Raw genomic sequence first — 57,040 nt, forward strand, 5'->3', positions numbered from 1 at the left:
CCTCGCACCCGAACCGCGCCCCACGGCCAAGCCGACCCCGCCGGCCGGCAGCACGGTGGTGGCTGCGGTGTCGCCGTCCGTGGTTGCGGGCGCTGCGGCCTATGATCCGAACAAGGTGAAGTCCGAGATCGACGCGGCCCTGGCCAGCTGGGCCTGGTCGCTGAACAGCGGTCAGCAGGGTGTCGTGGTCACCAACATGTATGGCCCGGACGCCATCATGATGAGCGACGATCAGAGCCAGGTGATGTTCAATAATGGCGGCATCGTCCGCTATTACGGCACACTTGTCTCGCATCGCCCCGATCTGAAGGTGACCTTCGGCGACGGCTGGATCACCGTGCTCGGCCCCGATGTCGGGACGGCCACCGGCTTCTACACCTTCACCTATACCCAGGGCGGCAAGCAGGTGACGGAACCTGCCCGCTATACGCTGATCTACCGTAAGACCGTGGATGGCTGGCGTATCGTGTCGCACCATTCCTCGCGGCTTCCCCAGGCGCAGAGCTGATCCTTCACGGACCCGGTTCCGGCCGGGCACGACATGAAGACGGCCCCGCAGTCGACTGCGGGGCCGTCTTCGTTCATGGCGTCAGCGCAGCATCACCGTCCGGCTCTGCTCACGCATGAACTGGGGCAGATACCAGGGGCCGAGGCCGCCCTTGCCGCCCGCGCCTCCGGACCCTTTCCAGCCGCAGAAGGGTTGGTGCCCGGGCCAGGCACCGGTGGTGGCGCCGCTTGCCCGGTTGACGTAAAGCGCGCCCGCCTCTGCCCGGTCGAGGAAGAGGTCGATCTCCGCCTGCCGTCCTGCATAGCAGCCGGCGGTGAGGCCATAGGCGACGCGGTTGCCGTCGGCGATTGCGGCAGCCAGGTCATCGAAGGGCTGCACCGAGACGAAAGGCAGGAACAGCTCGTCGCTGTTCAGGCGATGGTCGGGGCCGAGGCGGTCGACGACCACCGGTGCCAGATAGCAGCCGCGGTCGTAGATCCCGCCGCCGAGGCGCTCGCCGCCCATGATCACCCGGCCGTCGCGCCGCGCCTCATCAAGTGCTGCGGCCTGACGGGCGGCGGCGCGCTCGTCGATCACCGGGCCCATGAACACCTCGCGCCGGCGCGGATCCCCAAGGGTGAGGGTCGCGGTACGGGCGGTCAGGCGGTCCAGGAAATCGTCATAGACGGCCTTCGCGACATAGACCTTGGACAGCGCCGAGCATTTCTGGCCCTGGAGGCCGAAGCCCGAGCGCGCCACGCCTTCCGCCGCCCGGTCCAGATCGGCGGTGGCCGTGACATAGGCGGGGTTCTTGCCGCCCATCTCCACGATCACCGGCCGGGCGAATCGCCTGCCGGCAAAGCGTCGATGGATCTCCATGCCCACGGCATGGCTGCCCGTGAAGGCGATGCCGTCGAGCCCCTTATCCGCGACCAGCGCCTCCCCGGTTTCGGCACCGCCGGGCAGGAAGGCGAGCACGCCGGCCGGCACGCCGGCCTTCAGGAAGGCCTGCACCAGGAGCGCACCCGTGAGTGCATTGATCTGTCCGGGCTTGTAGACCACGGCATTGCCGGTCACCAGGGCGGCCGAGATCATGTTGACCGAGAGCGCCACCGGGAAGTTGAACGGCGCGATCACGCCGAAGACGCCATAGGGCCGCAGCAGCGAGCTGCAGCTTTCCTCGGGTTTCGCACGGGGCAGCAGGCGCTCGTAGCCGAGGTTCCGCTCCATCTCGGCGGCGTAATAGCGGGCCAGGTCGGCCGCTTCCTCGGCCTCGCCCATCGCCTCCAGGCGCGACTTGCCGACTTCGAGCACCAGCAGCGGGCCCAGCCGCCATTTCATGTCGGCCAGAATGTCGCCGGCCCGGCGGATGATCGCGGCACGCTCCGGCCAGGGCAGGGCGGCCCAGGCGGGCTGCGCGGCCCGAGCGGTGGCGACGGCGCGGGCGACCGTCGCTGCATCGGCCTCTGCGACCCCGGCCAGAACCATGTCGCGGTCGATCGGGCTGCGGATGGTGGCTGTTACCGGTCCTGCCACCGGCTGGCCGTCGACCAGGGGCAGAACGGTCTCGTGGCCGAGCCCGGCTTCAAGGGCCGGGAAAAGCATGTCCAGGCGATCATGTACCGGGCTGAAATCGGTGCCGGTGTTGGAATAGGTGACACGCGGCAGGGTCGTGTCGTCGAAGATGTCACTCATCTGGTCTGGCGTCTCCCATGGGCGACGGCCTGGCGCCGTTTCGCGTTTTTGAGGGGGGCGTCGGGGGAGCGGGGATCAGCCTGGAGCACGTATGCCCCAGGGGGCGGCCCAGCCCAGGCCGTCTTCCGTCCGGCCGCGGGGCCGGTATTCAAGCCCCACCCATCCGTCATAGCCGAGTGTGTCCAGCCGGTCGAGCAGATGTGCCGGGGCGATTTCCCCCCGATCGGGTTCCGCGCGATCCGGCACCCCCGCGATCTGGACATGGCCGATCAGGGGAAGCTGGGCTTCCAGACGTCGGGTCAGGTCACCGCGGGTGATCTGGGTGTGGTAGAGGTCGAACTGCACCCTGAGGGCCGGATGCCCGATCTCGCGAACGATTGCCGCTGCGTCATCCGGATCGGCCAGGAAATAGCCCGGCATGTCGCGCGGATTGATGGCCTCGATCGTGGCGACGATACCGGCTGCCGCCGCGGTCTCGGCGGCCTCGCACAGGTTGCGCATATAGCTCGCGCGCGCGTGCGCGAGATCGGTGCCTGTTTCAGGGATCCCGGCCAGGACATGCAGGCGTCTGGCACCGACGGCGACCGCGCGCTCCACACCCTCGATCAGCGCCCGTCGGAAGCGGTCCTCCTGGCCGGGCAGGGCGGCGCAGCCGCGGCCGCCCTCGGCCCAGTCGTCGACGGCGATGTTGATCAGTGCCGCCTTGAGCCCGGCAGCGTCGAGAGCCGCCCTCAGTGCGGGCGCGGCCAGGCGATCGGGAAACAGCATCTCGATGCCGGCGAAGCCGCAGGCGGCGGCGGCATCGAACCGTGCCTCAAGGGGGCGATCGGTGAACAGGAAGTCGAGATTGGCGGCAAGGCGGGGCATGGGGCGGGGCGGCTCCGTGGCAACGGCATCAGGGGACGGGCGGTCGCGCCGGAGACTTGCCAAGCGGGCCCGCAGGGGCCAGTCTGGCACCCGGCCGCAATCTTCGTCGAGCCCGGATGACGTCCCTTCCCCTTGATCCCGCCCTGCCCGGAACCGACCCCGCCGCCCCCGTTGGGGGGCCGGTGCCCAATCACCCGCTGGATCATCGGCTGAAGTCGCTGGGCATGGTGATGGCACTGGCGACCCGCTGGCGTCTGCTCGGGCGGCTGAACGGCGCCGCAAAGGCCACGAGGGGGCTTGCCGCCTGCCTCGGCGCCGAGGTTACCATCGGCCGGCGTATGCGCACCCGCGCCGGCAGCGCCTGGCCCGGACGGCGGCTGATCATGCTGCATCCCGACCTGCTGAAGCCCGGCCACGAGACCGATCGGGATCAGACCTTCCTTCATGAATGCGCCCATCTGATCGCCGATCTGGAGCATGGCCGGTCCTGTGGCCATGATGCGCGCTGGCAGGCGGTGATGCTGGCGATCGGCGAGGTGCCGGCCACCACCCACCGGATCGACTATCTTTCCGCCTCGGCCCAGGCCCGGGTGATCTGGCGCTGCGTGTCCTGCGGCCGCGAACACGCTTTCGTCCGCCGGCCGCGCCGGCCCGTCTCCCGTTGCCACTGCCGGGCCTGCGGCCCCGATCGCGGGCAGCTGGAGGAGCTGGTGCCGCCGCGCGGCGACTGATCGCGCGAAGACATGGGCTTTCGTGGTGGAGACTGTCATATTTCTAGGCGCCGCTGATCGGCTGCTGGCGAGGCCTTTGGTCTTTCGCCGCTGAGGTGCAATCCGGCATGCGGCCCCTGGAGGGCCAAAATAGCGCGTTGGGGTCATTTCCGTAGCCTGCATCGGACATGGGGGCGGGGTCCTGAATCGGCCGTTCAGGGGGCATTCGGGACCCCGAATTTTTCTGCAGAAAAATCCCATTTTTCTCTTTTCCTGCCCGTGGGTTGCCCGTATAAACCGCCTCCACCGACGTACCCCCCCGAAATGACGGGCCGACATGGCGCCCGTCCGCTACGTGACCAGGGACGACGGCAGCGGAATGGGAACAACCTGAGCGTCCCGGTCCATGCCGGGCCGCCGCCGGTTTGTAGGGGATCAGCCAATGATGACTCCGAAGATCGAGCGCTTTCTCGCCGACCGACGAGAATACGACAGCAATCCTTGTGTGGTTGTCGATCTCGACGTGATCGCCGAGAAGTATCGGGAGATCAGCGAGCAGATGCCGCTCGTGCGGGTGTTTTACGCCGTGAAGGCGAACCCGGCTCCTGAAATCCTGTCCATGCTGGTCGAGCTCGGCTCGTGCTTCGATACCGCCAGCTTGCAGGAAATTGAGATGGTGCTCGCCGCCGGTGCGAGCCCGGATCGGATTTCCTTCGGGAACACGATCAAGAAGGAGCGGGACATCGCCCGCGCCTATCAGCTGGGTGTGCGCCTGTTCGCTTTCGACAGCGCCTGCGAGCTGCAGAAGATCGCCCGTTCGGCCCCGGGGTCGAAGGTGTTCTGCCGGATCCTGGTCGATTGCCAGGCCGCCGACTGGCCGCTGTCGAAGAAGTTCGGCTGCGCGCCGGAGATGGCGCTGGAGCTGCTGACCGATGCCGCGTCGTCGGGGCTGGATGCCTATGGCATCTCGTTCCATGTCGGCTCGCAGCAGACCGATCCTGAGCAGTGGGACCGGGCCATCAGCCAGGCGGCGGCGATCTTCCGCGACCTGGGGGAGCGGGGCGTGTCGGCGCGCATGGTCAATCTGGGCGGCGGGCTGCCGGCGCGCTACCAGGACGAGGTGGCCCCGATGGCTGCCTATGCGCTGGCGATCTCGCAGGCGATGACCCGTCATTTCGGCAACCAGCTGCCCGAGATGATCATCGAGCCGGGCCGCGGGCTGGTTGGTGACGCCGGTGTGCTCGAAGCCGAGGTGATCCTGATCGCCGAAAAGAGCTTCGACGACCCGGTGCGCTGGGTCTATCTGGATGTCGGCAAGTTCAATGGCCTGGCCGAGACCATGGACGAGGCCATCAAGTACCGCCTGCGCACCGAGCGTGACGGCAGCGAGACCGGCCGGGTGATCCTGGCAGGCCCCACCTGCGACAGCGTCGACGTGCTGTACGAGAAGGCGGGCTACGAGCTGCCGCATGCCCTGCAGGTGGGTGACAAGATCACCTTCCTGTCCTGCGGTGCCTATACCACGACCTATGCCACGACGGGCTTCAACGGCTTCCCGCCGATCCAGGCCTATTACATCTGATATCGGGCGCAGGCTGCGCCCGGCACGGACGGAAAACGCCGGCAGGAGATGCTCCTGCCGGCGTTTTCATCATGCTTGCATGGTATGTGCAGATGGGGGCCTTCAGGCCTTTCCAAGCAGTGCCGGCAGCTGCGAAAGGCTGCCCAGCACCGCCATCGGTGCACCCGGCAGGCCGTCGGGGGGGAGGTCGCCGCGGTTGATCCAGACGGCGCTGTAACCGAAATGGGCCGCACCGGCGACATCCCAGCCATTGCTGGAGACGAACGCGATTTCGCGGGCGGCCATGCCGAACGCCTCGGGGCCGAGGGCGTAGACCTCGCGCGCCGGCTTGAAGGCGCCTACGCTTTCCACCGAGAGGACCTGAGAGAAATGGCCGGTAAGGCCGGCGGTCGCCAGCACCGCCGACAGCATCACCGGCGTACCGTTGGAGAGGATGCCGAGCGGCATGCCGGCAGCCGAGAGGGCCTGGATCACAGGGCGGGTGTCGGGGAAGGGCGGCAGGGCCAGATAAGCCTCCATCAGCTTCGCCCGCAGCACCTTGTCGCTGAGCCCGACCGAGGCCATCGCATAGTCGAGCGCCTGGCCGGTGATGGTCCAGAAGTCGACATGTTCCCCCATCACCGTGCGCAGCCAGGTGTATTCCAGCTGCTTGCGGCGCCAGGTGTCGCTGAGCGCACGCTCCACTGCCGGATCCCCCACGCGGATCAGCCGCGAACTGACCGGAGCATGGACATCGAACAGGGTTCCGTAAACGTCGAACAGGCAGGCGCGAATGCCTGTCGGCGGTTCAGTGGTGGCGGACATGCCGTCTCTTACCCCTCAAACAAAATGGCGTGCCGGGGACCCGGAACGTGGCAGCGATCCGGGGCGTGGCGGCGTCCCGGGACATGTCAGGGATCTGGCGTTCCGGAATCCGGCCGTCAATATGCCGGATGAGGCAAAAGCCTGATCGGCGCTCACTCCCGCAGGCGGTTGCGGTCGAGCATGGCGGCATCGAAGGTGCCGGCAGCCGTGCCGAGGGCAAGCGTGGGCACCAGGCCCGGATCAGGCCGTCCCAGGCGGTGGCGATAGACGGTGAGCGCTTCCATCACCCGCTGAACATAGTTGCGGGTTTCGCCATAAGAGATCTTCTCGATCCAGTCGATGACGTCGATCGACGGATCACGCGGGTCGCCGAAGCGTGCGATCCATTCGTCGACCTTGCCGGGGCCTGCGTTGTAGGCGGCCACGGCCAGCACGAGATTGCCGTTGAAGCGGTCGATCATCTGGCCCAGATAGGCGCGGCCAAGGGTCATGTTGTAGAGCGGATCGGTCAGGCGCTCGGGCTGATAGGCCACGGCGATCTTGCCGGCGGTGACGCGGGCGGTGCCGGGCATCAGCTGCATCAGCCCCACCGCGCCCGCCGGGCTGACGGCTTCGGGGTTGAATTCGCTTTCCTGGCGGGCAATGGCATGGACCAGGGCGAAATCCACCGGATCGTCGGGACGCGGATCGCGGCCGACACCCGGGGTGACGCCGGCATCGTCGCCCACCGCCGGATATCGCAGCTCCACCGCCAGGCGATCGTCGATCTCGGCGAAGCGCTTGGCGAAGCGCAGCGCCAGATCCGGGCGGCCCATGGCACGCACCGCCTCGATATAGGCATGCTGCTCGTCGGGTTTGGCCAGGCTGTCGGCCAGCGCATAGGCAAAGGTCGACAGCAGGCGACTGTCGTCGGTGCGGGCAATCAGGGCAACCAGTACGGCGAGCGGCCGCCCGGTGATCGCGGCAAAGGCTTCTTCCGGCGCCCGCGCCTCGTTGGGTGCGGCGAAACTCGCAAGCGTGGTCGGCAGATCGATGCGCTCGGCGGCCAGCTGGCCGTAGAAGGTGGTGCGGTCGCGTGCGGCTTCCATCAGCCAGTCCTGGGCAGCCTGGGCATCGCCCATCGCTCCGGCGGCGCGCCCGGCCCAATAGGCCGCGCGCGCCCGGCTGATCGGCCGGCTGACCCGCTCATACATGGCAGTGAAATGACGCAGCGCCGCATCGGGCCGCTCAAGGAAGCGGAGCGCGATCCAGCCCGCCAGCCACTCGGCCTCTGAAAAGCCCGAGGGATCCGTCTGCTCATGCGTCGCGACCAGGTCATAGGCGCTGGCGACCTCGCCACGTTCCAGCAGCATCCGCACCACGATGTGGCGCTCCCGCCACCAGTCGTCGGGGGCCAGGTCGACGGCGCCCGCCTTGGTCGCTGCGGTGATCAGTGCCGCGGCATGATCCAGATCTTCGGCCCGGCGGGCGGCGCGAGCCTGAGAGAAGGTCAGTCCCGGATCCGCGCGAAACGCGGGGGGCAGGGCTGCGATCAGGGCGTCGGCCTTGCGGCTGCCGGCATTGAGCGCCAGCCGGGCCTCGGCGAGGGCCCGGGCATCGGCATCGACCAGCGGCATCACCATGCGGGCAGCGCCTTCCTGGCCGCGCCAGAGCATGATGTCCAGACGCCGGCGATGATCGGCGGGGCCGAGCAGACCGCCTGCGGCCGCGAGCACGTTGTTCTGTTGCCGCTCACTGAGCACCATGCGATCCCAGACGTCGCGGGCGACCTGAGCGGCGATGGCATCGCGCCCCAGCTGACGCAGCGCATCGATCAGGCGGACCGCACCTTCGGCCGTGCGCGGCCGGTCGGCGCCGAACCAGCCGACCACCTGCTCCGGCGTCCAGCTCTCCGGCAGCACCGTTTCGGCCCGGGCCATCAGCCGGGAGATCCGCGGCCATTCGGGATGGGCGGCGGCAAAGCGTTCCAGCCGGTCGTAGACGGCCGGGGTGCGGGTGTCCTGAAGCTCTGCCCACTCGATGAAATCATCGAGCGGCCGGAGGTTCAGCCCCGCGGCAAGGCCGCGTGCATCGGCATACCGGCCGTCATCCACAGCCGTAAAGACTTTCCGCACCGCCGACATATCGCGCACGGGGGGGACCAGAGCGATGGTTGCCGCACGTGATGCCGTGGCTGGGGCAGGGGCCGCGGCCGGCTGTGCCGACCAGGCGGGGGCGGCGAGCACCAGGGCAAGCGCCGTGCCGGCGATCAGGTGGCGAAGGGGGCGGAGCGTAGCGGAGGGCATGGGGAAGCTTGTCCTCGTGGCCGGGATGACGGCCTTGACTGCGGGAGGTGGTGCTGGACGGCACCGGGCCGGAAGGGGCGCGAAACAGTGTATCATGGCCCCCGAGGCGGGCAAGGGCGGGGCCGGTGGTCGATCGGGCTGCGGTTGAACGGAATTCGGGCAGATCCGGCTGCCGCACGCCTTGTCGAAGCCTCCCCGCGGGGCTATGTTGCGCGGACCTGCCGATGACCCGTCATAGCCGACGTGTCGCGGCCGGATCCGAAGAACGCCCGGCAGCGCGCCCCGAAAGGAACCGGAGCCGCCATTGACCGGGATTTTGACCCCGCAAAGGCCAGTCGCCGCCAGTCAGGCTTGACGCCTTCCGCTTCGAGGACGGACCCCATGAACGCCGAACGCTTCCACGGCTCTATCGTCGCCACGCTGACCCCGTTCAAGGACGGCAAGGTCGACGAGAAAGCCTATGCGTCGTTCGTGGACTGGCTGATCCGCGAAGGCAGCGACGGGCTCGTGCCCTGCGGCACCACCGGCGAATCGCCGACGCTGTCGCATGAAGAGCACATGCGGGTCACCGAGATCTGCATCGAGGCCGCAGCCGGCCGGGTGCCCGTCATCGCCGGCGCCGGGTCGAACTCCACCCACGAGGCGCAGAAGCTGGCGATCCATGCCGAAAAGGCCGGCGCGGATGCGCTTCTGGTGGTGACGCCCTATTACAACAAGCCGACCCAGGCCGGCCTCTACGCCCATTTCAAGGCGGTGGCCGAGAGCACCTCGCTGCCGATCTTCATCTACAACATCCCCGGCCGTTCGGTGATCGACATGACGGTCGACACCATGGCCCGGCTGGCAGAACTGCCGAATATCCGCGGCGTGAAGGATGCGACCGCCGATCTGGTGCGCCCGCTGGCCGTGCGGCAGACGATCGGCACCGAATTCGTCCAGCTGTCGGGCGAGGATGGCACGGCGCTGGCCTTCCTGGCCAATGGCGGCCATGGTTGCATCTCGGTGACCGCCAATATCGCACCGCGGCTGTGCGCCGAGATGCAGGCGGCCTGGCGGGCAGGCGACGCGAAGACTGCCCTTGAACTCCACGAGCGGCTGATGCCGCTGCATCGGGCGCTGTTTACCGAGACCAGCCCGGCGCCGGTGAAGTATGTGGCGGCAAAGCTGGGCCTCTGCGAGCCGGAGATCCGCCTGCCGCTGGTGCCGGTGACGCCCGGAACCGAGCGCGTGCTGGACGCCGCCATCGCCCGCACCGGCCTGGAGCCGGTCGGCCCGTCGCGCATCGGCAGCTGAGCCGGCGCGACGCCTGAGGCACGAAGCCCGAGGAACACCATGGCCCGCAAGAGCGGCTTGATCAGTCACGGCGACGTCGCCGTCAATCGCAAGGCACGCTTCGACTATTTCATCGAGGATACGGTGGAGGCGGGCCTTGTGCTGACCGGCACCGAGGTGAAGAGCCTCCGCGGCGGCAAGTGCAACATCGCGGAAAGCTATGCTTCGGTGGAAAGCAACGAGGCCTGGCTGATCAACGCCAATATTCCCGAATATGGCGGCGGCAACCGCTTCAACCATGAACCCCGCCGTAAGCGCAAACTCCTTTTGCACCGCAAGGAGATCAACCGCCTCTTCGGTCTGATCAAGCGGGAAGGGGTTACCATCGTGCCGCTGGTGCTCTATTTCAACGACAAGGGCATGGCCAAGCTGAAGCTCGGCCTTGCCAAGGGCAAGAAGCTGCACGACAAGCGCGCGGCCGAGCGCGACCGCGACTGGGACCGCCAGAAGGGTCGACTGATGCGCGAGAAGGGGTGATGTCATGGCCAGTGACGACCGCAGGACCGGTGACGAGGACGGCCTGATCGGCCAGGTTCGTCGCAAGCTGATCGATACCAAGCGCAAATGGGCGGCGGAAGGCCGCGGACTGACCGGCCGTGACGGGCCGCGGCCCGAGGCGGAACGCCTGCCGCCCGGTCAGCGGCTCGTGACCAATTTCCCGGTCCTGGACCTCGGCATTCAGCCCGAGATCCGGCCAGGCGATTGGGAACTGACCGTCGGCGGTGCGGTCGACAACCCGGTGACCCTGCGCTGGGCGGATTTCCAGGCCCTGCCGCAGGTGCGGATGCGTTCCGACATCCATTGCGTCACGACCTGGTCGCGCTATGACAACGACTGGGACGGTGTGTCGGCCTTTGCCCTGATGGATCTGGTGCAGCCGAAGCCCGAGGCGCGTTTCGTCCTGCTTCATTCCTATGATGGCTATACCACCAATCTCGACCTCGAAGGCTTTGCCGATGACGACGTCCTGCTTGCCCATGCCTGGCAGGGTGAGCCGCTGACGCGTGAGCATGGCGGGCCGGTACGTCTGGTGGTGCCCAAGCGCTATTTCTGGAAGAGCGCCAAGTGGATCCGGCGGATCGAGTTCTCCGAAACCGATCAGCCGGGCTTCTGGGAAGTCCGCGGCTATCACAATTACGCCGATCCGTTCGACGAAGAGCGCTATTCCTGAGCGATGTTCCCGCCCTCCGGCAACCGGCGACGGATGTCGGCGACGATCGCATCGAACATCTCCGTCGTAAGCCGTCCGGTGTTCACGTTGTAGCGGGAGCAGTGGAAGCTGTCGGCCAGCAGCAGAGGCCGCGTCACGGGTGACGCGGCCTTTTTGCCGGGCGACGCGGGCTCCAGCGCGTGCCATGCGCCGTGACTGAACGGATGATCCGCCAGCCGCCGGCCCAGGGTGCGCAGAACGGCATCATGCGCGATCCGCCCCAGCGCCAGAATGACCTGCAGCCCGGTCATGGCCCCGATCTCGGAAACCAGGAACGGCCGGCAGGTATTCGCCTCGGCCGGTGTCGGCTTGTTCTCGGGCGGCACGCATCGCACCGCATTGGTGATCCGGCAGTCGATCGGCTCCAGCCCGTCATCGGGTCTGCGGTCGAAGCGGCCGCGGATGAAACCGTGGTCGATCAGGGTGGGGTAGAGCAGGTCGCCGGCATAGTCGCCGGTGAAGGGCCGGCCGGTGCGATTGGCGCCCCGCAGCCCCGGTGCCAGCCCGACAACCAGCAGGCGCGCGGAAAGCGGGCCGAAAGCCGGTACCGGTCCGTTATGCCAGCCGGGTTCGCTTACCCGCCGTTCAGCGCGCCAAGCGGCAAGGCGAGGGCAGAGCGGGCAGTCCGGGTCGGGAACCACGGGCATGGGGGCGGCAGGGGCTGGCGGCATGGCGGCATCCATTACGAAGACAGCGGCTGCATGATTCGGACCCCGGAACGACGACGCCACCCGGCGGAACTCCGCGCGGGTGGCGTGACGTCGTTATCCGGGGCGACGTCCGGACTCAGAGGTCGGATCAGCTCTTGCGACGCGGCGGCGTGCGCGGCTTCACTGGGGCCGGCGCGGGTGCGGGCTTCGCAGGCGCAGGCGCAGGCGCGGGGGCCGGCTCGTCCTCTTCGTCCTCGTCGTCGTATTCCTCGTCGTCCTCGTAATCGTCATCATCTTCGTAGTCGTCGTCGTCCTCGTAATCCTCGTCGTCCTCCAGATCCTCGTCCTCGGGCTCCGGCTCGGAGGTGGGGAGCGGCGTATCTTCCATCAGCTTGCGACGACGCTCGCCGCGCTGCCGGCCGGCTTCTGCCTCGGCACGCGAGCGAGCGATCACCGGCTCCAGATCCTTGAGGTCAAGGAAGACATCGGCCTGGCGGCGCAGCTCGTCGGCCACCATCGGCGGCTGGGTGCGGATGGTGCCGACCACGGTGACACGCACGCCGCGACGCTGGATTGCCTCGACCAGACGACGGAAGTCGCCATCGCCCGAGAAGATCACGATGTGATCCACATGATCGGCCATTTCCATGGCATCGACCGTCAGCTCGACATCCATGTCACCCCGGACCCGGCGGCGGCCGGTGGCGTCGGTGAACTCCTTCGCCGGCTTGGTGACCATGGTGTAGCCGTTATAATCCAGCCAGTCGACCAGAGGCCGGATCGGCGAATAGTCCTGCTCGTCCAGCAGGGCGGTATAGTAGAAGGCACGCACCACGTAAGCGCGTGAGCGGAAGTAATCCAGCAGCCGACGATAGTCGATGTCGAAGCTGAGGCTGCGCGCGGCCCCGTAAAGGTTGGCGCCGTCGATGAACAGCGCAACACGCTCGCCTTCGTGGAAAATACTGTCGATGGACCGTGGCATGAGTATATCTTTCCCCAGAATTCGCCTATGGGTCGTCGTCAGGAGAGGCCGGTCGGGTCGCGTATCGGATCATCCGCCAGCGCGACGTACTTAATCCCTCATGGCCCCAGATTACAAGACGGAACACGTCCGATCATGATGGAATTGCGTAAAGACACGATATTTATCGCGGTTGGTGCCAATCTCCCCGATGCTGAAGGTAGAATGCCGCGCGCTGCTTGTCAGGCTGCGGTGGTGCGACTTGGGGAAATGGGCTTCGATGTGATCGGCGTGTCGCGGTGGTACGAGAGTCCACCCATGCCGGACAATGGGGGCCCGTGGTACGTAAACGGTGTCGTGCATGCCGAAACGGCACTGGGGCCGGTCGAAGCCCTGGAGCGGTTGCATGCGATCGAGGCGGCGTTCGGCAGGGTACGTCGCCAGCGTTGGGAGTCGCGGCCGCTGGATCTTGATATCATAGACTACGCCGGCACCATCCGTCGCCCCCGGATCGCACCCATGCCGAACGTGCCCGGTGCACCGGTTCAGGCGATGACGGGGGCGCCCGATCCGGAACTGCCGCATCCGCGCATGCATGACCGCGCTTTCGTTCTGCTGCCGCTTGCCGATGTGGCGCCGGGCTGGCGTCATCCGGTTCTGGACCGATCGGTCAAAGAGCTGATCGCCGCGCTGCCTGCAGGGCAGATCATCCGCCCATGCATGGACGAAACCCCTGATTCCGGCGGTGAGGCTTTGACTTCGGCATAGTCGTGTCATAGTGTTCCGCGCCCGACGCGGGAGTACGGCCTTGCGGTCGCTTCTCCGTCGTCATACCTTTTTTGAGCGACTCTAAAAGTCATCGGAGCAACCAGCCATGGCCCGCGTCACCGTCGAAGATTGCGTCCGTCTTGTCCCCAACCGGTTCGATCTGGTGCTGATGGCCGCCCAGCGCGCCCGCGAGATCTCGTCTGGTGCGGCGCTGACCGTCGACCGCGATAACGACAAGAACCCCGTCGTCGCCCTGCGCGAGATCGCCGACGAGACCATCGATCTCGATACCGTCTCGCGGCAGCTGGTGCAGACCCATCAGCGCGTCCCCGAAGTCGACGAGCCGGACGAGGATATCCTCGATGCCATCGGCGAGGTGGCTTCGATCGCCAGCCGTCAGCTGGCCGAGGACGAACTGGCGGGCGGCGGTTCGCTGTCGGTGTCGGATGACGACGGCGACGGCACCCCGCGCTTCGAGGATGTCGACCCCGAGGACGACTGATCCTGATTCGGGGCCCGGATCTTTGACCGGGCCCTGATCCCTCTCGGGGGTATTGGCGTCGCAACCCAGCAGCGGCCGGGCCGGCCGGCCGCGCACGGGTTTCGCTTGGAAGGCCGGTCATACGGGGGCCACGGCTTCCGTCGGCGGACCGGTCCCTGACGGGCCCGGCCGGCGGCGTGCGGTAAAGTGGCGTCCTGCCATGCGGGTGACGCTGTTCGGTGATCAGGCAATACGAGCTGGTGGAGCGGGTCAAGGCCTATGACCCGGATGTGGACGAAGCGGCGCTGAATCGCGCCTATGTCTACGCAATGAAGATGCACGGCAGCCAGAAGCGTGCATCGGGCGATCCTTATTTCCTCCATCCGCTTGAAGTTGCCGGCATCCTGACCGAGCTGAAGCTCGACAGCCGGTCGATCGTGACGGCGCTGCTGCACGACACCATCGAAGACACGCCGGCCACGCTTGACGAGATCGAACAGATCTTCGGTGCCGAGGTCGCGCGCCTGGTCGACGGCGTCACCAAGCTCTCAAAGATCGAGCTGCAATCGGAACAGGCCAAGCAGGCGGAAAATTTCCGCAAGCTGCTTCTGGCCATGTCCGACGATATCCGCGTGCTGCTGGTCAAGCTGGCCGACCGGCTGCACAACATGCGGACGCTGCACTATATCGCCAAGCCCGAAAAGCGCCGGCGGATCGCGCTCGAAACGCTTGAAATCTATGCCCCCCTTGCCGAGCGTATCGGCATGCAGGCAGTCAAGGACGAGCTGGACGATCTGGCTTTCAAGGAGCTGCATGGCGACGCCCGCGACTCGATCCTGAAGCGACTGTCCTTCCTGCGTGAGAACGGGTCGGAACTGGTCGCCCGGATCGTTTCCCAAATGAAAGCCGTGATCGCGGAAACCGGTATTGCTGCCGAGATCTATGGGCGCGAGAAGCGTCCCTATTCGATCTGGCGCAAGATGCAGCGGAAGAACGTTGTGTTCGAACAGTTGTCGGACATCATGGCCTTCCGCGTGACCGTCGACAACATCCGCGACTGTTATGCGGTTCTGGGTGCCGTGCACGGTGCCTATCGCATGGTGCCGGGGCGGTTCAAGGACTTCATCAGCAACGCCAAGCCGAACGGCTATCGCTCGCTGCATACCACCGTGATCGGTCCGGAACGCCAGCGGATCGAGATTCAGATCCGCACCCGCGAGATGCACGAGGTGGCGGAGTATGGCGTTGCCGCTCACTGGCTTTACAAGCAGGAAAGCGGCGGACATGAAGGCCGGCAGTATCGCTGGATCCGCGGCCTGCTGGACATTCTTGAGCAGGCATCGAACCCTGAGGAGTTCCTTGAGCATACCAAGCTTGAGATGTTCCAGGATCAGGTGTTCTGCTTCTCGCCGAAAGGCGACCTGATCGCATTGCCGCGCGGCGCCACGCCGATCGACTTCGCCTATGCGGTCCATTCCGAAATCGGCGATACCTGCGTCGGCGCCAAGATCAACGGCCGCATGATGCCGCTGCGCACCCAGCTGCAGAACGGCGATCAGATCGAAATCATCACCTCCAAGGCGCAGACCCCGTCGCCGGCCTGGGAACGCTTTGTCGTCACCGGCAAGGCCCGATCCCGGATCCGCCGCTTCATCCGGCTGCGGGAGCGCGAGCAGTATGTCAGCCTGGGCCGGGCGATCCTGCAGAAGACCTTCCGGCAGGAACAGCGCCCGCTGACCGAAAAGGGCCTGGACCGGGCGCTGCGGGTCTTCACCCACAAGACGCTGGAAGATCTTTATGCGGCGGTGGGCAAGGGCGATATCACCGCCCGTCAGGTGATCGACACCGTCTTCCCCGAGGCCAGGGTGCCGAAGGAAGAGGGCGAAACCGGCAACGTCGTGCCGCTGAAGCGGATGCGCAGCGGCAAGAGCGGTGTCAACGGCCACGCCATCCCGATCCGTGGCCTGATCCCGGGTATGGCGGTGCATTATGCCGGCTGCTGCCATCCGATTCCGGGTGACCGGATCGTCGGCATCGTGGCCACCGGCAAGGGGGTCACCATCCATACCATCGACTGCGAGACGCTGGAGCAGTATGTCGATGAACCCGAGCGCTGGCTCGACGTCGCCTGGGACACCGGTTCGACCGGTGAAGCCGGGCATACCGCCCGTCTGGCGGTGATGGTATCGAACGAGCCGGGTGGCCTTGCGGCGCTGACCACGATGATCGCCAAGAATTACGGCAACATCACCAATCTCAAGATCACCAACCGCACCTCGGAATTCTTCGAGATGATCGTCGATGTCGAGGTGCACGACGTGAAACATCTGACCCATATCATCGCGGCCCTGCGGGCCGATCCGATGATCAATTCGGTCGACCGCGCTCGCGGCTGACCATCGGTTTCCACCCCCTCGGGGCCGCGTGTCGCACGGGCGATGCGCGGCTTCCACGCATCCCTATCACGGAGTTCGCCCGACCCATGGACACCGAAGAAGTCCTGGACGTGTTCCGCGCCTGCGGCGCGCTGCTCGAAGGCCATTTCATCCTGTCCTCCGGTCTGCGCAGCCCGCGCTATCTGCAGTGTGCGCGGGTCATGATGCATCCCGTCCAGGGTGAGCGTCTGTGCCGGGCGCTGGCGGACCGAATCAATGCGCGTCTCGCCGATGGCACCATCGCCGGCGGCGGCATCGACTGCGTCGTTTCCCCGGCCATGGGCGGTGTGATCGTCGGCTACGAAGTCGCCCGCCAGCTGGGCGTGCCGGCCATGTTCACGGAACGGGTGGATGGCAGTTTCACCCTGCGTCGCGGCTTTGCGATCGAGCCGGGCTGGCGGGTGCTGATGGCCGAAGATGTCGTGACCACCGGCAAGTCGAGCCGGGAATGCATCGCGGCGATCGAATCGGCCGGCGGCAGGGTGGTCGGCGCCTCTGCGCTGATCGACCGGTCCGCCGGCAAGGTCGATCTGGGGGTGCCCCTGGTGTCACTCACCGGTCTCGACGTGCCAAGCTATGACCCGAATGACCTTCCGCCTGAACTCGCGGCCCTGCCTGCCGTCAAGCCGGGCAGCCGCGGCCTCGCCTGAGCGCGGGGTCGCTTCCGGTGCCGGGGGATCCCGTCCACCCGGCACCAAAGCATGAAAAGGAACGCAAGCCAGTGACCCAGAACCGACCGCTCGCGGCCTGGTCCGCACCCCTGCAGGCCCATGGCGGCCGGCGTGGCGACGGGCCGCTCCGCCTGGGGCTCCGGCTCAATCATGCAGCTTTGCTCCGTCAGGCGGGTGACGGCCAACGCCCCGACATGGCGCGATTGGCTGAAGCAACCGTCAAGGCCGGCGCCGACAGTGTGGTCCTGAGGGTGGACGACGGCAGCGGCCTGATCACCGCCGACGATGTCCGTCGCATCGCCGAGCGTGCCCGCGTGCCGCTGACCCTGGAGATGCGGCCCGATCCGGCGCGGGTTGCCTGGGTCACGTCGCTCAACCCGGCTGCGGTGATGCTGCTGCCCGATCCTGAAGTCGATGCGGCGCGCATGGCGGCGGTTGCGGGCAGTCTGCACGAAGCCGGCGTGCCGGTGCTGGCACTGGTGGCGCCCGATATCCGGGTGATCGAGCAGGTGCATACCTCGGGGATCCGTGGCATTGAACTCGACACCACCTTCTATGGCGAAGCGGCGGAAGATCTGCGGGCGCCGCGGCTGCAGCAGATCCGCCATGCCGCCAGCCACGCCCACGGCCTTGGTCTGGGTCTGCAGGCCGGACATGCCCTGGACTATTCGACCCTGGCGCCGATTGCCGGGCTGCCGCATATCCAGGGTATCACCTGCGGCCGCTTCCTGATCACGGAAGCGCTGTTCATCGGCATCGAAGAGGCCGTGCGCCATACCCGCCGGCTGATCGACGCCGCCCGCCGGCAGGCACGGCGTCATGCGATGCGCGGGGCCGACTGACCCGATGATGCGGATCATCGGCACGGGGATCGACCTGGTCGACGTCCGGCGGATCGAGAAGACGCTCGACCGCTTCGGCGACCGTTTCGTGCGCCGCTGCTTCACGGTGACCGAGCGCAGCCTGTCCGACGGGCGGGTGCGTCGGGCCGAAAGCTACGCCAAGCGCTATGCCGCCAAAGAGGCCGGCGCGAAGGCACTCGGTACCGGGCTCGACCGGGGCGTGGCCTGGCGTGATATCGGGGTCGTGAACCTGCCGGGCGGCAGGCCGACGCTGCAGCTGACCGGCGGAGCCGAACGCCTTCTGGCGCAACTGGTGCCGCCGGGGTACCTTCCGAAGATCGATTTGACGCTGACCGACGAATATCCATATGCTCAGGCGCTCGTGATCATCAGCGCCGTGCCGGATATCTCGGCGCAAGACGGGAGTTCAACGTGACGCGCGACACGAGCCGGACGGACGGCGACAATCCGCGGAACCGCAAACCGCGGGCAGCCGAAGACCGCTCGGGCGGCTTCGGCGAGATGGTGAAGACGGTGGTCATCGCCGTCTTCTTCGCCCTGGTGATCCGGTCCTTCGCCTTCGAACCGTTCAACATCCCGTCGGGGTCGATGAAGCCGACCCTGCTGGTCGGCGACTATCTGTTCGTGTCGAAGTACAGTTACGGCTACAGCCGCTATTCCTTCCCCGGCAGCCTGCCGCTTTTCGAGGGCCGGATTCTGTCGAGCCCTGTGGAGCGTGGCGACGTGGCGGTCTTCCGTCTGCCGACAGATCCTTCGGTCGATTACATCAAGCGCATCGTCGGCCTGCCGGGCGACCGGATTCAGGTGATCGACGGTGTCCTGCACATCAATGGCACGGCCGTAGAGCGGCGTCGGATCGAGGATTTCGTCGAGACCGGCCCCGGCGGGCAGGAAATCCGTATCCCGCGTTACGTGGAAACGATGCCGGATGGTGGCCGGTCCTATGAGACGCTGGACCAGACGCCCTATGGCGCGCTGGACAACACGCCCGTCTATACCGTCCCCGCAGGCCATTATTTTGCCATGGGCGATAATCGCGACAATTCGCAGGACAGCCGGGTGCTCTCTGCCGTGGGTTTCGTCCCCGAGGACAACCTGATCGGCCGCGCCGAAGTGCTGTTCTTCTCGATCGACGACAGCGCCGCCTGGTGGCAGGTGTGGAAGTGGCCGTCGGCCATCCGCTGGTCGCGTCTGCTGGACGGTGTGGGTTGAGGATGGGCCGGGTGAAGAAGACCACAGGCATGAGGGCGGAGGCGGTTGAAGCCGGCCGCGGACGACGGCATGGATGAACAACGCCAGGCCAGCACGCTTGCAGACTGCGCGCGTGAGATCGGCCATGACTTCGACGATCCGTCGCTGCTGGAAGCGGCATTGACCCATCCGAGTGTCGACGGCGGCGGCCGTGATCGGAATGGCCGGGTCCGGCTCAATTACGAACGGCTTGAATTCCTGGGCGACCGGGTGCTCGGGCTGGCGGTGGCAGACCAGCTGTATCACCGTTTCCCGGGGGAGAGTGAAGGCGCGCTTGCCCGTCGCTTTGCGGCGCTGGTCCGGCGCGAAACCCTGGCCCGGGTGGCGGAGATGCTGTCGCTTGGCCGCTATCTGCGCCTGTCGCGGGGCGAAGACGACAGCGGCGGCCGCAGGAATCCCGCCAACCTTGCCGACGCTTGCGAAGCGGTGATCGCGGCACTCTATCTCGACGGCGGATTCGATACCGCCCGTCGCTTCGTCGAACGCTATTGGGCGCCGCTGATGGAGGAAGACCTCCGTCCGCCCAAGGACCCGAAGACCGCGCTCCAGGAATGGGCGCAGGCGCGGGGCCTTGAAGCGCCCGTCTACACCGTGATCGGCCGCGAAGGCCCGGATCACGCCCCGTCCTTCCGCGTCCGCGCCCTGGTGGCGCGGCTCGGCGCCGAGGAGGCCACCGGCGCCTCCAAGCGCATCGCCGAGCAGGCCGCGGCCCAAAGCCTGCTGAGCCGCGCCGAGGGGCGCGGTGGAGACCAGAAATGACGATTGAAACCCCCGGCAAGACCCCTGAGACGCCCGGCGACGACGAGATCCGCAACGAGGATCTGCGTGACGACGATCTGTATGATGATGAGGCCGACGATCTCGACGACGACCGGGATGACGAGGACGACGGGGACGAGGACGACGGCCTCGACATGCTGCCGCCGCCCGAGGCACCGGCCTCGGTGCCGGTCGACGAGCAGAAGACCGGCTTCTTCGCCGTGATCGGTGCGCCCAATGCCGGCAAGTCGACACTGGTGAACCGTCTTGTCGGCTCCAAGGTCTCGATCGTCAGCCCGAAGGTGCAGACCACCCGCAGCCGGATCGTCGGCATCGCGATGCACGGGCCGGCCCAGCTGGTGTTCATCGATACCCCCGGCATCTTCCGGCCCAAGCGCCGGCTGGAAAAGGCCATGGTCCAGGCGGCCTGGAGCGGTGCCGGCGATGCCGGCGACGGGCTGCTGCTGATGATCGACGCCAAGCGCGGCATCACCGACGATGTGCGCCTGATCGTCGACGGGCTGAAGGCCGAAGGGCGCCGGGCCTGGGCAGTGCTCAACAAGGTGGACCTGCTCGCGCGCGAAAAGCTTCTGCCGCTGGCGGCGGAAGTGGACGGGCTCGGCATCTTCGACCGGATCTTCATGATCTCGGCCGAGAACGGCTCGGGTGTCGACGACCTGGCCGATGCTCTGGCGGCGGTCGCCCGGAAGGGCCCGTGGATGTATCCGGAAGATCAGGCAAGCGACGTGCCGATGCGCTTCCTGGCAGCCGAGATCGTCCGCGAGAAGCTGTTCCTCAGCCTGCACGAGGAACTGCCCTATGCGCTGACGGTTGAGACCGAAGCCTGGACGGAGAAGCCGGACGGCAGCGCCCGCATCGATCAGGTGGTTTATGTTCAGCGCGAGAGCCACCGCAAGATCGTACTCGGCGCCGGCGGGCGGACGATCAAGCATGTCGGCAGCGCGGCCCGGACGGAACTGCAGCAGATCCTGGAACGCCGGGTACACCTGTTCCTGTTCGTGAAGGTCCGCGAAAGCTGGGCGGATGATCCCGAGCGCTATCGCGAGATGAATCTGGACTACCCGCGCTGACCGCACGCGCTCCCGTCAAGGGATTGATGTTACAGCATTCAATAACGGCTTGATCACCCGCACATACCCGACCACCTCCTGAAAAGGAGGGCGGGTTTCCTGCGAGAGGTCCCGGTCCGGTTCGTGGACCCCGCACCGCCGATCCGGCTGCCGGTCCGGCGACGAGCGCCCGTGCGCCCGCCGGACCGGATGTGCCGGGCCGGTCCCCGATCCCGCCCCCCGTCCCACGCCGATGGCGCGTCTGTAACCGCGCCCGAGGCGCGCGCGTCCGAGGGGGTGGTTTGCATGCATCATCGCTATCTTCTGATCTATCGTTTCCTGCTGGTGAATATGGTGGCCGCCGCGGGGCTGGCCATGGCCTGGGTCCATGGCTGGATCGACCGGGTGCTCGTGTCTGATTCGAGCCGGATTTCGGTTCTGATCTTTGCGGTCTTCCTGGTCGGCCTCACGCTCTGTGCCTGGCGGATCATCCAGATCAGCGAAGGGCTGAACGATCTCAAACGGGCCGAACCCGCAAGAAACGGCCGGGTTGCCGCCTATCTTGCCACATTGACCCGTGTGCCCGAGGCACGCCGCCCGGTGGTTGCCGAGGGGCTGAAGGCCAAGCTCTACGCCCGGGCGTCGAATGTGCGCTACATCGCCGACAGCCTGGTTCTGCTGGGCCTGATCGGCACGGTGGTCGGCTTCATCGTGGCGCTGTCAGGCGTTGATCAGGACCGTGTCGCCGATGTCTCGGCGGTCGGTCCGATGGTCGCCCAGCTGCTGGACGGCATGGCGATCGCGCTCTGGACGACCCTGGTGGGCAGCATCCTGCACATCTGGCTTCGGCTGAATTATCAGATCCTTGCGGGCGGCACCGTCACCCTGGTCGCGGATCTTGTCGCGCGGGGTGAAGGCGATGTTGTATGACGACCCTCTCAAACCCGATGGCGACGACGGTGCAGGAACCGTCTTTCGCGATGTCATCACCCTCACCCTGCTGGGCTTCGTGGCGGTGGTCATCCTGCTGCTGCCGCATCTCAACCCGCCCCGCAAGCAGGATCAGGCGGAAGTCACCGCCCCCGGCAATGTGATCGTCGAGGCACTGTGGGCGGCGGATCTCGACACGGATGTCGACCTCTGGGTCAAGGCACCGGGGGATGTACCGGTCGGCTATTCCAACAAGGGCGGGGTCATCTTCAACCTGCTGCGTGACGACCTCGGCCGCTATGGTGACGCCACCGACAGCAATCACGAAGTCTCCTACAGCCGGGGCATTCCGCCGGGCGAGTACATCGTGAACGTCCATCTGTTCCGTAACCAGAGCCGGCAGCTGCCGGTGCGGGTGAAGGTGGTCGCCAGCGTGAAGAGCGATCAGCAGTCGTCGGCCCGGCAGATCCTGGCGACCGAGGTGGCCCTGAACCGCGAGGGTGAGGAGATCACGGCGATGCGCTTCCGGCTCGACGACAAGGCGAGGCTGGTGCCGGACAGCGTCAACAGCCTCTATCAGCGCCTGCGCAGCCATCGCGGGTGAGGGAAGGAGAGACGCATGAGCGATGTCGTCTACGTCTTCGCCGCCACGGCCGGCATCGCCGCCCTGCTTGCGACGCTTGCCATCTGGGCGCCCAGGCGCCTTCCGGTACGGATGGCCGCCATCGGGCTGACCGCCTTGCTGCTGCCCGCCGCCTATCTGGGCTTCACCACATTGTTGTCGCAACCCAAGCCGATCACGATGGAATGGCTGGACAAGGGGGCCGGCGAGGCCACCGTGCTGGGATCTGTGATACGGGAAGGCGAGGGGATCTATCTGTGGATCCAGCCCGAGGGCGACGATATTCCCCGCTATTATGTCCTGCCCTGGGATCTGAAACAGGCCCAGCAGTTGCAGAACGCCATGCGCGATGCCGACAAGAACCAGAACGGCCTGAAGATGCGCGCCCCCTACGAGCCCACCTGGGACCGGCGCGAGCCACGATTCTATGCGGCACCACAGCCGGCACCGCCACCCAAGCGTGGCCCGGAAGAGGAGGATGACGGGCCGATGATCTATCGTCATCCCGGCTGGGACGTCTGAGCCGGGGGCAGGCAACCGAGTCCCGTCAGGGTCCGGCGAACCGCCTCGTCAAGCGGCGTGTGCGGTTCGACACCGATCAGCGCCAGCAGCCGGTCATTCGACATCCGAATCGGCATCTGCCACAGATGGCGCATCTCCCGAAGATTGCGGATCAGCGGCACGAATGGTGCGGCAAGGCCGAGCATCCGCCAGGGCAGGCGCCGGATCCTGACCGGCCGCCCCGCCGCCCGGGCGATTGCGGTGGTCATGGCGGTGCCGTCCGGATCCCAATGCCCCGCCATATGCAGGGTGGTGAAGGCCGGCAGCCGGTCGCGGATGGCCACCAGCCGCAGGAAGGTGGCGGCCATGTCGGGCAGATAGGTCCATTGATGACCGATACCCGGCCGGCCGGGATGGATCACCCGGCGGACCGGCCGGCCGGGCTGTACCAGGCATTGCGAAAACCAGTTGTTGCCGGGTCTCGGACCGAAGAAGTCGCCGGCGCGCAACACGATGCTGCGCACCCCGCCATCTGCGGCCCGTTGGAGACGGCGCTCCATCTCGGCGCGGATGGCGCCTTTCGCGGTGTCGGGATGCTGCGGGGACGTCTCGGTCAGAATGGGACAGGCATCGCTGCCGTAATTGTAGATGGTCCCGGGCAGCAGAATGGTGGCGCCGGTTGCATGGGCGGCGGCGATGGTGGCGTCGATCATCGGCAGCACCAGTTGATGCCAATTGCGATAGCCGGGCGGGTTCACTGCGTGCAGGATCAGCCGGCATCCCGCCGCAGCCCTGCGGACATCGTCGGGCGACATGGCGTCGCCCGGCACCCAGGTGATGCCCGGTATGGCCGGCATGGAGGTTGCGCGCCTGCTGAGGGCGTGCACCTGCCAGCCCTCAGCCACCAGCTGCCGCGCCGTCTCTCCACCGATGCCGCCGGACGCTCCAAGGACCAGGGCCTTAGCGTTCATGCTCATGTGTTCGCTCCGCCTTGTGGGGTGACGGAGCCAGCATCGCCCCCTCGGGTCCTCCAGAAAATTGACGAGGTTCCTATGGTCGCTATACTTTCGTGCATGGCCATGGGTGATCCGAGCTGGGATCTGTATCGCACCTTTCTCGCAGTTCTGCGGGAGGGGTCGCTGTCGGCTGCCGCCCGACATCTGGGGCTGGCCCAGCCCACGGTCGGCCGTCATGTCGATGCCCTGGAACAGGCCGTGGGCCAGCAGCTCTTCACCCGCTCCCTGCATGGGCTGGTGCCGACCCCTGCGGCGCTGGAACTCGGACCCTATGCCGAAACCCTGCAGGCGACGGCATCGGCGCTGCTGCGTGCGGCCTCGGCCTCGGCCGCCGAAGTGGCGGGGACGGTGCGGGTCACGGCAAGCGAGGTGATCGGCGTCGAGGTTCTGCCTCCGATCCTGGCCGCCCTGCAGGACACCCATCCGGGCTTGACGGTCGAGATCGTGCTGTCGAATGCCGTGGAGGATCTGTTGCGCCGGGATGCGGATATTGCGGTGCGCATGATTGCCCCGGCACAGGAGGCGCTTGTCGCCAAGCGTGTGGGGGCCGTCGCGCTGGGGCTGCATGCCCGTCGCGATTATCTTGACCGCTACGGCATGCCGTCCACCCCGGCAGATCTGAGCCGGCACCGGCTGATCGGCTTCGATCGTGAGACGGCAATCGTCCGGCGGTTCATGGCGGGGGCAGAGGAGCATGGCCTCGGCGGCTTTACGCGGTCGCGCTTCGCGCTCAGAACCGACAGCGACCTGGCGCAGCTGGCGCTGATCCGGGCCGGCGCCGGAATCGGCTTCTGCCAGGTGGCTGTCGCCCGCCGGAGCCCGGATCTGATTCGCGTGCTGCCCGAGGTGAACGGGTTGGTGCTGGACACCTGGGTTGCGATGCACGAGAACCTGCGCCGGGCGCCGCGTTGCCGGGTCGTCTTCGACGCCCTGGTGGAAGGGTTGCGCCACCATGTTGCGGCGGGCGGGGATGTCGCCGCAGGAGAGCCCGGATGATCGAGTGGACCGAAGAGGCGATCGTGCTGGCTGCCCGCCGCCACGGCGAGGCCGATGTCGTGCTCTCGGCCCTGACCGATGGCCATGGCCGCCATCAGGGGCTGGTTCGCGGCGGGGCCGGGCGGCGCATGCGCGGAACGATCGAGCCGGGCAACCGGCTGCTGGTCACCTGGAAGGGCCGCCTGGACAGCCAGCTCGGCGGCTATACCATCGAGCCCCTGGACGAGCCGGCAGGCCGGATGATCGATGACGGGCTGCGGCTGACCGCACTTGGTGCCCTTGCCGCCGTTCTGGATCGCATCCTGCCCGACCGGCTGCGCATCGGCGGGCTGTTCGACCGGGCCGTCGCGCTGATCGCCGCGATCGAACATGCGCCTGAGACGGTCTGGGCGGCGGCTTTCGTGCTTCTTGAGCGAGACCTGCTTGCCGATCTGGGATATGGGTTGGATCTAGGGACCTGCGCCCTGACCGGGGTGACCGAGGATCTCAGCCATGTCTCTCCCCGCTCGGGTCGGGCGGTATCCCGGGCCGCCGGCGCCCCTTGGGCGGACCGTTTGCTGCCGCTGCCGGGCTTCATGAGCGGCACCGTGCCGCTGGACAGGGCAGAGGCGGCGGAGATCGTTGACGGCCTGCGTCTGACCCTTTACTTCCTCGATCGACACCTGTTTTCCGGTGCCGGCCAGCCCGTGCCGCCGCTCAGGATCGCGCTGGCCGATCGGCTGGCACGCCGGAGCGGCCGGGGGCCATCCTCCGCAGACGGCACCAACCCGATGGAGATCCGATGAGCGACGAGACCGGAAGCCCGGACAATGCGGGGCTGATCGAGACCGTACCATTGGCCGATGCGCTGGGTGAGCGTTACCTCGCCTATGCGCTGTCGACCATCACCTCGCGCTCGCTGCCCGATGTCCGCGACGGGCTGAAGCCGGTGCAGCGGCGGCTGCTCTACGCCATGCGGCAGCTGAAGCTGGACCCCGCCCAGGGCTTCAAGAAATGCGCCCGCGTGGTCGGTGACGTGATTGGTAAATACCACCCGCACGGTGACACCGCGGTCTATGACGCGATGGTCCGTCTGGCGCAGGATTTCGCGCTTCGCTATCCGCTGGTCGACGGCCAGGGCAATTTCGGCAACATCGACGGCGACAATGCCGCCGCCATGCGATACACCGAGGCCCGGCTGACCGAGGTCGCGATGCTGCTGCTGCAGGATCTGGACCGTGACACCGTCGCTTTCCGCGCCAATTATGACGGAACCGACGAAGAGCCGGTGGTGCTGCCCGCGGGCTTCCCCAATCTGCTTGCCAACGGGGCAACCGGCATTGCGGTCGGCATGGCGACCAGTATCCCGCCGCACAACGCCGCAGAACTGGCCGAGGCGGCGCGCATGATGCTGGGCCATCGCAAGACCGATCGGGATTTCCCGGAAGGGACGGCCGTCCGGCCCGAGGATCGTTATCGGGACTGCCCGCACGAGGCGCTGCTGAGCCATGTCCAGGGACCCGATTTTCCGACCGGCGGTGTGCTGGTCGAAAGCAAGGCTTCGATTGCCGAGGCCTATGCCACCGGCCGTGGCGGCTTTCGGGTGCGGGCGCGCTGGCATCGCGAGGATCTGGCCCATGGCCGCTATCAGATCGTCGTCACCGAGATTCCGTTCCAGGTCCAGAAGGGCCGGCTGATCGAGCGGGTGGCGGAGCTGCTGACCGCCAAGAAGCTGGCGCTGCTCGCGGATATTCGCGACGAATCGGCCGAGGATGTGCGCATCGTGCTGGAGCCGCGATCGCGCGATGTCGATCCCAATCTGCTGATGGAGAGCCTGTTCCGGCAGAGTGATTTCGAGAACCGCTTCAGCCTGAACATGAACGTGCTCGACGCCGATGGCGTGCCGCAGGTTATGAGCCTGCGCGGCGTGCTGGCCGCCTTCATCGAGCACCGTATCGAGGTGCTGCGCCGGCGCACCCGCCACCGCCTGTCGGAAATCGCCCGGCGGCTGGAGGTGCTGCAGGGCCAGCTGATCGCCTATCTGAACCTCGACGAGGTGATCCAGATCATCCGGACCGCCGACGAGCCGAAGGCGGGGCTGATGACACGGTTCGAGCTGACCGAGGTTCAGGCCGAGGCCATTCTCAACATGCGGCTGCGGGCTCTGCACAAGCTGCAGCAGATCGAGATCGAGCGCGAGAGCAAGCAGCTGACCACGGAGCAGAAGAAGCTCAAGGGGCTGCTCGCCGACGAAGGCCGCCAGCGGGATGCATTGGATGTCGAATTCGCCGATCTGGTGAAGCGTTTCGGCCCCGAGACCGACCTCGGCCGGAGGCGCACCACGCCGGGTGAGGCACCGAAGACCGAGATGGTTTCGATCGAAGCGTTGGTCGAGCGTGAGCCGGTGACCATCGTGCTCTCGACCATGGGCTGGATTCGGGCGATGAAGGGGCATATCGGCCCCGATCAGGAGCTGCGCTTCAAGGAAGGCGATGCCGAGGCACAGCGCATCGAGGCCCAGACCACCGACAGGATCCTGGTCTTCGCCGATGACGGCCGGGTCTATACCCTTCAGGGTGACAAGCTGCCGCCTGGCCGTGGCTTCGGAGAACCGTTGCGGCTGATGGTCGATCTGGCCGCCGATGCCCGGATCGTAACCCTGGCCCTGGCCGGGACGCCCGGGGATCTGCTGCTGGTGGCGAGCGACGGCCGTGGCTTCATGGTCAAGCCGGAGGACGCTGTGGCCCAGACCCGTACCGGCCGTCAGGTCCTGGTGCCGGGTGAGGGGCAGAAGCTGAAACTGGTGCGGCGGATCGATGCCGATGCGACCCATCTCGCCATCGTGGGCGAGAACCGCAAGCTTGCGATCTATCCGATCGACCAGGTGCCGCATATGACCCGCGGCAAGGGCGTGCGGCTGCAATCCTATCGCCAGGGCGGCCCGTCGGACGTGCGTGGCCTGAAGCTGGTAGAGCCGCAGGACGGCCTCTCCTGGCAGCGGGGGCCGCAGACCCGCAAGGTGCTGATGCCTGAACTGGCCCGCTGGATCACCAAGGCACGTGGCGGGCCGGGTGCTCTGGCACCCAACGGCTTCCCGCGCGACAACCGCTTCGGCGACTGAGCCTTCCGCATATCCGGCAAACGACAAAGAACGGCCCGGCGGATCCCCATCCGCCGGGCCGTTCTTCATGATTGATCCGCCGGCACCGCCCGGCCGCCCCGTCCCCCGACAAGGCCGGCCGGAAGATGTGCGGGTTACCTGTAGAGCAGATCGGGCAGGAAGGTGGTGATGCCCGGGAAGGTCCACAGAATGGCGAGCGCCAGAATCTGGATCAGCACGAAGGGAACCACACCCTTATAGATGTCCCAGGTCTTGACCGACGGCGGCGCAACACCGCGCAGATAGAACAGCGCGAAGCCGAAGGGCGGGGTCAGGAACGAGGTCTGCAGGTTCATGGCCATCATGACGCCCAGCCAGACCGGGTTCACGTCGAGCTGGAGCAGAACCGGGGCAACCAGCGGGACCACCACGAAGGTGATCTCGATGAAGTCCAGGAAGAAGCCCATGATGAACATGACGATCATCACGATCAGCAGGGCCCCGAAGGCACCGCCCGGCATGCCGGTCAGGAGTTCGTGGACCAGATCGTCGCCGCCCAGCCCGCGGAACACCAGCGAGAAGGCTGCGGCACCGATCAGGATGACGAAGACCATCGAGCTGACCCGGGCAGTGCCGCGCATCACCTCGTTCAGCATGTTGGTCCGCGCCGCACGCAGAATAGAGATGATCAGCCCCCAGGCGATCAGCACCAGCAGGATCGCCGCGACGATGATGCCGATATTCTCGGCCGTGCTGATCACGCTGCGCTGGAAGCGCAGGTCCATAAAGCCCGTGAGGACAAGAATCGCGATCAGGGCCGCGCCCGAGATGTAGATCGGGATGGGGCTGCGTTCCGGATCGCGGGCGGCGCCGAGCATCAGCGAGCCGACGGCACCCACCGCCGCGGCTTCGGTCGGCGTGGCGAGACCACCCAGGATCGACCCCAGCACGGCGATGATCAGCACCAGCGGCGGCACCAGGGCGCTGAAGATCCGCTTGCCGAAACCAGGACCACGGCCTTCGGCCACCTCTTCCGCGGTGAGAGCGGGCGACCCGGCCGGATTGATGATGCCCGCGAAGACCTGGTAGAGAATGTACAGCCCGACCAGCATCAGGCCCGGGATCAGCGCACCGGCGAACAGGTCACCGACCGAGACGGTATCGGGCGAGAAGATACCCATCTTGAGCTGCGCCTGCTGATAGGCGGAGCCCATGACGTCACCCAGCAGCACCAGCACGATCGAGGGCGGGATGATCTGGCCGAGCGTCCCCGCCGCGGCGATGCCGCCGGTGGCGAGGCGCGGATCGTAGCCGCGCCGGAGCATGGTCGGCAGCGCGATCAGACCCATGGTGACGACGGTTGCACCGACGATACCGGTCGACGCCGCAAGCAGCGCACCGACCACCGAGACCGAGATGCCGAGGCCGCCGCGCAGGCGGCCGAACAGCAGGCCCATGGTCTCAAGAAGTTCCTCGGCAACCTTCGAGCGTTCCAGCACCACGCCCATGAACACGAACAGCGGCACCGCGACCAGGGTCTCGTTGGTCATGGTGCCGAAGATGCGCTGGGGCAGGAAGCTGAGGAACGACAGGTCGAACACGCCGAGGGCGTTGCCGATGAAGGCGAAGATGATCGATACGCCGCCCAGTGTGAAGGCGACCGGAAAGCCCATGAGCAACGCCCCGACCAGGACGATGAACATGGCGATGTCGAGATAGTCCTTGATCAGCATGGCGTCACGCAGCCCCGCCCGTTCGAGACTTGTTTGTGTCCGCCAGGCCGGCGATCACCAGGATCGAGCGCAGCGCAAGCGCCACGCCCTGGAGGCCGACCAGGACTGTGAAGGCCAGGATGGTGGTCTTGAACAGATAGACGCCGGGCAGACCACTGGTCTCGTTCGACGCTTCTTTCACCGCCCAGGATGAGGCGACGTAAGGATAAGCGACGTCCCAGATGACGTAGATGAACGGAGCGAGGAAGACGATGCAGCCGAAGAGATCGACCATCGCTTTCTTGCGGGGTTTGGCTTCGCCGTAGAACACGTCAACCCGGACGTGCGCATCGTAAAGCAGCGCATAGCCCGCGGCGACGAGGAACAGGATGCCGTGCATGATCAGGATCGATTCCTGAACCGCGATCGCGCCGACGCCATAGACGTAGCGCATCAGCACGATTGCGAACTGCACGACCACCAGCACGAGAGCAAGCCAGGAAACGACTCGTCCGATCCCTTCGTTCACCGCGTCCACGGCGCTTGCAAGCGCTCTGAGGGCGTTCACGGTGTTCCCTCCTAATGGGTTCTTTCTGCCTTGTCACAGGCGGCTGCTGGGGGAGCGATCGGCCGCAACCCGGCCGAAACGTGCTCCTTGTATAGAAGAAGCGCACTGAAATTGCAGTCTTTTTGTCATTTTTTGACAGATCAGGGCGCATTTTCGTTCGTGTGAACGATCCGACTTCGAGTCAGTGAAGTAATTGGCGCAAGATGTCTTGTCTTCGCCGTTTCGTGAAACGACGTTTCAAGCCAGATCCACCGACAACCGCGTTGGTTGAACCATCGGGCGGATTAGTGCCGTAATGTGGAACGCGACAGTCGGGACGGAAAAGCCCGTGTCTCCGCGGTGGTCCAGGCGGCGACACGGGCTCGGGATATCTGCGGTCAGGCAGGCGGGTACAGGGTGAACCCCATACCCCGATCGCCTCAGACCGAGAACTTCGGACCGGCGGCCCGGATGTTCAGATAGGGCTGCTCTGCATGCTGCTGCCAGGTCATGCTGTTGTTGCGGAAGGTATAGTAGCTCTTGACGATCCGCTTCAGGATGTCGTCACCACCGCCGCTCAATTCGTTGATGAACGATTCGGCGGCGTCACCCAGCACCTTGTAGACCGGATCGGGGAAGGGGCGAACCTTCACGCCATGCTCGTTGATCAGGGTCGCAACGGCTGCGGAGTTGCGGACGATGAACTGGCCCACACCTTCCTGATAATCGCTGTAGGCGGCCTGACGGACGATCGCCTTCAGATCGTCGGGCAGGGCATCCCAATGCTTCTTGCCGATGCCGATTTCGATGGTGGCCGAGGGCTCGCCGATGCCGGGGGTGTAGTAGTTCTTCGCAACCCGATGCAGACCGAAGGCCAGATCGTTCCAGGGGCCGACCCAGTCGGCCGCATCGACGGTGCCCGACTGCATGGCCTGGAAGATTTCACCACCGGGCAGCTGAACCACGTTGCAGCCAAGCCGGCGGAAGATTTCCGCGTTCAGGCCGGCGGTACGGAACTTCAGGCCCTTCAGGTCGTCGGGCGTGTTGATCTCCTTGGCGAACCAGCCCACGGCCTGCGCGCAGGTGTTGACCGCCGGGAAGGCCTTCACGCCGAACGGGGCATAGAGTTCATCCTGGAGCTTCTCGCCGTCGCCGACCGCCCACCAGGCGAACTGTTCGGCGGCATAGAGGCCGTAGGGCGCGGTGGTGAAGAAATGGAAACCGGGATGCTTACCGCCATAGTAATAGGCGGCCGAGTGATAGATTTCCGCAGCCCCCTGCTGCACGGCATCGAAGGCACCGAAAGCCGGCACCAGTTCACCGGCGGCGAAGACCTTCACGGTCAGCCGTCCGCCGCTCATGCTGGTGATCTTCTGCGCGATGCTCTCCGCGGCCGTCCCGAGGCCGGGGAAGTTCTTCGGCCACGAGGTGACCATGCGCCACTCGATCTTGCCCTGCGCGATGGCCGGCGCCGGGAAGTTGGAAGCGGCGACGGCGGCGGCAGCGGCACCCGCGGCGGCCGATCCCTTGAGGAACGAACGACGATCCATCGATCGGTCTCTCCCTGATGAATTTTTTGGCAGCTTTTCGTGCGTTTTGGTCGGTTGCCCGACGTCCCCGGATCCGGCGGGGGGGCGGATCGCCGGCGAACGTAGAGATACCCCCGAAACCATCGCCGGCACGGCCCCTCCCTGGCCGCGGGTCTCTGCCGCGATCAGGCCCCGGTCCGGCGATCTGGGGGGTAGTATAAGGGGTCATCGAGTGAACGCAAGCTGACATGGTGAGATTGGGTCAGTAATGTTCACCCAATCGGACCAAGGCTTTCTCTGCATTGCGCTGCAAAATTTAATGATGCAATGCAATATAGATACATGCAGCTCCGCTGCCGCGGGGACTGAAATGCGGCGGCCCTTGCGTCTTTACCAACCGGAACACGCAAGGGCCGTGATTGGTGCGCAGAGTTCGCGCCTGGGTATCAGTCGGTAAATGCGGGGCCTTTTGCCCGTGCATTCAGATAGGGCTGCTCGGCATGCCGTGTCCAGGTCATGCAATCGTTCCGGAAGCCATAATAGCTGGCCCAGATCTTCTTCAGCAGGGCGTCACCGCCATCGCGCAGGCGGAGCATGACGGCTTCGCCGGCCCTGGCAAGAGCCGCATCCACGGCTTCGGGAAACGGCTGCACCTTGACGCCATGCTCGGTCTGCAGAGCCTTGAGCGCCGCTGCATTGCGGATCAGGAATTCCGACACATTGGCCTGGTATTCCGAAATCGCCGCCTCGCGGACCACGGCTTTCAGATCGTCGGGCAGGGCATCCCAATGCCTGCGGCCGATGCCGATCTCGACAGCGCCCTGACCCTCGCCGATGCCGGGCGTATAGTAGTTCTTCGCCAGACGATGCAGACCGAAGGCGAGGTCGTTCCAGGGCCCCACCCATTCCGCAGCATCGATCATGCCGCTCTGAAAGGCCTGAAACATCTCGCGGCCCGGCAGCTGCACGACATTGCAGCCGGCTTCGCGCCAGAGTTCGCCGTTCAGCCCGGCGGTGCGGAACTTCAACCCTTTCAGGTCGTCCGGGCCAGTGATTTCGCGCACAAACCAGCCTGCGGCCTGAGCGCTGGTATTCGCAGCCGGGATCGCCTTGATGCCGAACGGGGCGTACAGCTCGTCCTGCAGCTTTTCCCCCTCACCATACAGCCACCAGGCCATATGTTCTGGCGCATACATGCCGAACGGCACGCTGGTGTAGAAGTTGAGCGCGGGATGCTTGCCGCCGTAGTAATAGGCGGCCGAATGATAGGCTTCTGCAGCCCCCTGCTGGACGGCATCAAACACGCCGAAAGCCGGCACGAGTTCATCAGCGGCATACAGCTTCACGGTCAGCCGGCCACCACTCATTTTGGTGATCTTTTGTGCAAGACGTTCGGCTGTCGTGCCCAGGCCGGGAAAATTCTTCGGCCAGGATGTGATCAGCCGCCATTCGATGCGGCCTTCGGCGATGGCCGGGGCGGCGAAGGTGGTGGCGGCTGCTGCAGCGCCGGTGGCAACACTGCGCTTGATGAATGAACGGCGGTCCATCGGCCGGTCTTCCTTGCACGGTTCCTGACATCCGACGGACATACCGTAATGGTATACCATCGGGCGACCTGTCTAGGCCCGTGCGCTGCGGCTGTCCAGAAGCATCTGCAAAAAAATGATGCGCCGCACCATATTCTGGTGCGGCGCATTTTGATGCCGATCCGGTCGAAGGGGCTGACCAGGGGTCAGCTCACCGGGATCGGGTCGAACTTCGCCCGAAGGGCCAGATAGCCGCCCTCGGCGCTGTTGCCATAAGTGCGGGCGTGGTCGAGATAGGTCATGTACGAGGTCCAGGCCCGCCGGGTCACGTCGTCGCCACGATCGCGCAGCTCCAGGGCCACGGCACGGGCGGCATCAGCCAGCACCTTCTGAACCTCATCCGGGAACGTCCGGACCTGGACGCCGTGGTCGTTCTTCAGCACCACCATCGCTTCGGCGTTGCGGGTGAAATACTCGGTGAAGGCAGCTTCGTATTCGGCGGCGCAGGCGCTGCGGATGATGGCCTGGAGATCCTCGGGAAGCCCGCTCCAGTGCTTCTCGGAGATACCGAGTTCGGCTACGGCGCACGGCTCGTTAGTGCCGGCGACATAGTAGTTTTTGGTGATGCGGTGCAGGCCGAAAGCAAGGTCGTTCCAGGGGCCGATCCACTCCGCCGCGTCGACGGTGCCGGACTGCATGGCCTGGAAGATGTCTCCCGGCGGCAGGGTCACGACGTTGACGCCCAGACGGCGCAGGATCTCGGCATTGAGGCCGGCGGTCCGCATCTTGAGGCCCTTGAGGTCCTCAACGGTCTTGATTTCCTTGTTGAACCAGCCGGCAGCCTGGACGCCAGTGTTGATGCAGGGCAGGGCCTTGATGCCGAACGGCCTGGTCATCTCGTCCTGAAGCGCCTCGCCGCCGCCATGCAACCACCAGCCATGGGCTTCCCAGGCCGTCATGCCGAGCGGAATGGAGGTGAAGAGGGTGAGGCCCGGATTCTTGCCGGCGAAATAGTAGCTCGGGCTGTGATAGCACTCCGCAGCACCCTGCTGAACCGCATCGAAGGTGCCGAAAGCCGGGGCGAGCTCGCCGGCACCGAACACCTTGATCACCAGGCGGCCAGCGCTCATCGCCGCGATGCGATCGGCCAGCCGCTGGGCAGAGGTACCCACGCCCGGGAAGTTCTTGGGCCAGGACGTGACCATGCGCCACTCGATGCGCGACTGGGCGAGTGCAGGTGCCGCAAGGCCGCTGGCGGCCGCAGCTGTGGTTGCCGCGGCGGCGACGGCGCCACCGCGGAGGAAGGAACGGCGATTCATCTTGGACGGGCCTCCCCACGTGGATGCTGTTCGGCCCGCTGCCGACGGCCACCGCCGCGCTCTCCCGATGCGGTGGGGCTTTCTTCTGCCGGTGCCGGGCCGATGGGCGCGCATATCCCGTCTGCGGGACGGACAGGCCGCGCGACCATTCTTGGTCGCCGATTATAGGAGGCGTGCGCCGAAAGTGAATAGGTCAACCATGCGTTCGCGAATACGATCATGCATGCCGCATGCCCGTGCCACCGTTGCGCGCCCGATGTATCGCGCAACGGGCGAACAGCCCTGTCGTCAGGCCCGGAGAATTCCGGCCGGCCGGGTCATGTCTGGCGGGGCAGGGGAACCCAGGCGCCATCGACCAGCGCCTCCATCGGGGCGAAGCGGGCCTTGTAGGCCATCTTCCGGCTCTCGGCGATCCAGTAGCCGAGATAGACATAGGGCAGGCCAAGATCGCGTGCCCGGTCGATGTGCCAGAGCACGATCCGGGTTCCAAGGCTGCGGCGCGCCGCGTCGGGATCGTAGAACTTATAGACGGCCGACAACCCGTCGCGCACCCGATCGGTCAGGCAGACGGCGATCAGCTGCCCGTCTTCGCTCCGGAATTCGACGACCTGTGTGTCGATCGGGCTTTCTTCCACCATCATGCGGTAATCGTGGAAGGTCATGGTCGCCATCTCACCATCGGCATGGCGGCTCTTCTGGTAGCGCAGGAACAGTTGATACTGCTCCTGCGTTGCCGTCAGCGGTACGATGGTATGGGAAAGGTCTGCATTCCGTCGCAGCACGGTCCGCTGGCTGCGGGTCGGCTCCATGCCGGCCACCCGGATACGCACAGGCACGCAGGCCGAACATCCGGGGCAGGCAGGCCGATAGGCCATGTGCTGCACGCGTCTGAAGCCGGAACGCAGCAGCCAGTCGTAGAAGGACTGGGCGTTGGGCACGTTCAGGTCCGCCACGACGTCCCGCTCCAGCCGGCCTTCGATATAGGGGCACGGATGGGCGACGGTCATGGTGAACAGATGCTGCGCCCGATGCGGCCACTCCCTCATGGCGATCTCCGAAGGCGGGAGCACGCGCGGCGTGTGACGCGCGTTCACTGACGGAAACTATAGCAGTCGCTCCCACCCCCGACCAAGGCCCCGCGGAGGGCCTTACATCTGAAGAGAGCCGCTCTCGCTGATGTCGTGATCCAGGCGCTGAACTTCCAGCCCTTCTTTTTCGAGCCGGGTGATCAGTTCGCGGGCATGGTCGGGTCCGCGCGTCTCCACGACCAGGTCCACCTCAACCGCCTTGATCGGCACGTGAGAGAAGGCGCGCTGATGATAAACCTCAAGGATGTTGGCGCCGGCATCGCCGATCAGCCGGGCGATCAGCGCCAGCTCTCCCGGCCGGTCATACGAAATCACCCTGAGCCGCATGACCTTGCCATCCCGCACCAGGCCGCGGAGCAGAATGGAGGACAGAATCCGGGTGTCGATGTTGCCGCCCGAGACCACGAGACCGACCGTGCGGCCCTTGAAGCGGTCGTGATGGGCCGGATCGAGCAGGGCAGCGAGGCCGACCGCACCAGCGCCTTCGACCACCGTCTTCTCGATTTCGACGAACAGCTGAACCGCGCGCTCGATGGCGGTTTCGTCGACCAGCAGAAGGTCGTCGACGCACGTCGCGATCACCTGGCGGGTGAACTGGCCGGGGCTCTTGACTGCGATGCCTTCGGCAATGGTCATGCCCTGCGCGGCTGGGACCTCGCGGCCCAATGCCTGTGCCATGAACGGGTAGCGGTCGGCCTGGATGCCGATCACCTCGATCTCCGGCTTGAGCGCCTTGGCGGCAGCAGCACAACCGGCGATCAGCCCGCCGCCGCCCACCGGCACCAGCATCACATCGATGTCCGGCGCCTGTTCAAGCATTTCCAGCGCCACTGTACCCTGACCGGCCGCGATCAGCGGGTCGTCATAGGGGTGGACGAAGGTCAGGCCACGCTCGGCCGCAAGCGCATCGGCCTTTGCACGCGCCTCTTCCAGCGTATCGCCTTCCAGCACCACTTCTGCGCCGAGCGCACGGGTGTGACCGACCTTGGTGAAGGGGGTGAAGCGGGGCATCACGATGGTGGCGGGAATGCCGAGCCGCCGGGCCTGGAGCGCGACGCCCTGGGCATGGTTGCCGGCCGACATGGCGATCACGCCGCGTGCGCGGGTCTCCTCATCCAGGGCAAGCATGCGGTTCAGCGCGCCGCGTTCCTTGAACGAGGCTGTGAACTGAAGGTTTTCGAACTTGCAGACCACCTTCGCGCCGGTGAGGTCGCTGAGCGTTCGGGAGGCCTTGCAGGGGGTACGCTCGATCGATCCATCAAGGCGGGCGGCCGCCTCGCGGATCTGGTCGAGCGTCAGCAGGGTGGAGGCTGGCACGTCGGGGGCTCCGGTACAGGCCCGTGCCGCGCCCGGTCAGTTCGCCGGTGCGGCCGCGGGCGCCAGGGTAAGGCGCTTCGTCCCGGCCGCGGCGTCGATCCGCGACCAGTCGGTGATCATGGGGATGAAGCGGGTCTCGGTCCAGCGCGATGCGAAGGCGTTATAGCCGGAGGAGAGCGGATTGCCGCTCTGCCCGGTGCTCTGGATGAACATCGAGCGCTGCGGATCGGCAAGGTCGTAGATTGCGCGATAGCCGGGGCCATGGGTCGAGCGGAACATCTGTGGACCCTCCGCTGCATCGGCAGCCCAGCGCTGGGCATTTACGGTGAACGGGTCGCCGCCGATCGGATGCGAGATGGCGAGCACGTCCTTGAGCACCGGTACGGCCGACAGCACCCGGTTCTCGGAGACCGCCGGATGTGCCTTGCCCCATGTCCAGGCGGACATGTCGTCGCCCTGGGTGCGGATCAGCAGGGCGATCGCGTCATCCAGAGCACGCGAGATCTGGACGGCGCAACTCTCTGCTTCCGTGGTCCGCCGATCGTCGCACCAGACCGGGTTGCGGGTCAGTGCCACCTCCAGGAATTCGGTGCGGTGGCCGCGATAATCGTCGAACAGATCATCGCCCAACTCGTCGGCAGCGATGCGGGGCAACAGAACATCATACCAGGCCGAGAAGATCAGCGGCGCGGCCTGATCGGCCGCCATGTCGCCGTCCCAACGTTTCAACAGGTCGAGTGCGTCGGCAGCCGCCGGGTGTTCGGGGCTGGCATCGCGGACGCCGGCCATCATCAGTGGCATGAACTGGCGGGCCATCAGTGAAACGGTATCGCCCATGATGGCGCGGAAGCTTTCCGTGTCGTGCTTGTCCGTCGCGTCGAGCATCTGGTCGATACGATCGGCACGGTAAGGCGCGGTCCATTCCCGGCTGATGAAATAGGGGTAGCCCTCGGGCGTGATCCGCTGATTGGCGGTGACGATCCGGCCGTCCTCGGGATCGGTCAGCTGTGGCAGCTCGTCATAGGGAATCCAGCCGGTCCAGTCGCCTTCACCGGTCCAGCCGCGGCTTGGCAGGAAACCGTCGCCCGAGGCCCGGATCGGTACGCGGGCCGGCGCCAGATAGGCGATCCGCCCGCTGGTGTCGGCGAAGACGATGTTCTGCTGCGGCCAGTAGAAATCGCGCAATCCCTCGCGGAAGCTGGCGAAATCGGTGGCCGTATTGGCAGCGAACGCCGCCCGCAGGGTGGGGTCGTCGTCGGTCAGCGCCACCCAGCGGAAGGCGAGCACATGGCGCCGGTCGGTGAGTTCGCCGCCGCCATTGACGACATCGGTCACGATCGGGCCATTGCGGCTTTCGCGGACCGTAAAGCTCTCCGGCCCGGCGCCCTTGACCCGGATGGTCTCGCTGCGGGTGGTGAATTCTGCCGGGCCGGCCGGTGTTTCATAAGTGTCGGCGCCGGGCGCGGTCAGCCGTTCGATGACGAAATCCTGCGTGTCGGGGCCGGTATTCGTGAAGCCCCAGGCGAAGCTGTCGGTGCGTCCCAGCATCACGCTCGGCAGTCCGGGCAGGGTGGCACCGATGACGTCGAAGCCCGGGGCCGAGAGATGGGCCAGATACCAGAGCGACGGCGCGCCCAGACCCAGATGCGGATCATTGGCGAGCAGGGGCTTGCCGGTCGCGGTATGCGCGCCCGAAAGCACCCAGTTGTTGGAGCCGATTCCGTCGATCGGCGGCGTTGCCCCCTGGTCGAGCAGGGTAGAGAACGACGTGTCGCCATAGATCCTGGCCAAGGCATCAAGATCGGTGCCTAGTCCGGCGATTTCCGGCAGGGCGACATTGCCGTCGGCGTCGTAATCCGGCCAGAGATCGGAAATCTGGTCCGCGGTGATGCCGGCGGCAAGCATCCGCGCGCGCAGCAGCTCGTCGCGCCAGTTCTTGGCCAGATCCCAGGCCATCATTTTCAGCCAGACCATCGAATCCGCCGGTGCCCAGGGCTCGGGCGTGATGCCGGTCAGCACGAATTCCAGCGGCCAGGCGCCATCATGGCTGGTGATATAGGCATTCACCCCGGCAACATAGGCGTCGAGCCGACGGCGGGTCTGCTCGTCGAGCTTCCGATAGGACCGTTCGGCATGGCCGTAGACACCGATGGTGCGGATGAAGCGGTCGATGGACAGCGTCGATTTTCCGGCGAATTCCGACAGCCGGCCCGATCCGACCCGGCGCTGGAACTCCATCTGCCAGAGCCGGTCCTGGGCGTGCAGAAAGCCCAGCGCGAAGACGGCGTCCTCGATGCTCCCGGCCTTGATATGGGGCACGTCGTTCTCGTCACGGATCACCGTAACCTCGTCCGAAAGCCCCTGCAGGGCCAGCCGCCCCTCGGTTTCGGGCAGGCTGGTGCGCAGCCAGATCACGCCGATCACCGTCGCGGCGATCACGATGAAGACGAGACCGCCCAGAATTCGACCGATCCAGCGCATGAAGATCTCCGCCTCTTGCCGTCAGAACGCCGCGGAATCCGTGCCGCGTCACGGCGGCAGTCTGATGGAGGCGCAGCTCCGGATCAACCTCTGCGTCACGCGGCCGGTGGAAGAAGAGCCGATCGGCGGTCGCGGATCCGCAACGTCATTCCCATATGATGCGAGAAAGCTATGACCGCCGTCCCCAGATCCACAAGGAGCAGAACCGGATGTCAGACCTCTTCCCCACCCGTCGACGCAGCACCCCGGGCCGTTTTCCGGACGTCGATACGATGGTGACGCGGCTGAAGCCCAGCTATCCGGTCTACTGCCTGAAACCTTCGCGCCTTGCCGACGCCGCCCGCACCTTCATCGAAGGCTTTCCGGGCGAAGTGCTGTATGCGGTGAAGTGCAACCCGGAGCGCGCGGTCATCTCCACGCTTTATGAAGCGGGCATTGCCGGCTTCGATGTCGCCTCGCTCGCCGAAGTGGCGCTGGTCGCCGATCTGTTCGAAGAGGCGGAGCTGCATTTTCATCACCCGATCAAGAGCCGCGCAGCCATCGCCAATGCCTACCGGGTTTACGGCGTGGAGCGTTTTGCCGTCGATCATCCGGACGAGCTGGCCAAGATCCACGCCGAAACCCGCGGGGGACCGGTGGTGATGATGGTGCGGCTGACGACCGACAGCAGCCGCAGCACCTATGATCTGTCCGCCAAGTTTGGCGCACCGGTGCCCGAGGCGGCTGCAATGATGCGCGAGGCCCATCGACTGGGCCATCAGGTCGGGCTCTATTTCCATGTCGGGTCGCAATGCCCGGATCCGCTGGCCTATGACGAGGCGATGGCGATCGTCCGGGCAGCAATGGATCACGCCCCGGATGTGCCTGTGGTGGCGCTGGATGTCGGCGGCGGCTTTCCGGGCCGCTACGATATGGGGGTGGAGATGCCGCCGGTGGGCGATTATTTCGCCGCGGTTCGCCGCGCGCTTGACACCATTCCACCGCTGCCCGACCGCCGCATCCTGTGCGAGCCGGGGCGCGCGCTCGTCGCCGACGGCTTGTCGCTTGTGGTGCAGGTGCATCTGCGCAAGGGCGACCGGCTGTTCATCAATGACGGCATCTATGGCAGCCTGTCGGAAACCGTGACCGGACATCTGCGCTTCCCCGCACGTGCGATCCGGCCCGCGGGACCGCTTGGGGGTGAGCGTCAGCCTTTCACCATCTTCGGCCCCACCTGCGATTCGACCGATGTGCTGCCTGCGCCGCTGCTGCTGCCGTCGGACATCCGCGAGGGCGACTGGATCGAGATCGATATGATCGGGGCCTATTCCAATGCCCTCGCGACCCGATTCAACGGCTTTCTGCCTGAAGCCGTGGTCGAAATCGGCGAACCCGCCGCGAAGGCGGCGGGTTCGGTGCTGCGGCGGGCGGAGGCGATGCTTCCGGTTACTTGACCGAAAGCTGTGCCTCCAGCGGCCCGCCCGGCAGGCCGGTATAGATGGCACGCACGACCTGCCCCTCCTTCAGCGGCAGCGGCCGGCTGATGGCGCCCAGGGTGATGAGGTCGCCAGGCTTCAGGCTTTCGCCGCGGGCCTTCAGATGGCCGATCAGCCAGACCAGGGCGTTCAGGGGCTGGCCCATGATGGCCGAGGACCGGCTGTCGACGATCAGCCCGCCATGGCCGTCGAGCACCCTGACCTGCATCTCGGCCATGGCGGCGACGAATTCCGGAGTGGCCTGGACCGGTACCGCCTTGCCGATCACGCCGGTGCGCATGCCGGCATTGATCATCGCCAGGGTCTCGGCGTTCAGCGGCTCCCCCGAGCCCAGCAGCAGGTCGGGGACGTCGATATAGGCCGAGACCGTGGCAAGATGGCCGGCGACCTCCAGCGGATTGGTCGCCTGCATGATGCCGGCGTCTTTCACCGTCACGGCCAGATCGACCTCGACCGTCGGCCGCGAGCCGACGTCGCGGGGCACATCGGCTCCGTTCTCCAGAATCTGACCGGCGAAAATCCGTCCGACCACCGGGGCCCGGGCACCGAACATCTCCTGAGTGGTGCGGGCGGTGAGCGTGAGTTTCCAGCCGAGCTGTGCCGGGCGGGACGGCATGGCGGCGGCGAGGAAGCGATCCTGGGCGGCATAGGCCTGCGCCAGATCCGGCTTCACGTCGGGTGCCTTGGGCTGGATGCGCGCGAGCCAGGCACGACCGAGGCGCTCTGCCTCTTCGACCACCTTGGGTGGCAGGGCAACGGCTGCCGGCCGCGCCGCCGGCGGCTGGCCCGATGGCTGGGACACACCGGGTTGGGCCGGTGCGGCAGGGGCGGTCGGTGCTGCGGGCGCCTGCGGGACAAGGACCCGCGGCCCCGACTGCTGTGCCACGGCGGGCAGGGCGATGAGGGCGGTTGCAAGGCAGGTTGCAGCCGCCATGGCCGGAAGACGGAACGAGATCGGCACCTGGAACTCCGGAAACCGTCGGGGTCTGGGGAGAGAGTATGACGTGGAGAAGGGGGGCTCAGCCGTTGAGCTTCGCCGCGACGTCGCGGGCATAATAGGTCAGCACGCCGGCGGCCCCGGCGCGCTTGAAGGCGAGCAGGCTTTCGACCACCACCTTCTCGCCGTCCAGCCAGCCATTCGCGATTGCCGCCTGAAGCATCGCGTATTCGCCGCTGACCTGGTAGGCGAAGGTCGGCACGCCGAATTCCTGCGAGACCCGCTGCACCACGTCCAGATAGGGCATGCCGGGCTTCACCATCACCATATCGGCCCCTTCCGCCAGATCGAGCGCCACTTCATGCAGGGCCTCGTCGCTGTTGGCAGGATTCATCTGATAGGTGCGCTTGTCTGCGGCGCCCAGATTCCTGGCCGAGCCCACCGCATCGCGGAAGGGGCCGTAGAAGGCCGAGGCATATTTGGCGGCGTAGGCCATGATGCCGCAGCCGGCAAAGCCGTCGGCATCAAGCGCGTCGCGGATGGCGGCGATGCGGCCATCCATCATGTCCGAAGGTGCGATGACATCGGCACCTGCACCGGCCTGAACCAGGGACTGCCGGCACAGCATGTCCACGGTGGGATCGTTCAGGATCTGGCCATTCTCGACGATCCCGTCCTGGCCGTGGCTGGTATAGGGGTCGAGGGCGGCATCGACGATGATGCCGATGTCGGGAACGGCATCCTTGATCGCGCGGATCGCACGGCAGGTCAGGTTGTCGGGATTGGCCGCCTCGCGCCCGTCAGGGGTCTTGAGCGCCTGATCGATCGAGGGAAAGAGGGCAACGGCCGGAACACCCAGATCGCGTGCCTCACGCACGGCGGCGACCGCCCGGTCGATCGACAGCCGGTCCACGCCGGGCATCGAGGCTACCGGCTGGGCGATGCCTTCGCCGTCGACGACGAAGAACGGCCAGATCAGATCATCGGGCGAGAGCCGGTTTTCCGCCACCAGCCGCCGCCACCAGTCGGTCCGGCGGTTGCGACGCATGCGGGTGCGCGGGAAACGTCCGAGGGGGGTCGGTGCCACGACACGATACTCCTGATCGAAAGTCCGAACGGCTCTGCCGGGGCCAGAGAATGCACCCGGTCGGGCCCGACGTAAACCGGATGCAGCCTCCCCGCGGCAAAATCGCCCGGCAGGCCGTGCATCAGGGCTGCATCCGGGTGAAATTGACAGCACCCGGCCGGTCTCTATGATGCCCGACATATCATGGCCCGAGCCATGACCGCGGGCCGACCCCGGTTGCGATGCCGCCGGCCTCGTCAACATGAAGGATCAGAGGAAACGAGATGAGCGACGCGCAGATCCTGTTCGACCGTGCCGGTTCGGCCGGTATCATCACCCTGAACCGGCCCAAGGCTCTGAACGCGCTGACCCTGCCGATGATCCGCCTGATGGCGCCGCAGATGAAGGACTGGGCTGCGGATGATGCGGTGGCCGTGGTGGTGGTGCGCGGTGCACCGCGCCCCGACGGCCGGCCCGCCTTCTGCGCCGGTGGCGATGTCCGCGCGCTCTGGGACGAGCGCGAGGATCCGACCAGCACGCTGGCGGCAGAGTTCTTCGGCGAGGAATATACCCTCAACCGCGAGATCTTCCGCTATGCCAAGCCCTATGTATCGCTGATCGACGGTGTGGTGATGGGCGGCGGTGTCGGCCTTTCGGTCCATGGTCGCTGGCGGGTGGCCACCGAGAACACGCTCTTCGCCATGCCCGAGACCGCGATCGGCATGCTGCCGGATGTCGGCGGCACCTATATCCTGCCGCGTCTGCCCGGCCTTTCGGGGACCTATCTGGCGCTGACCGGTGCCCGGCTGAAGGCGGCTGACTGCCTGGCGCTGGGCATTGCGACCCATTTCGTGCCCTCGGCAAGGCTGGGCGAACTGACCGAGGCCCTGTCGCAGGTGACGGCCGGCGCCGGTGCCGATGCCGAGGTCGAGGCGGTGCTGAACCGCTTCTCGGATGCCGGCGCCGCCGGCACGCCGCAGATCACCCAGCATCTGCCCACCATCAATGCCTGCTTCGCCGGCGACGACATGGCCGGCATTCTGGCGCGGCTGCCGGTCGACGGCGGCGACTGGGGCGCGGGCGTCGCGAAGGAGCTGTCGCACAAGTCGCCGACCAGTATGGTCGTGGCGCTGCGCCAGATGCGGATCGGCGGCAGCCTGTCCTTCGAGGACTGCATGATCACCGAGTTCCGGGTGGCGACGCGCATCGTGCGGACCCATGATTTCGGCGAGGGCATCCGGTCGGTGCTGGTCGACAAGGATCATGCGCCGGTCTGGTCGCCGGCGCATGTCGGGGATGTGGATCCGGCAGCGATCGACGCGCTGTTCGCGCCCCTCGGCAGCCGCGATCTGCATTTCGACTGATTTTGCGCCGATTCTGCGCCAAAGTAGATGGCCGCACCGGAGAACCGGCGCGGCCATCTTGACTTCGGCGCCGTGGTCTAGATGATCGCCTATTGGACTGCAACGCCGGCAGAGAGACCGGCGACAGCAGGACGTTCGTCAAAGTAAACGGCCCCGCTCATGGCGGCACGGGCAGCGGACCGGCGACACCCGCAGCCCCGACCCATGGCCTGAACTCCCGCCGGGCAACGCCGAGGACAAGGTGCGACAGTCTTATCTGGAGACAATTCGTCTGATCGAGCGGCTTCACCGCCGCTTTCTCGACGTGATCAAGGCCGAGCTGGATCGTCTCGGTATCAGCGACATCAACAACGTCCAGGCACTGATCCTGTCGAATATCGGCGAGGAACAGCTCACCATCGGCGAGCTTACCGTTCGTGGCTATTACCTGGGCTCCAACGTGTCGTACAACGTGAAAAAGCTGGTCGAGAATGAATATCTCGAACAGGAGCGTTCTCCGCACGACAAGCGGGCGATGCGCATTCGCCTGACCCAGAAGGGGCGCGATCTTTGCGACCGCGTCAATGAACTCTACGAGCGCAACTGCATGGCTCTTTCCAAGGGCGTGCTGGAGGCCGACGACCTCACCGAGGTGAATGAAAGCCTGCGGACGCTGGAACGGGTCTGGTCGGATTACATCAATTACGGTCGCTTCTGAACCGGCCGGCATAACCCCAGACGGACCAAGAGAAAAGGGCGCCCGAGGAAGCGGGCGCCCTTTCTCGTTCCGGCGGATGGAAGGCCCGAGGTTCAGAGACCGTCGAGCACCGGCGCCAGATAACCCGACAGCGTCATGAGCGACACATGCACGCCCCGATTGTAGTAGCGGGTCGGGAAGGGTCGGGTCTCGATATCATCCCACCGCACGCCGTCATTGAGCTGCCGGCCCTTGCGGGCGATCGAGGAGGACCAGGTGCCGCCGCCATAGATGACGGTGGGATAGGTCATGGGATGGCTGTCGACGAAACCCGCGCCGCGCAGGCAGCGATGGATCTCCTTCAGGCGGCCTTGATGGAAGAGCGGCGATTCGCTCTGCACGACCACCATGCCACCATCGGTCAGGATGCGGTGGCAGTCGGCATAGAAGGCGGCACCGAACAGCCCCTCCGCCGGACCGACCGGGTCGGTGCTGTCGACGATGATCACATCATAGCTGCCCGGCGCGGCATTGCGCACCCAGGCGACGCCATCCTCGAAACGGATCGAGGCGCGCGGGTCGTTGTTGGATGCGGTGAGTTCGGGGAAGAACTTCTCCGACACCCGGACCACGCGCTCGTCGATTTCGACCATGTCGACATGGTCGATCGCGGGATGACGCAGTACCTCGCGCAGCACACCGCAATCGCCGCCGCCGATGATCAGCACCCGCCGGGGCCGTTCATGAATGAACAGCGCCGGATGGGCCATGACCTCGTGGTAGAAGAACTCGTCCTTGTCGGACACGTTCACGAACCCGTCGAGCACCATGGCCGTGCCGAAACCTGTGGTGCGGAACACTTCCAGGCGCTGGAACGGAGTCCGCTCGGCGTGGAGAACTTCAGCGACCTGCAGGCTGTACTGGAAGCCGGTTCCGGCCATGCGTTCGGTGAACCACAGCTCGCTGTCTGCAGCTGCGATGATCTTTTCCATCTTGTCCGATACCTGAGCTGGAACGTCGGAAAGGGTCGGCGACCGGGGTCAGCCGTTCACGACCTTCTTGGGGGCTTCGGCAGGCACGCGGCCGGCGAGCATCGCCTGATGGCCGCGCTCCAGCGACATGGTCGAGAAGGTCCCCGACTTCAGCGCTTCGCGCAGATAGTGGAAGGCCTGTTCGGTATGCAGGCTGTCGCCGCAGGTGAACAGGTCTACCGCCGCATAACCGTATTCGGGCCAGGTATGGATGGCCAGATGGCTTTCGGCGATGATGATCGCGCCGCTGACGCCCAGCGGCGAGAAATGATGGAAGGTATGGGTGACGATGGTCGCCTTGGCGCGCTTGGCGGCTTCGAGCATCGCATCGGTCACGTAGTCGACATTCGCCAGAAGATCGCCGTCGCAGTCGTAGAATTCAGCGATGATCTGATGTCCGAGAGCCTTCACGGCACACCCCCCTTTTCAGAGAAGGTGGCGATCCACCCCAGGTCTCACGCCACAGTTCGTTACACACCCAAGAGGACGAAAGCCGGGCCGCCCGATTTTCTTGCAATCGGAACACGGTCCGGCCATCGGAACGGGTCACCAGCATTGCCTCGTGCCCGGATAAAGTGGCTGGAACCTAGGGATGGGGGGAGGGGGTGTCAACCGAATTTCATGTGACGATCATTCCTGATTGTCGCAGCCATGACGGACGTGAACCGGAGCGCGAGGTTATGCTGCAGAGCAGGGGCCCGCATTGCGGCGGTGACGGGCCTGGGCATGCAGAGATCAACGCCGCGGCAGGAGGAGACAATCGGTCCAATGTCCACAAGCTTTTACGATGATAACTTCACGCGTCGGCGCATCACCGTTGACGACGGTACCGGCATTCATCTGGTCGAGGGCGGCGAGGGGCCACCTCTGCTGTTGTTGCATGGCTACCCTGAGAGCCACGTCATGTGGCACAAAGTGGCGCCGGTGCTGGCGGGGCACTTCCGGCTGGTCATTCCGGATCTGCGCGGCTATGGCGACAGCGACAAACCGGCCGGCGATCCTGCCCACGCGACCTATTCCAAGCGCCGCATGGCTGCCGATATGGCACAGGTGATGACGGCACTCGGCCATGACCGGTTTTCGGTCGCCGGCCATGATCGCGGGGCCCGGGTGACCCACCGGCTGCTGCGGGATCACGAGCCGCGGATCGTGAAGGCGTCGGTCATGGATGTCGTGCCCACGCTCGACGTCTACGAGGCGACCGACATCACCGTGGCCACCAGCTATTTCCACTGGTTTTTCTTCATTCAGGAGGGCGGGCTGCCCGAGCGGTTGATTGCAGGCGATCCCGGCTTCCTGCTCGACTGGGCCTGCGACCGGCTGTGCGTCGACCCGGCGGCGATCGGCCCCAGGGAACGCGAAGAATATAAGCGCTGGTTCGTCCTGCCCGAAGCCATTCATGCAACCTGTGAAGACTATCGGGCCGGCGCTACGATCGATCTGGACCATGACCGGGCGGATCTGCACCGCAGGCTGCGGGTCCCCCTGCTGGTGCTGTGGGGCGCCCATCGTCTGGTCGGCAAACGCTTCGATCCGCTGGCGATCTGGCGCAATCATGCAGAGACGGTGGAAGGTGCGGCACTCGACTGTGGCCATTTCCTGCCGGAAGAAGCGCCGGATGATGTCGCCCGTCGGATGATCGCCTTCTTCAGCGCCGGTTGACTGCGGCCTTCGCCACATAAAAGGTCTGCTGACACCATGTGTCCCAAGCTTGTCCCTTGAGCCCTGCCGCGGGCGATGCCCATGATGAGGCATTCGCCCGTGCAAGACATGCAGGGCATCAGGGGACCGGCCAGACCATGAGCAGACGCGACCGACACGCCGACAGCGATACAGCCGAGCGACCGCATGGCGGCGGGCGGCTCAGGCGCTATTTCCTGGCCGGAATCGTGGTAACGGCGCCGATCGCCATCACCCTTTATGTCGCCTGGTGGTTCATCGCCTTCGTCGACGATCTCGTGCTGCGTTTCGTGCCGCCGGCCTACCACCCGGACCAGTATCTGCCATTCAGCATTCCGGGTGCGGGGCTGATCGTGGTGGTCATCGGCATCACCCTGATCGGCGCCTTTGCCGCCGGCCTCGTCGGCCGGGAACTGGTCCGGCTGGGGGAGGGCATCGTTGCCCGCATGCCGGTTCTGCGCAGCATATATGCGGCCTTGAAGCAGATCTTCGAGACGGTGCTGACCCAGGGGTCCCAGTCCTTCCGCGAGGTGGTGCTGATCGAATATCCCCGGCGCGGGCTCTGGTCGCTGGCCTTCATCACCGGCACGACGGGGGGAGAGATTCAGCGGTTGACCAAGGCGCGGATGGTCAATGTCTTCGTGCCCACCACGCCCAATCCGACCTCGGGTTTTCTGCTGTTCGTACCCGAGACCGAAATCGTCCGGCTGGCGATGACGGTAGAGGAGGGGGTGAAGCTGGTCATTTCCGGCGGCCTCATCACCCCGCCGGATGCCGCAGACCCCGAAGCGAGGGCGGCAGGTGCCCCTCGCGCCGTCGACCGGCGCGAGGGGCTTGATAAACCCGATCGGAATGCGCATGTTTAACCGATCATGATGCATTTCGGCGTTCATCATCGGTCCGCCTGCCTGTTGCGCGGCGGCAATCTCGTCACGGGCTGACCGCCCGGACCGTTCGCGTCCGTTGAACCGGCGCCCGGTCCGGGTGCCTGCGCCGTCGCGGCGCCGTGGCCGTGTCCTCATTCCGGACCTGGGGCCACATCGACAATCCGGAACCGTCGATCCGCCCTGGCAACCGAGGCCGAAACCTCGGGGCAACGGGTGCAATCGGCCCGTTCTACTGCCTTTGCGACGAGAGTGCCGCCGAGATGTCCGCCCGCCATGATCTGCCGCGGGGGCCCGAAACCCGGGCCACCGTGATCTGTTTTGTCTGTCAGCGCGCCCTTCACGCCGCCGATTTCCACCGCGACGGCTGTCCGGTCTGCGGAGCGGGGCGCCATCTGCCGCCCATCCGGCTGCTGCCGGCCGATGCGCGCCGGCTGGCGGCCCTTGCCGGGCGGCTGGCAACGCAGAATCCGCCGCTCGTAGCGGCGCTGACCCGCGAACTGGCCCGTGCCGTGATCGTACGCGACGCACATGGTGCCTGGGGCACTGCGCGGATCGGCGCGGAACTCCGCTTCCGTCTCGACGGGAGCGCAGAGCCGGTCCGTCGACGTCTTCATCTGCCCGAGACGGCCGGGCAGGCCGCCCAGGGCTTCGACCTTTCCCTCGCCACCCCCCTCGGCATCGCGCTGGTGGGGCTGGCTGCGGGTGCCGTCATGCCCTTCACCGACCTCTGCGGCACCCGACGCCTCGTCCGGCTGGACGCGGTGCGCGATGTCGCCTGAACCACCCGAAAACCTGAACCATCTCAAGACACTGGACATGGAATCATGATCAAGAACGAAAGCCTTCAGCACGCCCCGGCCATTCCCGCTCAGCCACCGCCGGTGATCCTGGGCGAGAGCGATTTCGACCGGTTGAGCGCGCTGGCCGATATGGCCGCTGTGGAACCCGGCAGCGCCGTCGCCTTCCTTGCCGCTGAACTCGACCGCGCGACCATCGTGGCCGACCACGAGCTGCCGGGCGACGTGGTCGCCATGCATCGCCGCCTCGCCTATCGCGCCGATGACGGCGCGGAGCATCAGGCCGTGCTGGTCTTTCCCCGTCAGGCGGATATCGCCGCCAACCGCGTGTCGATCCTGACCCCCGTTGGGGCGGCGCTGATCGGCCTCAGGGCCGGGGCCTCCATGGCCTGGCGCGACCGCATGGGCCGGGAACGTCATCTGACCGTAACGGCGGTCGGTTGATCAGCCCGACCGCAGATAGCGCACGGCCTGGTCGCGCTCGAACAGATAGAGCAGGGTTCTGAGCGCCTGCCCCCGGGGCCCGTCGAGTTCCGGTGTGCGCTCGATCTCCAGCCGGGCCTGCGCCTGGGCAATTTCGATCAGATCGGCATGCAGATCGAGATCGGCGAACCGCATTTCCGGTTCGCCGCTCTGTTTCGTGCCCAGCGCATCACCGGCGCCGCGGAGCTTCAGATCCTCCTCGGCAATCACGAAGCCATCTTCCGTCGCCCGCATCACCTCAAGGCGCTTGCGGGCGATTTCTCCCAGAGGGGCGGCATAGAGCAGCAGGCAACTCGCCTGGTCGTCACCCCGGCCGACCCGGCCGCGCAGCTGGTGCAGCTGGGCCAGACCGAAGCGTTCGGCATGCTCGATGATGATCACCGTCGCATCCGGCACATCGACACCGACTTCGATCACCGTGGTTGCGACCAGGACATCGGTACGATCATCGGCTTCGGTGGCGCGGAAGCGGGCAATGGCGGCGTCTTTGTCGGCGCCCTTCATCTTGCCATGGATAAGGCCGACCCGCGGCCCCAGCTGATCCACCAGATCCTCGGCGCGGGCGCTGGCTGCCGACAGATCGGCCTTTTCCGAGACGTCGACCAGCGGGCACACCCAATAGACCTTGTGACCCTCGTCGATGGTGCGGCGCACGGCATCGATCACCTGATCCATCCGGTCCATCGGCAGCACCCTGGTCTGGATCGGTTTGCGGCCCGCCGGCTTCTGCCGGATCCGCGAGACATCCATGTCGCCATAGGTCGTGAGTGCCAGGGTGCGCGGGATCGGGGTCGCGGTCATGACCAGGGTGTCGACGCCGCGCCCCTTCGACGACAGCTGCAGGCGCTGATGGACGCCGAACCGGTGCTGTTCGTCGATGACGGCGAGGCCCAGATCCCGGAAGGCGACACCGTCCTGGAACAGGGCATGGGTGCCGACCAGGATGTCGATCTCGCCCGCCTCCAGCGCCGCCAGCACCTCACGCCGGGCCTTGGCCCGTTCGCGGCCGGTCAGAAGGCCGAAGCGCAGCCCGGCAGGCGCCCCCAGCTTGACCAGCGTCTCCATATGCTGGCGGGCAAGTACGTCGGTGGGGGCCATCAGCGCCGCCTGTGCCCCCGCCTCGACCGCGATCGCCATGGCGATCAGCGCCACCACGGTCTTGCCGCTGCCGACATCGCCCTGAAGCAGGCGGAGCATGCGCATCGGCCCCGCCATGTCACCGGCAATCTCGGACAGGACCTGGCGCTGGTCCTGGGTCAGGCGGAAGGGCAGGCCGGCTTCGATCGGCCGGGTCAACCGGCCGGTGCCGGCCAGATGGCGCCCCGCCGCCCGCCGCTGACGATTGCGAACCAGCGCAATGGCGAGTTGATTGGCAAAGAGTTCATCATAGGCAAGGCGCCGCCGGGCAGGATGCAGCGGCGACAGATCATCCGCGTCGGCGGGGGCATGGGCCGTGGCCAGCGCGCTGCGCCAGTCTGACCAGCCTTCCCGGGCAAGCACGCCGCGATCGATCCATTCCGGCAGTTCGGGCAGGCGCGAGACTGCAAATTTCGCGGCCTTGCGCAAGAGCTTGGGCGAAAGACCATCGGTCCCGGGATAGATCGCCTCAACCGTTTCCACCTCGGCCCGCTTTTCCGGCGGAACGATGTGGTCGGGATGAGGCATCTGCACCTCGCCGCCATAGCGCTCCACCTTGCCGCTGACGATGCGAACCTCGCCTTCGGGCATGAGCCGTCGCCAGTCCGCCTCGCGGCCGTGAAAGAAAACCAGGGTCACGCCGGTTCCGTCGGGATCGGCACAGCGCACCCGGTGCGGCTGGCGCGGGCGCTCCGCCGGCTGATGTTCCAGGATGGTGAGCGTGAAGGTCGCGATGCGTCCGGCCGGCGCAATCACGGCGGGTGGGGCATGGCGCCGATCGACCACCGAAACCGGCAATGTGTTGATCACGTCGATCACCCGGCTGCCGCGTGCGGCGCGTTCGACCAGTTTCAGCACGCGCGGGCCGATGCCGGGCAGGCTGGTGGCTTCGGCGAAAAGCGGGAAGAGGGCTTCGGGGCGCATCTGGTCCGGTCAAAAGGCACGGTCGGGCGGGCTCGGTCGGGCGCCAACGATAGGGGCCGGGCCGGGCCGTGACAAGCTGCATGGCCGCAATGCCCTGAGACAGCGCCGGGGGGTGACAGCGCAGGGCGCGCGGGCTATATCACGGGACGCAGACGACAAGCAGGAAGGGCACCAGCTCCCATGGCCGAAGACCTCGAAATCCGTCGCCGCCGGCTGCGTTATCAGAGCTGGTACCGCGGTTGCAAGGAAACCGACATCCTGTTCGGCAAGTTTGCCGACGCCTGGATCGACCGTTTCGACGCCGGGCAGCTGGACGCTTTCGAGGCATTGCTCGACGAAAGCGATGTCGATCTCTACAACTGGTTGAGCGGCCGTGAGCCCCTGCCGGAAGACCTGGCCGCCAATCCGGTCATGCAGATGATGATGCAGTTCGACGTGGCAACCGCGCCCGATCGCGGTCTCGCTGAAGGCGGGCTCGGCAGCGTCTGAGATCAGGCGCTCGGGAACAGGCCGCGGCCGGCCTTCACATTTCCGTCAACCTTTCACGCCCCAGACTGTTTCGATGAACGACGTCGCCGCCCCGGTCCGGTCCTTCGGGGACGGAGGACGCGCTTGAAGGATGCGACGCCCGTGCTGATCGATCCCACGCTCTTCGACCGCCCCGGACGCATCCTGCTGACCGAGGCGCCCGACGGTCTGGTCTGGCAGCTGGCGGCTGAATTTGCGACCGCCAGGCCCAACCGTGATCTGGTGCTGGTCATGCGTGATGACGCTCGCATGGCGGCGGCGGCCGATGCGCTGAAGGTTCATCTGCCCGAGGCCGAGGTGCTGCGCCTGCCGGCCTGGGACTGTCTGCCGTATGACCGGGCATCCCCCAACGGCATGATCGCCGCCGAGCGGATGGATACGCTGACCAGGCTGGCCGGCGGCCCGGCGGCGGACGACCCGAAGACGGGGACAGCCGGCCGGCCGCGCGCGATCGTGGTCACCACCGTCAATGCGCTTGCCCAGCGCGTGCCGCCACGCGAAAGCCTGGCCCTGGCGCGGCTCCGGCTGGAGCCGGGGCACCGGCTGTCGACCGAGCGGCTGGTCGACTATCTGATGCACAACGGCTATGTCCGTGCCGGTACGGTGATGGAACCGGGTGAGTTTGCCGTTCGCGGCGGCATCGTCGATCTGTTCCCGGCCGGCGAGCCGGATCCGGTCCGCCTCGATTTCTTCGGCGACGAGGTCGAAGCGATCCGTAACTTCGATCCGATCACCCAGCGCTCCAATGCCCGGATCCGCCGGCTGGACCTGAAACCGGTGAGCGAGATCCTGCTCACGGAAGGCGTGATCCAGCGGTTCCGCCAGGGGTACCGTCAGGAATTCGGTGCGGTCGGTACCGGCGATCCGCTTTACGAGGCGATCAGCGCCGGCCGGCGTCATGCCGGCATGGAGCACTGGCTGCCGCTGTTCCATACCCATCTGGAACCGGTGACGGCCTATTTCGACCGGCCGGTGATGGTTTTCGACCATCTGGCAGACCAGGCGTTCACCGAGCGACGGGTGCTGATCGAGGATTATTACGAGGCGAGGCGCACCGGGCCGGTCTCGATCATCGGCGGCGAGCGCGAGGCCCCCTATAGGGCGCTGCCGCCCGACCAGCTGTATCTGACCGCGAAGGAATGGGCCGAAATCGGCCGCTCCGAGACGCTGGTTGCGGTTCAGCCGGGGGCTGCGGAGCGGCCGCTTGAACAGGGCTGGCAGGCGGCGCGGCTGGCCGGTCGGGCCGCCCGCGATTTTGCGCCCGAGCGCAAGGACGAGGACGTCAATCTCTTCGAGGCGCTGAAGGCCCATGTCGATGCCGAGCGCGGGGCCGGGCGGCGCGTCGTGGTCTGCTGTTACAGCGCCGGCGCACTCGACCGCATCCGGACGGTGTTCGAAGACCACGGGCTGAAGCAGCTGGAGCAGGTGGAGACCTGGGCCGATATCGGCAAGGCGAAGCCGGGCGCCCTCGTGCTGATCGTGCTGCCGCTCGACCATGGCTATGTCGCGGGCAATCTCTCGGTCCTGACCGAACAGGACATCCTGGGCGACCGGTTGCACCGCAAGACCCGCCGCAAGCGTCGGGCGGAGAACTTCCTGCGCGATGCCGACAGCCTGACCGTCGGCGACCTGGTGGTTCATGTCGACCATGGTATCGGGCGCTATGAAGGTCTTGAGACGATCACCGCCGGCGGCGCACCGCATGACTGCGTGCTGGTGGTCTACGAGGGCGGTGACCGGCTGTTCGTGCCGGTCGAGCATATCGATATGCTGTCGCGCTACGGCACGGCCGACGGGCCGGCCCCGCTGGACCGGTTGGGCGGCACCCAATGGCAGCAGCGCAAGGAGCGCACCAGGCGGCGGCTGAAGGACATGGCCGATGCGCTGATCGCGGTTGCGGCCGAACGGCAGCTGAAGGGAGCCGCCCGGATCGAGCGGCCGCAGGGGCTCTATGACGAGTTCTGCGCCCGCTTCCCCTACACCGAAACCGAAGATCAGCTGCATGCGATCGAGGATGTGATCGACGACCTGGCCTCCGGCCGGCCGATGGACCGGCTGATCTGCGGCGATGTCGGTTTCGGCAAGACCGAGGTCGCATTGCGGGCGGCGTTCATTGCCGCGATGAGCGGTGTGCAGGTGGCCGTGGTTGCCCCGACCACTCTGCTCTGCCATCAGCATTTCCTGGGCTTTACCAAGCGGTTCCAGGGCTTTCCGATCAAGATCGTCGAAGTCTCGCGCCTGGTCTCCGGCAAGCGCGCCGCCGAGGCGAAGAAGGCGATCGCCGACGGTACGGCCGACATCGTCATCGGCACGCATGCCCTGCTTGCCAAAGGCATATCTTTCCGCGACCTCGGCCTGATGATCATCGACGAGGAGCAGCATTTCGGGGTCAAGCACAAGGAACGGCTGAAGGAACTGAAGGCCGACGTCCATGTGCTGACCCTGACCGCGACGCCGATCCCGCGCACCCTGCAGCTGGCGCTGGCCGGGGTGAAGGAGCTGTCGATCATCGCGACGCCGCCGGTCGACCGGCTGGCGCTGCGCACCTTCACCATGCCCTATGACAGCGTCATCGTCCGCGAGGCGATCCTGCGCGAACAGTACCGGGGCGGCCAGACCTTCTTCGTCTGCCCGCGGATCGAGCAGGTGAAGGAAGTGGAGGAGCGGCTGCGCAGTCTGGTGCCCGAGGTCAAGATCGCGGTCGCCCATGGCCGGCTGGCGGCCGGCGAGCTGGAAGACGTGATGGGCGGCTTCTATGGCGGCGAATATGATGTGCTGCTTTCCACCAGCATCGTGGAAAGCGGGCTCGACATCCCGCGTGCCAACACGATCATCATCTATCGCGCCGACCTTTTCGGCCTGGCCCAGCTCTACCAGCTGCGCGGCCGGGTAGGGCGCGGCAAGCTGCGCGGCTATGCCTATCTGATGCTGCCCGCCAATCACGGCGTTACCCGCACCGCCGAGAAACGCCTGGAGGTGATGCAGACCCTCGACAGCCTGGGGGCCGGCTTCACGCTTGCGAGCCATGACCTCGACATCCGCGGTGCCGGTAATCTTCTGGGTGAAGAACAGTCGGGCCATATCCGCGAAGTGGGACTTGAGCTGTTCCAGCAGATGCTCGACGACGCGATTGAGGCAGCCAAGACCGGCGGTGACGGCGCACCCGCACGGCCACCGGTGCGCGACTGGTCGCCGCAGATCAATCTGGGGGCCGCGGTGCTGATCCCCGACACCTATGTCTCGGATCTGGACGTGCGCATGTCGCTCTACCGTCGCCTGGCCGATCTGGACGAGGGCGACGAGCTGGACGCGTTTGCAGCCGAACTGGTCGACCGCTTCGGGCCGCTGCCCGACGAGGTCCGCCAGCTGCTCCAGATCGTGGCGATCAAGCGGCTGTGCATCGCGGCGGGTGTGGAGAAGGTCGAGGCCGGGCCGAAGGGCGCCACCATCGCCTTCCATCTGGACCAGTTCGCCCGGCCCGACGGGCTGATCCAGTTCATTGCCGGCCAGTCAGGCACGATCCGGCTGCGCCCGGATCACAAGCTGGTGGTGATCAGGGCCTGGGCGACCGTCGCCGACCGGCTGAAGGGCGCGCGCGACCTGATCGCGACCCTTGCCCGCATCGCCCGGACCGGAAAGGCCGTATAGATCCTGCCGGGGCAGGTCGCGCTCCTGTCACGTTCGAACCTCAAAACGGTCACACGCCACAGGTTACACCCGGCGGCCATCCTTCCCATATGTGCGGTGCCCTGAATTTTATTGCCTGCAGGCGGGACGCCTGCAGGTGCACCCCCATCGCGACAGGAAAGGACGTCAGCCATGGCGAATGCCGAAACCGCTGCCGGGAAGGCCGTCGATACCGAGATGGAAACCCTGAAGGCCGATCTGGCAGCCCTGAAGGCCGATCTTGCGAAGGTAACCCGACAGGCGGGACGCACTGCCGGTATCGGCGCCGAAGAGCTGGGCGACAAGGCCAATGAAGAGATCAGCCGCCTGAAGACCGAGGTCGATCGCCTGATGCAGCTGGCAAGCGAGCGCGGCCGCGGTGCCGTTGCCGCTGCGGAGCACAAGATCGAGGAACGGCCGCTGACCAGCGTTCTGGTGGCCTTCGGTGTGGGGCTGGTGATCGGTAAGCTGATCGATCGCCGGTGAGCGGGGATCTCCCCGGGATCACCCGATCCGCCCCCTCATCCAACCGACACCGGAGCCTGCAGCCATGCTGATGAGACGTATCGAAGCGGCACTGGCACGAGCCGGTGCCGCTGCAGGCCTCTACGGCCTGGCCGGCCTCGTCCTTTTGGGCGCGGCCGGCTTTGGTGTGGCGGCCTTCTACATCTGGATCGACGGCATCACCTGGCACCCGGCTTCGCCAGCGCTTTGGACGGCACTGCTTCTGACCGTCATCGGCGTGCTGGCGATGGTGGCGGGGAAAGTCGTTCTGCGGGCGCCGAAGGTACCTGCGCGAGATCATGCATCGTCGTCCGGAGCACCGGCCGCCGGCACACCCGGCG

General features: G+C 66.2%; 51 protein-coding genes and 1 pseudogene (2 of these 52 cut by a window edge). 32 read left to right on the plus strand and 20 right to left on the minus strand.

The window, feature by feature from the left end:
• Window positions 1–508, plus strand: the 3' portion of a protein-coding gene (locus P7L68_RS15785; protein ID WP_372006581.1) for a nuclear transport factor 2 family protein. 128 nt of this gene lie to the left of the window's left edge; the window shows 508 of its 636 coding nt (coding positions 129–636); the start codon falls outside the window, past its left edge; the stop codon is at window positions 506–508.
• An 81-nt stretch (window positions 509–589) separates the two neighbouring features.
• Here the strand turns inward: P7L68_RS15785 and P7L68_RS15790 are convergent, their stop codons facing one another.
• Both P7L68_RS15790 and P7L68_RS15795 read right to left on the minus strand, forming a co-directional pair.
• Complete coding sequence (locus P7L68_RS15790; protein ID WP_372006582.1) at window positions 590–2,182, minus strand: aldehyde dehydrogenase family protein; 1,593 nt, start codon at window positions 2,180–2,182, stop codon at window positions 590–592.
• 75 nt (window positions 2,183–2,257) lie between these two features.
• Window positions 2,258–3,049: a hydroxypyruvate isomerase family protein gene (locus P7L68_RS15795; protein WP_372006583.1), complete on the minus strand. Its 792-nt coding sequence runs from the start codon at window positions 3,047–3,049 to the stop codon at window positions 2,258–2,260.
• A gap of 116 nt (window positions 3,050–3,165) precedes the next feature.
• Between P7L68_RS15795 and P7L68_RS15800 the strand changes: the two genes are divergently transcribed.
• Both P7L68_RS15800 and P7L68_RS15805 read left to right on the plus strand, forming a co-directional pair.
• Complete coding sequence (locus tag P7L68_RS15800; RefSeq protein WP_372006584.1) at window positions 3,166–3,780, plus strand: SprT-like domain-containing protein; 615 nt, start codon at window positions 3,166–3,168, stop codon at window positions 3,778–3,780.
• A 424-nt stretch (window positions 3,781–4,204) separates the two neighbouring features.
• Window positions 4,205–5,341 (plus strand): type III PLP-dependent enzyme, encoded by a 1,137-nt coding sequence (locus P7L68_RS15805; protein ID WP_372006585.1) that lies wholly within the window; start codon window positions 4,205–4,207, stop codon window positions 5,339–5,341.
• A 102-nt stretch (window positions 5,342–5,443) separates the two neighbouring features.
• Here P7L68_RS15805 and P7L68_RS15810 read toward each other — a convergent pair whose 3' ends face one another.
• Window positions 5,444–6,145, minus strand: coding sequence for a haloacid dehalogenase type II (locus P7L68_RS15810; protein WP_372006586.1), 702 nt, complete (start codon window positions 6,143–6,145; stop codon window positions 5,444–5,446).
• A gap of 152 nt (window positions 6,146–6,297) precedes the next feature.
• Window positions 6,298–8,430, minus strand: coding sequence for a transglycosylase SLT domain-containing protein (locus P7L68_RS15815; protein ID WP_372006587.1), 2,133 nt, complete (start codon window positions 8,428–8,430; stop codon window positions 6,298–6,300).
• Window positions 8,431–8,811: 381 nt separating this feature from the next.
• On the opposite strand from P7L68_RS15815, the gene dapA reads away from it, so the two are divergent.
• Genes dapA through P7L68_RS15830 form a run of 3 tightly spaced genes read left to right on the plus strand, consistent with a single transcriptional unit; the run spans window position 8,812 to window position 10,933 of the window.
• A complete protein-coding gene (gene dapA / locus P7L68_RS15820; RefSeq protein WP_372006588.1) occupies window positions 8,812–9,723 on the plus strand; it encodes a 4-hydroxy-tetrahydrodipicolinate synthase in 912 nt (303 codons plus the stop codon).
• 39 nt (window positions 9,724–9,762) lie between these two features.
• The gene (gene smpB / locus P7L68_RS15825) at window positions 9,763–10,239 is read left to right on the plus strand and encodes an SsrA-binding protein SmpB (protein ID WP_372006589.1); all 477 of its coding nucleotides are present in this window, start codon (window positions 9,763–9,765) and stop codon (window positions 10,237–10,239) included.
• Between the two features lie 4 nt (window positions 10,240–10,243).
• The gene (locus tag P7L68_RS15830; RefSeq protein ID WP_372006590.1) at window positions 10,244–10,933 is read left to right on the plus strand and encodes a sulfite oxidase-like oxidoreductase; all 690 of its coding nucleotides are present in this window, start codon (window positions 10,244–10,246) and stop codon (window positions 10,931–10,933) included.
• Here the strand turns inward: P7L68_RS15830 and P7L68_RS15835 are convergent.
• Window positions 10,924–11,643 carry a uracil-DNA glycosylase gene (locus tag P7L68_RS15835; protein ID WP_372006591.1) on the minus strand — a complete coding sequence of 240 codons (720 nt, stop codon included), beginning with the start codon at window positions 11,641–11,643 and terminating at the stop codon, window positions 10,924–10,926. The two genes, P7L68_RS15830 and P7L68_RS15835, sit on opposite strands and share 10 nt — an antisense overlap.
• 307 nt (window positions 11,644–11,950) lie before the next feature.
• A pseudogene (locus P7L68_RS15840) lies at window positions 11,951–12,604 on the minus strand (NYN domain-containing protein); the annotation flags it as partial.
• Between the two features lie 135 nt (window positions 12,605–12,739).
• Between P7L68_RS15840 and folK the strand changes: the two are divergent.
• From folK to P7L68_RS15900, 12 genes are all read left to right on the plus strand, one after another.
• On the plus strand, window positions 12,740–13,351 hold the full coding sequence (gene folK / locus P7L68_RS15845) for a 2-amino-4-hydroxy-6-hydroxymethyldihydropteridine diphosphokinase (protein WP_372006592.1): 612 nt from the start codon (window positions 12,740–12,742) through the stop codon (window positions 13,349–13,351).
• 106 nt (window positions 13,352–13,457) lie between these two features.
• Window positions 13,458–13,853 (plus strand): DNA-directed RNA polymerase subunit omega, encoded by a 396-nt coding sequence (gene rpoZ / locus P7L68_RS15850; protein ID WP_372006593.1) that lies wholly within the window; start codon window positions 13,458–13,460, stop codon window positions 13,851–13,853.
• Between the two features lie 218 nt (window positions 13,854–14,071).
• On the plus strand, window positions 14,072–16,228 hold the full coding sequence (locus P7L68_RS15855) for a bifunctional (p)ppGpp synthetase/guanosine-3',5'-bis(diphosphate) 3'-pyrophosphohydrolase (protein ID WP_372006594.1): 2,157 nt from the start codon (window positions 14,072–14,074) through the stop codon (window positions 16,226–16,228).
• 86 nt (window positions 16,229–16,314) lie between these two features.
• Entirely contained in the window at window positions 16,315–16,917 is a 603-nt protein-coding gene (gene pyrE, locus P7L68_RS15860; RefSeq protein ID WP_372006595.1) for an orotate phosphoribosyltransferase, read from the plus strand.
• Window positions 16,918–16,988: 71 nt separating this feature from the next.
• A complete protein-coding gene (locus P7L68_RS15865) occupies window positions 16,989–17,780 on the plus strand; it encodes a pyridoxine 5'-phosphate synthase (RefSeq protein WP_372006596.1) in 792 nt (263 codons plus the stop codon).
• A gap of 4 nt (window positions 17,781–17,784) precedes the next feature.
• The gene (gene acpS, locus P7L68_RS15870; protein ID WP_372006597.1) at window positions 17,785–18,216 is read left to right on the plus strand and encodes a holo-ACP synthase; all 432 of its coding nucleotides are present in this window, start codon (window positions 17,785–17,787) and stop codon (window positions 18,214–18,216) included.
• Complete coding sequence (lepB, locus tag P7L68_RS15875) at window positions 18,213–19,013, plus strand: signal peptidase I (protein ID WP_372006598.1); 801 nt, start codon at window positions 18,213–18,215, stop codon at window positions 19,011–19,013. The genes acpS and lepB overlap by 4 nt, the downstream gene beginning before the upstream one ends.
• 69 nt (window positions 19,014–19,082) lie before the next feature.
• Window positions 19,083–19,811: a ribonuclease III gene (gene rnc, locus P7L68_RS15880; protein WP_372006599.1), complete on the plus strand. Its 729-nt coding sequence runs from the start codon at window positions 19,083–19,085 to the stop codon at window positions 19,809–19,811.
• A gap of 155 nt (window positions 19,812–19,966) precedes the next feature.
• A complete protein-coding gene (gene era / locus P7L68_RS15885; protein WP_372006855.1) occupies window positions 19,967–20,902 on the plus strand; it encodes a GTPase Era in 936 nt (311 codons plus the stop codon).
• Window positions 20,903–21,187: 285 nt separating this feature from the next.
• A complete protein-coding gene (locus tag P7L68_RS15890; RefSeq protein WP_372006600.1) occupies window positions 21,188–21,811 on the plus strand; it encodes a MotA/TolQ/ExbB proton channel family protein in 624 nt (207 codons plus the stop codon).
• Complete coding sequence (locus P7L68_RS15895; protein WP_372006601.1) at window positions 21,801–22,415, plus strand: hypothetical protein; 615 nt, start codon at window positions 21,801–21,803, stop codon at window positions 22,413–22,415. The genes P7L68_RS15890 and P7L68_RS15895 overlap by 11 nt, the downstream gene beginning before the upstream one ends.
• Before the next feature lie 15 nt (window positions 22,416–22,430).
• Entirely contained in the window at window positions 22,431–22,955 is a 525-nt protein-coding gene (locus P7L68_RS15900) for a hypothetical protein (protein WP_372006602.1), read from the plus strand.
• Here the strand turns inward: P7L68_RS15900 and P7L68_RS15905 are convergent.
• A complete protein-coding gene (locus P7L68_RS15905; RefSeq protein ID WP_372006603.1) occupies window positions 22,934–23,911 on the minus strand; it encodes an NAD(P)H-binding protein in 978 nt (325 codons plus the stop codon). The two genes, P7L68_RS15900 and P7L68_RS15905, sit on opposite strands and share 22 nt — an antisense overlap.
• 75 nt (window positions 23,912–23,986) lie before the next feature.
• On the opposite strand from P7L68_RS15905, the gene P7L68_RS15910 reads away from it, so the two are divergent.
• Genes P7L68_RS15910 through parC form a run of 3 tightly spaced genes read left to right on the plus strand, consistent with a single transcriptional unit; the run spans window position 23,987 to window position 28,046 of the window.
• On the plus strand, window positions 23,987–24,946 hold the full coding sequence (locus P7L68_RS15910) for a LysR family transcriptional regulator (RefSeq protein ID WP_372006604.1): 960 nt from the start codon (window positions 23,987–23,989) through the stop codon (window positions 24,944–24,946).
• Window positions 24,943–25,731 carry a DNA repair protein RecO gene (gene recO, locus P7L68_RS15915; protein WP_372006605.1) on the plus strand — a complete coding sequence of 263 codons (789 nt, stop codon included), beginning with the start codon at window positions 24,943–24,945 and terminating at the stop codon, window positions 25,729–25,731. The genes P7L68_RS15910 and recO overlap by 4 nt, the downstream gene beginning before the upstream one ends.
• Window positions 25,728–28,046 (plus strand): DNA topoisomerase IV subunit A, encoded by a 2,319-nt coding sequence (parC, locus tag P7L68_RS15920; RefSeq protein ID WP_372006606.1) that lies wholly within the window; start codon window positions 25,728–25,730, stop codon window positions 28,044–28,046. Before recO ends, parC begins: the two co-directional genes overlap by 4 nt.
• Before the next feature lie 134 nt (window positions 28,047–28,180).
• On the opposite strand, the gene P7L68_RS15925 is transcribed toward parC, so the two are convergent.
• The 8 genes from P7L68_RS15925 to P7L68_RS15960 all read right to left on the minus strand — a co-directional run bounded on the left by P7L68_RS15925 (window position 28,181) and on the right by P7L68_RS15960 (window position 39,544).
• The gene (locus P7L68_RS15925) at window positions 28,181–29,758 is read right to left on the minus strand and encodes a TRAP transporter large permease subunit (RefSeq protein ID WP_372006607.1); all 1,578 of its coding nucleotides are present in this window, start codon (window positions 29,756–29,758) and stop codon (window positions 28,181–28,183) included.
• Between the two features lie 4 nt (window positions 29,759–29,762).
• Window positions 29,763–30,305: a TRAP transporter small permease subunit gene (locus P7L68_RS15930; RefSeq protein WP_372006608.1), complete on the minus strand. Its 543-nt coding sequence runs from the start codon at window positions 30,303–30,305 to the stop codon at window positions 29,763–29,765.
• A gap of 419 nt (window positions 30,306–30,724) precedes the next feature.
• Window positions 30,725–31,834 carry a TRAP transporter substrate-binding protein gene (locus tag P7L68_RS15935; protein ID WP_372006609.1) on the minus strand — a complete coding sequence of 370 codons (1,110 nt, stop codon included), beginning with the start codon at window positions 31,832–31,834 and terminating at the stop codon, window positions 30,725–30,727.
• A 425-nt stretch (window positions 31,835–32,259) separates the two neighbouring features.
• Window positions 32,260–33,360 (minus strand): TRAP transporter substrate-binding protein, encoded by a 1,101-nt coding sequence (locus P7L68_RS15940; RefSeq protein WP_372006610.1) that lies wholly within the window; start codon window positions 33,358–33,360, stop codon window positions 32,260–32,262.
• Window positions 33,361–33,545: 185 nt separating this feature from the next.
• Window positions 33,546–34,658, minus strand: coding sequence for a TRAP transporter substrate-binding protein (locus tag P7L68_RS15945; protein WP_372006611.1), 1,113 nt, complete (start codon window positions 34,656–34,658; stop codon window positions 33,546–33,548).
• A 317-nt stretch (window positions 34,659–34,975) separates the two neighbouring features.
• Window positions 34,976–35,704, minus strand: a complete 729-nt coding sequence (locus P7L68_RS15950; RefSeq protein ID WP_372006612.1) for an arginyltransferase — start codon at window positions 35,702–35,704, stop codon at window positions 34,976–34,978.
• Between the two features lie 102 nt (window positions 35,705–35,806).
• Complete coding sequence (locus tag P7L68_RS15955) at window positions 35,807–37,063, minus strand: threonine ammonia-lyase (protein ID WP_372006613.1); 1,257 nt, start codon at window positions 37,061–37,063, stop codon at window positions 35,807–35,809.
• A 36-nt stretch (window positions 37,064–37,099) separates the two neighbouring features.
• Window positions 37,100–39,544, minus strand: coding sequence for a penicillin acylase family protein (locus P7L68_RS15960; RefSeq protein WP_372006614.1), 2,445 nt, complete (start codon window positions 39,542–39,544; stop codon window positions 37,100–37,102).
• A 209-nt stretch (window positions 39,545–39,753) separates the two neighbouring features.
• Between P7L68_RS15960 and P7L68_RS15965 the strand changes: the two genes are divergently transcribed.
• Window positions 39,754–40,977, plus strand: a complete 1,224-nt coding sequence (locus P7L68_RS15965) for a type III PLP-dependent enzyme (protein ID WP_372006615.1) — start codon at window positions 39,754–39,756, stop codon at window positions 40,975–40,977.
• Here P7L68_RS15965 and P7L68_RS15970 read toward each other — a convergent pair.
• Window positions 40,970–41,980 carry a 2-keto-4-pentenoate hydratase gene (locus P7L68_RS15970; RefSeq protein WP_372006616.1) on the minus strand — a complete coding sequence of 337 codons (1,011 nt, stop codon included), beginning with the start codon at window positions 41,978–41,980 and terminating at the stop codon, window positions 40,970–40,972. The two genes, P7L68_RS15965 and P7L68_RS15970, sit on opposite strands and share 8 nt — an antisense overlap.
• Window positions 41,981–42,038: 58 nt before the next feature.
• A complete protein-coding gene (gene hemB / locus P7L68_RS15975) occupies window positions 42,039–43,043 on the minus strand; it encodes a porphobilinogen synthase (RefSeq protein WP_372006617.1) in 1,005 nt (334 codons plus the stop codon).
• A 263-nt stretch (window positions 43,044–43,306) separates the two neighbouring features.
• On the opposite strand from hemB, the gene P7L68_RS15980 reads away from it, so the two are divergent.
• Window positions 43,307–44,386 (plus strand): enoyl-CoA hydratase/isomerase family protein, encoded by a 1,080-nt coding sequence (locus tag P7L68_RS15980; protein ID WP_372006618.1) that lies wholly within the window; start codon window positions 43,307–43,309, stop codon window positions 44,384–44,386.
• Between the two features lie 241 nt (window positions 44,387–44,627).
• A complete protein-coding gene (locus P7L68_RS15985; protein ID WP_372006619.1) occupies window positions 44,628–45,083 on the plus strand; it encodes a MarR family winged helix-turn-helix transcriptional regulator in 456 nt (151 codons plus the stop codon).
• A gap of 92 nt (window positions 45,084–45,175) precedes the next feature.
• Here P7L68_RS15985 and speE read toward each other — a convergent pair whose 3' ends face one another.
• Together speE and speD are read right to left on the minus strand one after the other, a co-directional pair.
• Window positions 45,176–46,054 carry a polyamine aminopropyltransferase gene (speE, locus tag P7L68_RS15990; protein WP_372006620.1) on the minus strand — a complete coding sequence of 293 codons (879 nt, stop codon included), beginning with the start codon at window positions 46,052–46,054 and terminating at the stop codon, window positions 45,176–45,178.
• Between the two features lie 48 nt (window positions 46,055–46,102).
• Complete coding sequence (speD, locus tag P7L68_RS15995; RefSeq protein WP_372006621.1) at window positions 46,103–46,504, minus strand: adenosylmethionine decarboxylase; 402 nt, start codon at window positions 46,502–46,504, stop codon at window positions 46,103–46,105.
• Between the two features lie 357 nt (window positions 46,505–46,861).
• Here speD and P7L68_RS16000 point away from each other — a divergent pair, with 357 nt between their 5' ends.
• From P7L68_RS16000 to rnk, 4 genes are all read left to right on the plus strand, one after another.
• Window positions 46,862–47,755, plus strand: a complete 894-nt coding sequence (locus tag P7L68_RS16000; protein WP_372006622.1) for an alpha/beta fold hydrolase — start codon at window positions 46,862–46,864, stop codon at window positions 47,753–47,755.
• A gap of 137 nt (window positions 47,756–47,892) precedes the next feature.
• Entirely contained in the window at window positions 47,893–48,639 is a 747-nt protein-coding gene (locus P7L68_RS16005; protein ID WP_372006623.1) for a DUF502 domain-containing protein, read from the plus strand.
• Window positions 48,640–48,920: 281 nt separating this feature from the next.
• A complete protein-coding gene (locus P7L68_RS16010) occupies window positions 48,921–49,439 on the plus strand; it encodes a hypothetical protein (RefSeq protein ID WP_372006624.1) in 519 nt (172 codons plus the stop codon).
• A 45-nt stretch (window positions 49,440–49,484) separates the two neighbouring features.
• Complete coding sequence (gene rnk, locus P7L68_RS16015) at window positions 49,485–49,901, plus strand: nucleoside diphosphate kinase regulator (protein ID WP_372006625.1); 417 nt, start codon at window positions 49,485–49,487, stop codon at window positions 49,899–49,901.
• On the opposite strand, the gene recG is transcribed toward rnk, so the two are convergent.
• Window positions 49,902–52,001 (minus strand): ATP-dependent DNA helicase RecG, encoded by a 2,100-nt coding sequence (gene recG / locus P7L68_RS16020; RefSeq protein WP_372006626.1) that lies wholly within the window; start codon window positions 51,999–52,001, stop codon window positions 49,902–49,904.
• Window positions 52,002–52,181: 180 nt separating this feature from the next.
• On the opposite strand from recG, the gene P7L68_RS16025 reads away from it, so the two are divergent.
• From P7L68_RS16025 to P7L68_RS16040, 4 genes are all read left to right on the plus strand, one after another.
• Window positions 52,182–52,490, plus strand: coding sequence for a succinate dehydrogenase assembly factor 2 (locus P7L68_RS16025; RefSeq protein WP_372006627.1), 309 nt, complete (start codon window positions 52,182–52,184; stop codon window positions 52,488–52,490).
• A 123-nt stretch (window positions 52,491–52,613) separates the two neighbouring features.
• Complete coding sequence (gene mfd / locus P7L68_RS16030; RefSeq protein ID WP_372006628.1) at window positions 52,614–56,177, plus strand: transcription-repair coupling factor; 3,564 nt, start codon at window positions 52,614–52,616, stop codon at window positions 56,175–56,177.
• A 171-nt stretch (window positions 56,178–56,348) separates the two neighbouring features.
• Window positions 56,349–56,681 (plus strand): YqjD family protein, encoded by a 333-nt coding sequence (locus P7L68_RS16035; protein WP_372006629.1) that lies wholly within the window; start codon window positions 56,349–56,351, stop codon window positions 56,679–56,681.
• A 64-nt stretch (window positions 56,682–56,745) separates the two neighbouring features.
• Window positions 56,746–57,040: the 5' portion of a hypothetical protein gene (locus P7L68_RS16040; RefSeq protein ID WP_372006630.1), read on the plus strand. 194 nt of this gene lie beyond the right edge of the window; the window shows 295 of its 489 coding nt (coding positions 1–295); it begins with the start codon at window positions 56,746–56,748; its stop codon lies beyond the right edge, outside the window.

This window comes from Tistrella mobilis, assembly GCF_041468085.1.
Taxonomy (GTDB): Bacteria; Pseudomonadota; Alphaproteobacteria; order Tistrellales; family Tistrellaceae; genus Tistrella; species Tistrella mobilis_A.

What these genes read in the sequence shown, in the direction of transcription:
- P7L68_RS15800 (WP_372006584.1), top strand. Translation starts at nt 3,166, where the DNA reads ATGACGTCCCTTCCCCTTGATCCCGCCCTGCCCGGAACCGACCCCGCC.
- P7L68_RS15815 (WP_372006587.1), bottom strand. Translation starts at nt 8,430, where the DNA reads ATGCCCTCCGCTACGCTCCGCCCCCTTCGCCACCTGATCGCCGGCACG.
- P7L68_RS16000 (WP_372006622.1), top strand. Translation starts at nt 46,862, where the DNA reads ATGTCCACAAGCTTTTACGATGATAACTTCACGCGTCGGCGCATCACC.
- P7L68_RS16035 (WP_372006629.1), top strand. Translation starts at nt 56,349, where the DNA reads ATGGCGAATGCCGAAACCGCTGCCGGGAAGGCCGTCGATACCGAGATG.
- P7L68_RS15935 (WP_372006609.1), bottom strand. Translation starts at nt 31,834, where the DNA reads ATGGATCGTCGTTCGTTCCTCAAGGGATCGGCCGCCGCGGGTGCCGCT.
- recO (WP_372006605.1), top strand. Translation starts at nt 24,943, where the DNA reads ATGATCGAGTGGACCGAAGAGGCGATCGTGCTGGCTGCCCGCCGCCAC.
- P7L68_RS15940 (WP_372006610.1), bottom strand. Translation starts at nt 33,360, where the DNA reads ATGGACCGCCGTTCATTCATCAAGCGCAGTGTTGCCACCGGCGCTGCA.
- P7L68_RS15810 (WP_372006586.1), bottom strand. Translation starts at nt 6,145, where the DNA reads ATGTCCGCCACCACTGAACCGCCGACAGGCATTCGCGCCTGCCTGTTC.
- recG (WP_372006626.1), bottom strand. Translation starts at nt 52,001, where the DNA reads ATGCGCCCCGAAGCCCTCTTCCCGCTTTTCGCCGAAGCCACCAGCCTG.
- P7L68_RS15945 (WP_372006611.1), bottom strand. Translation starts at nt 34,658, where the DNA reads ATGAATCGCCGTTCCTTCCTCCGCGGTGGCGCCGTCGCCGCCGCGGCA.
- P7L68_RS15895 (WP_372006601.1), top strand. Translation starts at nt 21,801, where the DNA reads ATGTTGTATGACGACCCTCTCAAACCCGATGGCGACGACGGTGCAGGA.
- P7L68_RS15965 (WP_372006615.1), top strand. Translation starts at nt 39,754, where the DNA reads ATGTCAGACCTCTTCCCCACCCGTCGACGCAGCACCCCGGGCCGTTTT.
- P7L68_RS15795 (WP_372006583.1), bottom strand. Translation starts at nt 3,049, where the DNA reads ATGCCCCGCCTTGCCGCCAATCTCGACTTCCTGTTCACCGATCGCCCC.
- P7L68_RS15960 (WP_372006614.1), bottom strand. Translation starts at nt 39,544, where the DNA reads ATGCGCTGGATCGGTCGAATTCTGGGCGGTCTCGTCTTCATCGTGATC.
- P7L68_RS16005 (WP_372006623.1), top strand. Translation starts at nt 47,893, where the DNA reads ATGAGCAGACGCGACCGACACGCCGACAGCGATACAGCCGAGCGACCG.
- smpB (WP_372006589.1), top strand. Translation starts at nt 9,763, where the DNA reads ATGGCCCGCAAGAGCGGCTTGATCAGTCACGGCGACGTCGCCGTCAAT.
- P7L68_RS15805 (WP_372006585.1), top strand. Translation starts at nt 4,205, where the DNA reads ATGACTCCGAAGATCGAGCGCTTTCTCGCCGACCGACGAGAATACGAC.
- P7L68_RS15980 (WP_372006618.1), top strand. Translation starts at nt 43,307, where the DNA reads ATGAGCGACGCGCAGATCCTGTTCGACCGTGCCGGTTCGGCCGGTATC.
- era (WP_372006855.1), top strand. Translation starts at nt 19,967, where the DNA reads ATGCTGCCGCCGCCCGAGGCACCGGCCTCGGTGCCGGTCGACGAGCAG.
- folK (WP_372006592.1), top strand. Translation starts at nt 12,740, where the DNA reads ATGATGGAATTGCGTAAAGACACGATATTTATCGCGGTTGGTGCCAAT.
- P7L68_RS15900 (WP_372006602.1), top strand. Translation starts at nt 22,431, where the DNA reads ATGAGCGATGTCGTCTACGTCTTCGCCGCCACGGCCGGCATCGCCGCC.
- P7L68_RS15890 (WP_372006600.1), top strand. Translation starts at nt 21,188, where the DNA reads ATGCATCATCGCTATCTTCTGATCTATCGTTTCCTGCTGGTGAATATG.
- rpoZ (WP_372006593.1), top strand. Translation starts at nt 13,458, where the DNA reads ATGGCCCGCGTCACCGTCGAAGATTGCGTCCGTCTTGTCCCCAACCGG.
- pyrE (WP_372006595.1), top strand. Translation starts at nt 16,315, where the DNA reads ATGGACACCGAAGAAGTCCTGGACGTGTTCCGCGCCTGCGGCGCGCTG.
- speE (WP_372006620.1), bottom strand. Translation starts at nt 46,054, where the DNA reads ATGGAAAAGATCATCGCAGCTGCAGACAGCGAGCTGTGGTTCACCGAA.
- P7L68_RS15925 (WP_372006607.1), bottom strand. Translation starts at nt 29,758, where the DNA reads ATGCTGATCAAGGACTATCTCGACATCGCCATGTTCATCGTCCTGGTC.
- P7L68_RS16025 (WP_372006627.1), top strand. Translation starts at nt 52,182, where the DNA reads ATGGCCGAAGACCTCGAAATCCGTCGCCGCCGGCTGCGTTATCAGAGC.
- P7L68_RS15905 (WP_372006603.1), bottom strand. Translation starts at nt 23,911, where the DNA reads ATGAGCATGAACGCTAAGGCCCTGGTCCTTGGAGCGTCCGGCGGCATC.
- acpS (WP_372006597.1), top strand. Translation starts at nt 17,785, where the DNA reads ATGATGCGGATCATCGGCACGGGGATCGACCTGGTCGACGTCCGGCGG.
- P7L68_RS15950 (WP_372006612.1), bottom strand. Translation starts at nt 35,704, where the DNA reads ATGAGGGAGTGGCCGCATCGGGCGCAGCATCTGTTCACCATGACCGTC.
- P7L68_RS15790 (WP_372006582.1), bottom strand. Translation starts at nt 2,182, where the DNA reads ATGAGTGACATCTTCGACGACACGACCCTGCCGCGTGTCACCTATTCC.
- parC (WP_372006606.1), top strand. Translation starts at nt 25,728, where the DNA reads ATGAGCGACGAGACCGGAAGCCCGGACAATGCGGGGCTGATCGAGACC.
- rnc (WP_372006599.1), top strand. Translation starts at nt 19,083, where the DNA reads ATGGATGAACAACGCCAGGCCAGCACGCTTGCAGACTGCGCGCGTGAG.
- P7L68_RS16010 (WP_372006624.1), top strand. Translation starts at nt 48,921, where the DNA reads ATGTCCGCCCGCCATGATCTGCCGCGGGGGCCCGAAACCCGGGCCACC.
- dapA (WP_372006588.1), top strand. Translation starts at nt 8,812, where the DNA reads ATGAACGCCGAACGCTTCCACGGCTCTATCGTCGCCACGCTGACCCCG.
- rnk (WP_372006625.1), top strand. Translation starts at nt 49,485, where the DNA reads ATGATCAAGAACGAAAGCCTTCAGCACGCCCCGGCCATTCCCGCTCAG.
- P7L68_RS15835 (WP_372006591.1), bottom strand. Translation starts at nt 11,643, where the DNA reads ATGCCGCCAGCCCCTGCCGCCCCCATGCCCGTGGTTCCCGACCCGGAC.
- P7L68_RS15910 (WP_372006604.1), top strand. Translation starts at nt 23,987, where the DNA reads ATGGTCGCTATACTTTCGTGCATGGCCATGGGTGATCCGAGCTGGGAT.
- P7L68_RS15830 (WP_372006590.1), top strand. Translation starts at nt 10,244, where the DNA reads ATGGCCAGTGACGACCGCAGGACCGGTGACGAGGACGGCCTGATCGGC.